The following is a 57671-nucleotide window of genomic DNA, read 5'->3' on the forward strand; positions in this document are numbered from 1 at the left end:
TTCCGTACCGCGCGGGCGGCCGACCCGTCGGTGAAGCTCTGCTACAACGACTACAACATCGAGAACTGGTCGTACGGCAAGACGCAGGGTGTCTACCGGATGATCCAGGACTTCAAGTCCCGTGGGGTGCCGATCGACTGCGTGGGTCTGCAGACCCACTTCACCGGCGGTAGTTCGCTGCCCAGCAACTTCCAGACGACGCTGTCCAGCTTCGCCGCGCTCGGGGTGGACGTGGCGCTGACCGAGGTCGACGTCACCAACTCCTCGACCAGTCAGTACGCCGGGCTGACCCAGGCGTGCCTGAACGTGCCGCGTTGCATCGGCATCACGGTGTGGGGCGTGCGTGACAGCGACTCCTGGCGCTCCAACGAGAGCCCGCTGCTGTTCGACGGCAGCGGCAACAAGAAGGCCGCGTACAACTCGGTCCTCAACGCCCTCAACGCCGCGACGCCCAACCCCACGCCGACCGTGACCCCGACCGTGACCCCGACCGCCGGACCGACCACGCCGCCGCCGACCAGCGGGACGAACCGGATCGTCGGCAGCCAGTCCGGCCGGTGCATCGACGTACCGAACTCCTCGCAGAGCAACGGCACCCGGGTGCAGCTCTACGACTGCCACGGCCAGACCAACCAGCGGTGGACAAACACCTCCAGCCGGCAACTGACCGTGTACGGCTCGATGTGCCTGGACGCCGCCGGCTCCGGCAACGGCTCGGCCGTCCAGATCTACAGCTGCAACGGCCAGACGAACCAGCAGTGGAACATCAACTCCAACGGCAGCATCAGCGGCGTGCAGTCCGGCCGCTGCCTCGACGTCTGGGGCACCGGCAACGGCCAGCAGGTGCAGCTCTACGACTGCAACGGCCAGGCCAACCAGCGGTTCCAGCTCGTCGCCACGAGCTGATCGACGTACCGAAGGCGCACGACGGGCGGACCCACCGGGCCCGCCCGTCGTGTCTCTGCGACAGCGACGGACCGGCCGGGTCAAGGCTCAACGGTCGGCTCACCATTCCCGGTTGGCGATCAGTTGCCCGTCGCCGCAGACGCGGCCGATGACGTCGCGGCGCGGAGCGGCATCAGGAAGGGGACGGTGTTCAGCGCCGAGGCGCCGAACCGGAAGTACGCGAAGAGCACCGCGTGGACCCAGGCTGCCGGCCCGGTCAGCCGCAGCGGTTCGGTGTCGGCGAAGAAGAGCACCACACCGTGGTGGTCGAGGTGGTATTCCAGGACGCCGGCGTGGTCGAACGACAGCCACCGACCGAAGGAGTGGCACCAGGTCCGGGTGGGGGTGAGCACCACCCGGGTGAGCTGGTGCTCGCGCCACTGCGGGCGGGCCAGGCGTTCGGCCCGGGACCGGGCACTGGCGTTGCCGACGGCGTTGGCGAGCAGGGCGCCGGTGACGAAGGCCGTCGACCCGAACGCCACTGTCGAGGTCTGCTGGTAGGTGACCGTCGAGCCGTAGTGCCGCGCGTAGTGCAGTTGGGCGTCCAGATACACCGGTTCGTCGGTGAGGAACCCCGGGGCGGGCACGGTGTCCGGCTGCCCACCCTGGGACAGAAATTCGAGGGTACGCCGCGCGGCGTCGCTGCCGTCCGCCCATGCGGTCGACAGGGCGCTGACGGTGGGAGGCGGGAAGAGCCGGCCGATGCCGTAACCGGCGGCGTAGGTGACCAGCGCCCACGGGGCGGCGAGTCCGACGACGGCCACGACGAGCCATCGCCGGCACCCGAAGCCACGCCGGCGCCGGCCCTCCCACACGCCCACGCACAAACCGGTGATCAGGGTCGCGGCGAGGTAGGCGATGGCGACCAGGGCCAGCGTGCCCAGCAGAACACTGCTTCCCGAACACGCGTCGGGCATGTCGAGGTCGGGGTCACTGATCCGCAGTCCACGATCCCGGAGACACCGGTCCATCGAGCGGTACGACCGGTCGATGCCCCACACCAGCGCCGGGGTGACGACAGCGGTGGCGGCGGCGGTGAAGGTCCAGTGCCGGCTGGGCGGCGGCGGGGACGCGAACGACATGACCGACCGCTGCTCCCTCTGTCACCGCACTACGCTCCGACGCGCGATGCTACCGCTGATCGATGCGTGGTGGGGCTACGGAAGCAGCAGCTCCGAGCGGTACTCGGCGGCCAGCGCGGCGGCCCGGTCCCGGCGCTCGGCCTGCTCCTCCTCGGTGAGGGCCGGCGGCGGCGAGGTGGGACCGTCCACCCGGTCGCCGACGCGCAGGAAATACTCGTCCTGCCCGGCCGGCGTGCACATGCACAGCAGTCGCGCCGGCTGGTCGAACGAGTTGCGGAAGAAGTGCGGCGCGTTCGCCGGGATGTTGATCGTCTCCCCGGCCCGCGCGACGGTCTGCTCGCCCCGGAACGTGAACTCCACCGCCCCGTCGAGCACCGTGAACATCTCCTCGAAGTCGTGCCGGTGCGGAGGCGGCCCACCACCCGGCGGAACCCGCATGTCGATCAGGCAGTACCGGCCGGCCGTCTGCTCGCCGGTGACCAGGATCGTGTAGGTGCCGCCCGCGATGGCGAGGTGCGTGAGGCCGGGGTCGACGGGACGGGCGTGGACGAGGGCACGGGTCGGATCGTCGGACGGGATCGCACCGCTGGCCATCGGCTCTCTCCTCGATCGTCGGTCTGCGGATCGATACCCCTCATAGCCATCCGCCAAGCCGCTAAACCTGGTGCTCTCGGCTGCGACCGCCAGGATCCGCCGCGCCGAGCGAGTCGGTCAGGTTCCGCTCGGCGGCATCGCCCTCATCAAGCTCTGCCATCGATCGGCGCAATGCGGCGGCGTTGCTCGGGTTGCGAAGGAGGTACTCGGTTTCCTCGACTCGCCTTCCGCCGGCGGCACGATCATCACGGGCTTCTGGCCGGATCGGTCATCGTTTCCTCCGCGTCATCGGTGAGGCGGACGAGTCAGTGTTCCGTACTCCTGGCGTCGGTAGAGCCGTTTCCCGCGTCCAGCCGAGAAAGCGGCGGTGCAGCACGCCGGCCGGCGTGCAGGGCATGTCCTCGGTGGCTTGCACGAGGTAGGAGCCGAGGTAGAGGGCCAGTGACACCGGAGCGTCGGCGTACTCCGCGCGCAGTTCCCGCTTCCGCGTCGGGCACGGCCAGGGCAAGGCGCAGCCACCGCAGCTCCAGACCGGCATGACCGGGCCGTGGGTGGTCACCGCACCCCCTCCAGGAAACGAGCGGTGATCGCACGGGCCTGCCGGCTGGTCGCCCATTCCACCTGCCAGCACGGGTACGGCGTGAGCCGCGACCACCAGGCGCGGCAGCCGATGCACATGCCGTCGAAGCCTCGGACATGCACGGCCAGGATCGCCTGCTCCTGGTCGTCTCTCATTGCGGGTCCTCTCCCGGCCAGTGGCCACGATTGATGGGGATTCGGTGCCGGACGCGACAGGGCAGATCGGCTCCGCAGCGGCAGATTCGTCGCCATTTCCGCCAGCACCAGACCGGCCGATGCCGCCGGGCGAGAGTGAGGGCCGTCGCGACCAGGTAGTCCTCGTACGAGACGTGCCGCCTGCTCGGAGGCATCCGACCAAGCCCGCCGGCGGACATCCGGCTCACCGCTGCTTTGTCGGCACGTCCGGCGCCGGCCCTCGGTCGCCCTGGGATCGCCGTAGCTGTGCTGCGTGGTCGAGTAGCCGCTGCCGAGCGGCCGCGTACTCGGCGTCCTGGTGCTGCTGCCCCGTCCGGGGCGGTCGTGAAGGCGCATGGTGCCGGAGCAACCACCTCAAGAACTGACCCAGGTGGATACACATCGTCACGAAGCTGCCCGCTCAGAGTCGGAGACGGCGTCGCGCTCCCGCACGTCAGGCGGGTCATCGACATCGAAGTCCATGCCGCATACGGTCCCGCCGACCGAGCTGCGGCGACCATGTCGAGAGGTCATGTCACGGTGACATGAGGAGGCTCGACCTGCCAGTACACCGCCCGTAGGCTCCGGGCTGAGCACCTTGGGTAGTCGCCCGACAACGCTGGGAGCGGTCGTACTGGTGGAGAATCTCCGAATACCCGACGACCTCTGGTCGCGAGAGGACGTGCACACCGCCCTGGCTGGCCGTGACATCGGCGCACTGTTCCGGCTGCTAGCCCGGCACACGGGTGCAAGCCAAACCCGCATCGGTGCGGCTGTCGGCCTGGAGCAGGGCTACGTCAGCCGGATCATCGCAGGCCGGCGGGTGACCTCGATCGACGTCTTGGAACGGATCGCCACCGGTTGTGGCATGCCCGACGACGCCCGGATGACGCTGGGCCTCGCGCCCCACCAGCGGTCATATCGCCCGGCCATGGCGGATCAATCCCGCGGTCGGCATGGTGACGTGCCGGCCAGCCGGTCCTGGCGCGAGGACGTCCGGGCCGCCGCGCAGCTATGGGAAGGCGATGTGAACCGTCGAGACATGCTTCGCCAGACAGTCTTCAGCTCCACGGCATACACCCTGCCCGCCCTACGCTGGTTCACCGCCACCTCGGCACAGCCCGTCGAGCAGGAGGGGCGCCGGGCAGTCGGTCAACCCGACATCGAGACCATCCGCCAGATGACCGCCACCTATCGGCGACTCGACAATCAGTACGGCGGCGGGCACGCGCGCGACAACGTCACCCGCTTCCTGCACCACGAGGTCACACCCCTCATGATCGAGGGCCGGTACGACTTGGCGACCGGCCGCAGGCTGCTCACCGCCGTTGCCGAACTGACCCAACTCGCCGGTTGGCAGGCGTACGACATGGCCGAACACGGCCTCGCCCAGCGCTACCTCACTCAGGCCCTGGACCTGGCCAGAACGGCCGGCGACACCGGGTTGGGCGCCGAGATCCTCGCCGCGATGAGCCACCAGGCCACCTACCTCGGGCACGCCGCAAGCGGAATCGACCTCGCCCGCGCCGCACGGCAGACGGCACAGCGCGCCGGACTCACGGTGCTGACTGCCGAAGCGCTGGTCATGGAAGCTCACGCTCACGCTGTCGCCCTCCACGAACGCGACTGTGCTGCCGCGCTTCACCAGGCAGAGCACGCCCTCGACCGCGCGGACCGCAGCAGCGACCCGCAATGGCTCGGCTACTTCGACGAGGCGTACCTGTCAGCCAAGTTCGGCCACTGCTTCCACGCGCTCGGCCAACACCGTCGAGCCGAACGCTTCGCCGCTCGCTCACTGAAGATGGACGAGCGCTACGTACGCGGCAAAGCCTTCAACCTCGCCCTGCTGGCCAGCGTCCACGCTCGCCACGGCGAGCCGGAACGTGCCAGCGCCATCGGCACGGAAGCCCTCACCCTGACCACGCAACTACGGTCGGCCCGTGCCGTTCGCTACGTGCGCGATCTGCAAACCGGTCTGATGTCCCACCGCCGTCGACCAGCAGTACGGCAGTTCATCACCCGGGTCGACGCGGCACTCGGCCAACGGCGCTGACTACAGCTCACCCTGGGCCCTCCGCGCCACCAACTCCAGCACCGCGATCACCGTGCCCGCACCAACGATCTCACCCTCGGAGACGAGCCGCCGCGCCTCCTCCAGCGGAATCCAAGCCACCCGCTCGGTCTCGTTGACGTCCACCGGAGCGCCGATGTGCTCCGCCTCCCGGGCGAGGAACAGCAGGTTCTCGGCGTCCGCGGTCGCTACCCACGGCTGAAAGGACAGCAACGGCTCTACCGCCTCCGGACGCCACCCGGTCTCCTCCTCGACCTCCCGGATCGCGCACCTCGCTGGATCTTCGCTCTCATCGACGTAGCCGCCCGGCAGCTCCCAGACCCACCGGTCGAACACGAACCGGTGCCGCCGCATCAGCAGCAGCCGCTCCTGACCGTCGAGCACGGCAACCATGGCCGACCGGGGTGCCCGGATCACGTATTGCTCGAAGCGGACTCCGTCCGGCAGTTCCACATCCGCGATGCTCAACCGGGAGCGTCTGCTGCCGTCGACAACCCGCTCGCCATGAATCGTCCAACGTGTCGACCTGCCGGCCCGTTCGTCCGTCACACGGCCAGTATGCGACCTCTGGGATCTGGCGCCAGGGACTCAAACCCTGTACCTGTGGACTGTCGGCGGTCAAACGGTGTTGTGGGAGGTCATTGGGGGCTGCTGAGGGCGTCGACTAAGGACTGCGGCCGCTATATTGCCAGGCGCTCGGCCGACGACGAGCGGCGCTCCTGGCCGCGGCCCAGTCCGCTACCGGTCGGCGTAGTGGTACCGGCAGGCGATGATCTCGACATCTTCCTTGCTGATCCGATACACCAGCCGGTGCTCACGATCGATCCGTCGCGACCAGAATCCGGACAGTTCTCCTCGGAGAGGTTCCGGCTTGCCGATGCCCTCGTATCCGTTGCGCATCACGTCCGCGATCAGGTCGTTGATGCGCTTGACCAGCTTTCGGTCGGTGTGGCTGAGGTACTGGCTCCAGGCCGTCGCGGTGAAGACCAGTCTCACGCGATGTCCCGCACCGAGGCTGGATCGATCAGCTCTCGCTCGGCCGCATCACCCTTCTCAAGCTCGGCCATCGACCGGCGTAGCGCTGCGGCGTTGCTCGGGTTGCGGAGGAGGTACTCCGTCTCCTTCATCGATTCGTACTCGGCAAGCGGCACGATCACCACGGGCTCGTGGCCGGAGCGGGTCACCACCACTTCCTCAGCGTCGTTGATGACGCTGTCGAGTTCGGCGGCGAGATTCTGCCGTAGCTGGGTGAAGTTCACGGTCCGCATGGTCACCTCCGAGGCATGTACAGAAAAGTGTACCTCGCCGGGTTGGTGGTACCTCACGCATCGCGGACGTTCGGTGGGGAGTTCAGGCAGATCAGTAGCCCGGCTGGTCGTCGGCGGCGAGACGTGCTGCTGCCTCGGCTGGTGAGTCGTCGTAGCCCGGCCGAGCCAGGAGAGCCGACTGGAAGAAGTAACCCTGTTCCTCGTCCGGGTCGTCGTCTGCGGCGAACGGTCGCCACAGGGCGAGGTACAGCTCCCGCGCGGTGAATCCGTCGTCGTCTTCGTTCGGCCTGAGGTCGACATGGCGACGTAGGCGCTTCACGACTTCTCGCGCGGGCAGGCCGAAAAGGTCCACGTCCAGGTATCTCACGACGTCCCGTTCGGCGGGGCGCCACACCTCGATTCCGTTTACCCGATCCCTTGTCGGACCGACACCGAAGCCCAGGCTGAACCCCAGCCCGCTCCGCAGGTGCAGAGCAACCTCGCCGTAGGCGGTCGAACTCAGCGGGCCTAGCGTCTCGAGCGCGGCACGGGCCTCGTCGATCGTCATCCCGAGCCGCAGCGGGCCGACCCCGTGCGGTGGATCCAGGACGAACTCCATCTGCTGATGGTCGCAGCCCTTCCATGGAGGCAAGAACACCCACGCCCCGAGACAGTCGGCATCACCGACCCCGCCCACCGCCAAGCCGCCGCCGACCTGCGCGACGGCAGATACAGGCTCACCTATGGCTGTCACAGGAGGGGGCGTGCATAATCCTCGCCATGAAAAAGATGAAGATCACTAGCAGGGGCGGCGCCGCGCTCGCCATGGTTCTCCTCGTCGGAGGGATCGCGACCCCGGCGCACGCGGCGACAGGACCGGAAATCTGTGGCGGCTCGGAGTACATGCGAATTGCGGCGCACGAACTCTCCAACGGCCGTCTCGTGGTCTCGAAGCACCGGAACAGCAACACCATGTGTGCTGTCACCTTCAACAGCACCGGCACGACGAAATACACCAGAGCGACGCTCGTCAGGGTGCCCGCGGGTGGCGGGGTGACGTACGGATCGAAGGAGGATGCGGGCCAGTACCGCCAGTACGCCGGGCCGATCTACCTCGCGAACCAGTACCCGAACAACGACTTCTACGCCGAAGGCCAGGTCGGCGGCAACAGCGTCCAGCTCTACTGCACGCTCACGTACTGCGCCGTTCCCCGCTAGCCCAGGACGCGGTGAACGTCCTCCACGCCTCCGCCCTGGCCTGCGCCGACCTCTCGGCCGACGCGGGCCAGGGGGTGTGCCTTGAGGACGCGGGGCGATAAAGGCGATCTCCGAGGTGACGTGGCGGTTGATCTTGGCCGAGCATGCGGTCGTGGTCGCTTAGCGGCCGGCGGATCACCGCCCGGGATGCCCGGCAGACCTGTGCCTCGCTCCTGGCGGACCTGGACGTGCCTGAGCTGGAACGGAGTGGGGCGGAGGTACCACCATGCGAACCACACCGCCACGATCGCCGGTGACCCGCTACCGCTGACTATGCCCAGCTCACGCGGATCGGGCGGTGCCCGATGAACCCGGCCCGACCGACCGAACCGCCGGTGTGGTTCACCGGTGCGGAAGAGATCAACCCGTTCCAACTCCTTCTTGATCTTCAAGAGGATGCCGCGGCTCGGACGCCGGAATCCGGACGCGTTGCCGTCCTGGCGGAGCTGGCGTTGTCCGCTGCGGTGGTGTCCTGGTGGACTCGCTGGCAACCCACGATGATCCACACTGCGCTGCGGGCTCGCGCGGACCTGACGGACATCGCGAAAGCGACCGGTCTCGACGCGGGCGAAGTCGTCGACCGCCGGCGGCGTTGGGTCGATGTCCAGACGCGGTTGGACATCGGCGGACGTCTGCCTGTGGACCCCGTCGAGGTTCGCGCCATTGAGCGACGGCTCGGGCCGGGGGTGGTTCGATGACGCCGACCCGGCTTGCCCGAGACATGAGCACGGTGGCGGTGGCCGGGATTGCTGCCTGGTCGTCGTGGAGTCACATGGTCGCCGTGGCGTTGAGGTTCGGGGAGCGTCCCGAGGTCGCCGCTGTCGGTCGACGGGATGCTGGTTGTCGCGTCGGCGGCCATGGTCGAGGACAAGCGCGCCGGTCGGAGGGTGCGCTGGTCAGCTCGGACGGCTTTCGCGGTCGGGGTGGCAGCAAGCGTGGCGGCGAACATCGCCGCCGCCGAGCCAAGCCTCGGAGCGCGGATCGTGGCGGCCTGGCCAGCGGTGGCGCTGCTGCTGGTCGTGGAGATGCTGGCCAGAGCGCAGCCGCTCCCAGGCAACGGCCATCGGACGTCAGACACCGCCCAGCCGCCTGCCTCTGACGCTGCGTCTGCGTTGCCACTGGTGTCGCTTCCGTTGGAACTTGTGACCGAGATGAAGGAGGCGCAGCTGGCTGGGGCCTCCGACGGTCCGGCGACGAACCAGGTGTCGGCGCCCCTCCGGCGGCAGACCTCACGACGCAAACGGGTGACGGGACGCGCGGAGCGGACAGCAGACGTTGTAGCCCGGCTGCGTGCCGAGCGTCCGCAGGCCAGCCCGGCCGAGCTGGCTCTGGCCGCCGGCGTGTCCGAACGGCATGTCCGACGCCTCATGGCGGAGAAGGCCCCATCGAATGCCAGCGGCGGGTAAAGCTCTACCGCGCCACCAGCTGACTGGTGTATGACCCGAGTCAGGCGTAGGTACCGCAGCCGCCGACGCCGTGGCTCAGCGATTACCTTCAGGGCCGTCAGTTCGTCTGTCCGGTCGGTAGGTGCCGGCCGATGTAGCCGACATAGATCCGTCCGCTCTGTGCCGTATCGTCGTAATAGTGCATGCGAGGGCTGATCATCGCGAACTGAGCGATCTTGAAATGCGCACCCATGAAGATCTCGCCCGCCGGAATGACGGAGACCGGCACGGGTAGCACCCGTTTCCTCCAGAACGCCGGGTTGGTTCGGACCTCCTCACTCTCGTCACGGGCGTGTCGACGCGTCGACCACTGGTGGCAGCCATCCGGAGTGTTCTCCAGGAAGCCATTCACGTCCCGAGCCCAGCGCCCGTCTGCCTTCGCCGCTGCATAGTCCTGGAGCACCAACAACGCGTCCCAGGTCTTCGAAGCCCAGGCGCCCAGGGGGTCGTTGCTGTCGAGTTCCTCAGCGCAGTCAGGATCGCCCGTGAACACGACGTGCTGGAGTCTTGGCAGCCAACGGAGCAACTCGCCGAAGCTGTCCGGCCGGGAGACGTCCGCTTCCGATGGCTGTGCCGTCCAGGCCACCTCTGCTTGCCCGATAGAGGCGAGCCGGTGGCGCAGCGTCCGCTCAGTCTCCGCAGACCGGGTCAGGCGTTCAACCGCGTCCCGGTTCTCGATCTGCTCATCATCCAGCTGCCATTTGACGTCGTGATACGCCTTCTGTGTCTCATCGAGTTCGGCCTGGAGCTGCGCGAATCGGGCTGCGATGTCTTTCTGCGCCTCCTGCGATGACCGACCGACCTCGATCAGACGCACGATCTCGTCGATCCCGTCGACGGTCAGGTCATCGACCCCCACCTTGATCTTCAGGTAGTCCAGCAACATGCCTTGCTGCGCGCTGGCGCCACCTTGCCGGCGATCACTCTCTCGCGTCTCGACGGCCGCTGCCTGGGGTTGCGACGGAACGAGCGATGGCCGCTTCGAACTGACGTCGCCGAGCCGGTGCACCAACATGTCGTCAGCGATACGTTCCAGCATCCGGTGTACCCGCGCCGCCGATGCGGGTAGCGGTTGTTCGAGAGCCTGCAGTTGGGCGTTGGAGGCGAGGACCCGCGCGAGCCGGGGCTGTTCGTTGTCGTCGGCGATCCGCTCGGCGCTCAGCACCCGGTGCCGCAGCCCGTCGACGACGGAGTCTGGTTGCACCTGGGAGCGATAGGTACGAAGTCGGCCGGGCAGTACGAGGTGGGCCTGGCCGAGCCGGTCGTTGAGCAACTGTGTGGCCTCCCCGTCCAGCACGTAGCACGAGGCCATACCGATGGTGAACCGGGTCAGGTTGGCGATTCGGTTAGTCCATGGGACTGAAGGCAGCGAGTCGTCATTGCCTGCGACGAAGACGACACCTCGTCGCTCCGTGTCGATGAGGGCTCGGTGGACCTCGTCGACTTCGTCGCCCCGGATGACGATTGGTCGCGTCGTCAGACGTGCGGCACCGTCCCAGGCATCGATGATTTCGAGCATGGGCGCAAGAAAGCGAGGGGTGCCTGCGAGGCGGGGGCGGCTGCTCGGGTCCTCGCTGTCGGGGTCGGGGGATTCGATGTCGATCCAGGCCCACGCCGCCCGCTCTCTCGCGTTGGGCGAGTGTACGGTCAGTTGGATGATCCACTGCCCGTCCGGCTTCGTTTCGACGATCCGGACGCGCGTTGACGTCGATCCATCCTGCCCCTCGTGCTGCAGTAGGAGGGCTCTGACGTTGTCGCCGATGGTCGCCCACTGATTCTCTTGAAGCGCAGACGGATCCCAGCCCTTGGGGCCGGCGATCCAACGATCGAGTTGTTCCCGTACCAGTGGCTGCAGATGGTTCCGTTCGCGGTGGGTCGTGAACACAGACCTGAAACCGAGCATTGCGCCGTCCTGAGGGGTTACAGGCGAGAGGGCTGCGCCGAACGCATCGCCCCACTCGCTCGATGCGGCCCCGCTGACCTCCCCCTGCTACTCCAGCACCTGGTCGTGGTTCGGAAGCTGGGGTAGCAGCGGCAGCGTCGAGGGCGACATCTGGACAAGGAAAGGTCAATCCGCTTGCTTGCTGGTCACCGAGATGAGCTGTTGATCAAGCTGCGGATTCCAGGTCATTGAGGAGCGCATGTACAGGCGCCCAGCACATTCGCACCGTGTCCAGGTCGGGCACGAGCCCGTAGTCGATCTGGTGACGGGGGTGAACGAAGTTGCGGTAATCCCGGACCTTCTCCATGAAGTCCTTGGCGTCGGTCTGGACCCACTTCTTCCGATGCGCGTACTCGAGGAGCAGGTGAAGGCCCGCTCGTTCGGCCCGAACCCGTCGGCCGTTACGGTCGACCAGGCCGTTCCTTCGCACGGTCTCGTCGCGGTCGGTAACCACGACGTGCAGCAGGCCTTCGACGAAGCTGCCGATGCCGATGATCGCCAGTGCGTAGGCTCCGTTGTTCTGGCAGATCGACGCTTCGTCGGCGCGTGCCATGAGGATGTCGACCGCCTTGCTGTTGGGGGATAGTCGTCGCACCCGTTCGTGGAGGTCCGGGGGCGGCCCGTACAGGGGAACGTCACTGCTCTGGCTGAGTTGACCGAGCACGGGGCGCCCGCCGACGTAGGTGATGGTGAGCTGTTCGGGAGCCAGGATGCGGTTCAGCTCTTGCGCGATCGGTTCGGCGGCCTCGATGCCGCCGTCGTACTCCAGCGGATCACCGATACGACAGAGCAGGCGGTCGAGGGCGGCGGCGTCATCGGCATGGCAATTGAGTACTTCAGTCAGCCAAGGGATCCTCGGAGAGCCGTCGTACTGCGGATCTCCAGGCCACCGGACCCGATGCAGGAACCGCTCGATCTGCGTACCGGTCCGCTCGTAGGGACCATCGACGTCGCAGATCAGGCGGGCGACGCGTTCCAGAGTGAGCGGGTCGAGGGCAATCATCGGGACACCTCCCGGTCGGCGCGCTGCTGCGCGATGTCGAGTGCTTCGGTCAGGCGCTGGAGGATGATTGAGCCCCGCTTGCGGAAGCCGAGCTCGGTCATGGCCTCCTGGAGGCGCTCATCCCGATCGCGCTGGAGCTGATCGCTCACCAGCCAGGTGCAGATCTGTACGAGCTGTTCCCGCGTGTAGTCGGTGATCCGCAGACCGATCGGCACGTCGGGGCGTGGGCCACGGCGGGTCGCCTGCGGCGTCGGTTGCTGAGCGGGCCGGCGGGCCGGCGGTACGGGGCGGCTCGTCGCGGCGTGGTTGGCGCGGTCGACCGCCTGCTTCCAGCGCGCGACGAGTCGGGCGGTCTGGCCTGCCGGGTCCACGTACCAGTCGGTCGACCAGATGCGGTGGAACTCCCACCCGAGGCGCTCGAGGTGCTGTTGGCGCAGCCGGTCACGGTCCCGAGCGCTGTGTGCATGGTGGTACGAGTGACCGTCGGTCTCCACAGCGAGGACCATGCGGCCGGGCTGGTCTGGGTGGGCGAGGGCCAGGTCGATGCGGTAGCCGGAGACGCCCCACTGCGGCACGGCGTTGATGCCCCGCTGTTGGAGAGCCTTCAGGACGCTGCGTTCGAGGCCGTTGAGCTCGACCCCGGTGTGCTGGCGCGCGCCGAGGTCGCCGCCGAGGTCGACGAACTCCAGGTAGCGGCGGAGCAGTTCGGGCCCGTGGTTCCGTGTCGCCGCGGTCTGGTTCGGGTCCATGTCGTGGTGAGAGAAGGCGCTCACCACGGTCATCCGACTCCGCGCTCGGGTGACCGCGACGTTGAGGCGCCGCTCACCCCCCTCCTGGTTGAGCGGTCCGAAGCGCAGCGGAAGTCGACCGTCTCTGGTCTTGGCGTAGCCGATACTCAGGATGATGGCGTCCCGCTCGTCGCCCTGGACGTTCTCCAAACTCTTGATGAAGAACCGCTGGCTCGCGGCCCGGTCCTGGGAGAAGAAGTCGTCGAGGTGCTCATGCTCTCGGCGTCGGCTGCGCAGGGTCGCCTCGATCCGCAGGGCGTGCTTCTGCCCCATCGTGATGACGCCGAGGCTCTCATTCGGTCGCTGCTCGGCATGCTCGAGAATCAGCTCGACCGCCCGGTTCACCTCCTCCGTTGATGAGCCGCCCTGCCCGGGGGCGACACGGCCGTCCACCGTCTCCAGGCACAGCGGGCTCTCGACCTGCACGCCGGGGAACGTCACGAGGGACCGGTTGTAGATCTCGACGTTCGAGAACGCGATCAGGCGCTCGTCTCGGCTGCGGTAGTGCCAGGTCAAGCGGTACCGGTCCGAGATGAGGCCACCGAGGACGTCAAGTACGGACTCGTAGTCCTCAAGGCTGTCGTCGACGAGATCATCGTCTTCGCCAGCCGGGCTCTGCTGAACGAGGCGCCGGAAGAACGGCGTGGGTGGGAGCTGCTTCGGGTCGCCAGCCACGACGAGTTGGATGCCACGCATGATCGAGGCGACCGCGTCGTGCGGCTCGATCTGGCTCGCCTCATCAAAGATCACCACGTCGAACGACCGCTCGGCCGGCAGGATGCGGCTGACCACCAGTGGCGACATGGCCCAGCACGGGAACGCGGCGAGGAGCACCTCCGGCGCGCTGCTGAGCAGCTTCCGAAGAGAGAGGTGCCGGCTCTTCTTGGCCGCCTCCCGCCGGACGAGGCCGTTCTGGTCGGGATAGGCGTCTCGCGCCTTCCGCAGGTTCACTGCCACGTTGCGGCGCACGTGCCGGGCGGCCATCTCAATGTGCCGGCTGTCCGCGACACGGAAGTCCTGGACCACCGCGGCATGCTGCTGCCCAACGAACTGACCGAGGTACGGGACCCGCATGCGCATCTCGTCGAGGACCACCTGCAACCAGCAGCGCAACAGGGTGTCGGCTGCCTCATCGCTTGAGACCTGCCGGGTGGCCAGGTCATCGAGCATGTGGCCCAGGCCGCAACGACCGGAACAGCTGCTGCTGTTTGTTCAGGTCAGGCATCAAGAACAACGTCTCGCGGTCGGCGTTCAACTCGGCGAGGGTGTTGGCCGCAGTGGTGGTGGGCCCACGCTCAAGGCCGTCGATCCGGGCACATGCCGCCACCGCAGCGAGATGGTTACGCACCTGCGTGAAGGACGACATGCACAGGTCGGCGCCCGCCAGAGCAGTGGGTGCGCTGTCCTGACGGCTGAGCTTCCGCCACCGCTCACGCTGGCCTGCCGCGGCGACCAGGCCCTGATACATCTCGGATCGGCTCTTGGGAGGGGCCGGACAGGTCCGCCGCAGCTCGCGGCGCAGTTGGAACCGGCGGAAGATCCCGAGCGGCTCGGAGCGGCGCGGCCGGGATCGCCCTGGTGCTGTCGCGTAGACGAAGTCGTCCAGATCCGGGCCGAAGACCTGCTCACCGTAGCTGGCAATGGTGCGGTCGACCTCGCTGAGCAGGTCGAACAGGTCCCTCCACGCAGCGAGGTCGTCCGGCACGTCCAGCCCCGCCCGGTCGACCAAGTCCCGGATCTGGCGCTGTGCACCCTGTAGGGCGCCGGCCGCGAGTTCGTCGAGATGCACCAGCACCTTGCCGACATCGTCTGGGGTGCGGATGGCGGCCTTCGCCCACGGCGACTCCCCGCGCCAGATCCTCAGGCCGCCACGATCCACGAACGTCCGAAGGTCCTCCCGCGCGGACTCAAGCCTCGATCGGTCAAGGTTCCGCAGCTCGGACGCGCGCAGGTTATAGCCGCTGACATCGAGAGTCGGAAGCGCGAGGAGCTGCTCGATGATCTGAAAGGCGCTCACCCCCCAGGGCTGCCGTACTTCGTGCAGCTCGGCCGGGTGCCGTTTCGCCGCGGCCCGGCGGCTGTTCAGGCGGCGGTGCAGTTGGTCGGTGTCGACGGGTGGTTCAGCGCCAGCTTGAGTGAGGACATTGGCGATGCGCTGGGCGACCTGCCGCTTGCTGATCTTGCGGTCGTGCAGGTCGAACACCAGGTTGTCGAGCCCGACGTCGCCAAGGCGGTTCATCACCGCTTCGATGGCAGCCCGCTTCTCAGAGACGAACAGCACGCTGCGACCCATCGCGGCCATGTACGCGATGATGTTCGCGATCGTCTGGCTCTTGCCCGTGCCGGGCGGGCCCTCGATGACCACATGCCGGCCGGACAGCACCGCGTCGATCGCCGACTGCTGAGACGAGTCCGCGTCGTGGACCAGGAACTCCTTGGCCGGATCGATCCGATCGGCACTGGAGCTGGACCCCTGAGCTTGCTCAGTGCGCAACTGTTGCCGAGCGTCGCGGTCGCCCGCCATTGCGCCGATCACCGGATGTGATGCCAGCAGCTCAGCCGAGTTGCGCAGGTCCTCGACCATGGGCAGCTTGTCGAAGCTGAAGACGCCGGCAACCAACGCAGGCTCGAGCCGGAGAGACAGACCGCTGGGAGCGACTGCCTCGGCAATCAGCTCGTACGCAGAGCTGAGCTGCTGGTCCGGGTCAGCGATCTCGGACAACATCGCGCTCAGCTTCTGGCCGAGGGCGCTGATGTCCGCCTCCACGCCGTACTGCCGCTCCAGCGCGTACAGGAGGACGGGGTTGATCTCGGGTGACTCCGACAGCTCCAGCGTGAAGTCGTTCTCCGTCGCCGTCCTGCTATCCAACGCCAACTGCTGCAGGATCAACGGCGCCCGCAGCGGTTGCATCGGCACGGACCCACGGGTGTAGGTACCGACCATGCAGAGCAGGCCGCGGGTCACCCAACCTGCCTGGATGCCCTGCTCCTCCTCCAGTTCGACCAGCTTCCGACGGAGGCCGCGGGCAGTGTTGCAGGCGGTGCTATGCCGGTCCTGGTCCGGGAACAGCGTCCGTAGGCGAACTTTCTGTCCCTGGAGCAGATCGGCGACCGCGCCGGGAGCCGCCTCGGCGAGATCGAGGGTGGTGGTCTGTCGCTCCTTGAAGTAGAGCAGCGTGTTGCGCGGGCCGAAGTCGATCAGTTGGTCTGCCCACCGGCCGGCGGCCTGTTGGACGAGGTGGAGTACATCCGGTTGGGTCAACAGCATCTCGTCTCCAAGTCAGTCGACGTACGCCAGTGCTGATCCGCCGGGCCGTCGGCCCGAGGCAAAGCCCTCCAGGATAGGACGGATGGCATGTCGGTCGATGCGTCGGATTTCCGACAAGAACGTCATTGGAACAACTCCACTCAGCAACATCTACCGCCCGGTCGAGGTGCCGCCAGGCCGTGTCGGCTATCGATCAGGCCGGATTCGGGGGTGCCGGGGTGGGGTTTGCCCGGGTGGAGACCAACCCGTGTCGGTACGTCTTTCCGAGTGGATGTGAGGCTGCGGCAGGCCTGGCTGCACTTGCGCTCTGCGATCGGCTTGCGCCTGGTCGGGCGACGGCAAGCCGTCAGGCCGCCTCGGTTGCTGGCATAGCGTTGCGCTTAACGACGGCGAGGATCGCGCAGAGGCGGTCCACGTCCGCCGATGGGAACAGCACTTCGGGCCCGTGGGGCGCGATGGCGTTGAACGGAGACTCGTAGAGGCGGCCCGGGTCCATCACACCGTTGGCGGTCAGGTCGTTGATGATTAGGTTGATGAAGTCGAGCTGCGCAGCGTTGAGCGCCCGACCGGTCAGGAACTCGCTGAACGCTTCCCGAGCTGCCTCACGATCCAGTCCCACCATCGAGCGGATGAACAAACCGAGCCCTTCGGATGCCCGCCGAGCCTGGTCGATGTCCTGCTTGTCCCCCACGCCGCTCTCGCCGAGCATCCGTTCCAACTCGGCGAGGTCAGTACCGGAGAGCGGTCGGTTGCGGCGCAGTTTCTGCACCGCAAGGTGGTCCTCGTGGGTCCGAAGATAGACGCGAACCTTCTCGCGGAACCGGTCAAGATCGGTACCGGTACTCACCCCGGCGAACGGCATTTCGACTACCTGATCGATCTCGTCGGCAAAGTTGGTGTAGACCACGGCCCGGCGCGCCTTGGGGACCAGCCGGACGAGGTCGCGGATGCGGCGGCGGGCCAACTCCAACATGGGCAGAGTGACGTCCTGCCACCACTCGTCGCCTGCAACCTCATCGAGCAGAGTGACCCGTTCCCGGATCGCGGGGATGGTGGTCTGCTCCAGCAGGGCTGCGGCGATTTCCTGCACTTCGGTACGGTGCCGGTTGAACCGGCTATCCGGCACGAGCAGGCCAAGCTGCAATCGGAGGATGAGCAGGTCGAACCGCTTGGCCTCCTCACCGTCATCCCGCACCTCGCTGGGAAGGCCGGCAAGCTCGGTGGCGAGCTGCGCGGACACCTCCGGGGACAGCCTGTGCCAGTTCTCGAAGTCAACGAAGTACTCGACAAGCCTGCGGTGCGGGCGGACCACAATGTTGTCCAGGCGCATGGCCCGGACCCGACGGTGTAGCTCGCGGGCGAGGTCCCAGCGCAGCCCGGCCTCGGTGTGGGTACCGTCGGCGGCGTCACTGGCGGGGGCGTCGGCGGGCCAGCGCTGGTCGAGCTGGTTGACCAGCTCGACCTTGGCCTTGAAGAGCCGCTCGGTAAGCGATGGGCTGAGCGAGCCTTGAGTGGTAGGCGGGTTCTGACCGAAGTATTCAAAGTTGCCACAGAAGTCGAAGACGAAGAAGTCCTTCTTGTCGACACCGGGGGCGTAGAGGTCGGGGCGCAGCCGGGTGCCCCGACCAAGCATCTGCGCGAACTTCGTCTTCGACCGGACGTTCTTGAAGAACACCAAGTTGATGACATCGGGGACATCGATTCCCGTGTCCAGCATGTCGACCGAGATGGCAATGTGCGGCTGTCGATCCGGGTTCGAAAACGAATCGATCAGCCCCTGGGCGCCGACGATCTGATGGGTGATGATCCGGGCGAACTGTCCTCGGTAGTGCGGATAGTTGGCATCGAAGCGCTCGGCGATGAACTTTGCATGCCGGTTGTTCTTGGCGAAGATGATCGTCTTGCCGATCCGATCACCGCCCGCTACCCGGTGTCCCCGGGTCATCAGGTACTCCAGCACCTTGTCCACGGTGTCGGCGTTGAAGAATTTGCTGTTGACCTCGTCGGCAGTCACCTCGTCGGGCACGTCGCCGTCGCCCCACTCGAGGGCGTCCCACTCGTCCTTCTCGGCGTCGCTCAGCTCGTCGTAACGCAGGCCGGTGCGCTGAATCCGCAGGTCAACAGCGACAGCCCGGGGCGGAACGAGATACTTCTCCTCAACGGCCTCCTCGAGGGTGTAGGCGTCGGTGGGAACGCCGTCCGCGAGGTCGAAAAGGCCGTAGGTGTTCCGGTCGACCTCGTCCTTAGGCGTGGCGGTCAGCCCAACCAGCAGAGAGTCGAAGTAGGAAAAGATCGCCCGGTACTTCTGGTAGACCGAGCGGTGCGCCTCGTCGATGACGACCAAGTCGAAGTGACCCGGGCCGAACCGCCGCCGCCCGCCGTCGGTCTGGTTGATCAGGCCCAGCATGGTCGGGTACGTCGAGACGTAAACGCGCCCCTCGCTCACCTTGTCGTCGGTCAGCTTGACAGTGGTGGCGTGCGGCAAGTGCTCTTTGAACGCTCGAGCGGCTTGGTCGACCAGGGCCACCCGGTCGGCCAAGAAGAGCACCCGCTTGACCCAGTTGGCCCGCATCAGCAGCTCGACCAAAGCGATGACGGTGCGGGTCTTACCCGCTCCCGTGGCCATCACCACCAGGGCTTTGCGCTGCGCGTCGCCCTCGAAGGTCTCGGCGATCCGGCGAATGGCCCGCTGCTGATAATGCCGCTCGACAATGTTCCCGTCGATGGTCAACTCGGCGAGCCGGCGCCGACTCGTCCGCCGCTGCACGAGAAGCTGAAGCTCGTCGCGCGTGTAGAAGCCCTGGACCGGCCGCGGCGGGTACCGGTCGTCCTCCCACAGCCACGTCTCGTAGCCGTTGGTGTAGAAGATGACTGGGCGCTGGCCGTACGTCGCTTCCAGCGCGTCGGCGTACTCCTTGGCCTGCTGCTGGCCGACCAGCGGGTCGCGCCGGGTGCGCTTGGCCTCGACGACGGCGAGGGGCCGATCGTCGGTGCCCCAAAGCACATAGTCGACCTGGCCGTTGCCCGAGCCGCGCGGCAGGCCGCTGACGGGGAACTCGCGGTCACGCTTCTGGTCGAGCGGCCAGCCTGCCTCGCCGAGCAGCACATCGATGTAGCGGTCGCGGGTCTCCTGCTCGTTGTAGTCGTGGTGGTCGGGACGAGCGGCGTTGGCAGCCTTCGCGGCCGTGATCTGCGCCCGAAGGGCGGCGATCTGCGCGTCGAGATCGACGTTGGCCGCCTCCGCCTCTGCGAGCGCCGCATCGCGGGCGGCGAGCTGCTCGTCCAGGGCACGGATCTCCGCCCGGCTCTGGGTCCGCACATCGGCTGGACGCGGCACCAAGGCAGCGTCGAATGCCAGGGCATCCGGAGGTAGGGCGGAACGGTCGCGGGTGTAGGTGCGGGCGATCCAGTACGTCAGGTGGAACAGCTCACGAACCACTTGGTCCGCTATGCGCTCCGACACCTTCCCCTTTTCGTGGACAGCTTTGTTGCCCTGCACGCGAATGATCTGCATCTTGGCGATAAGCGTCTCCCCAACCAGCGTTTGCATGGTTGGTTCCGCAATCAGGCCGGTGAGACGGCGGTCCGCTGGCTGGCGCAGCTGGCGGTCGGCGCGATAGAGCCACTTCAGCGCTAGTTCCAGGCAGCGCCGGGCGTAGAAGCAGGCGGCACGCGGATCGACCAGGGAATTTCGCTCGGCCTGCTCGGCCTCAGCGAACAGCTCGGGCCACTCGACCCGCAGGAACGCGAAGTTGCTCATCGACGAAGATCCCCTCGATGCGTGGACAGCCCTTGATCATCGCACATCACAGTGCCCCGCGAAACGCCCTTTCCTGCAGCGAAGCGAACAACGCATCCAACTCGGCCAGAGCCGCCCGATGGGCTGCTACGGCGCTCTCAATCAAGTTGGATCGAGCAGCGAACTCACGTTGGAGATCCAGCGGCGGCAGTTCGACCTCAACATCTCTAAGTTTCGCTTTCGAGATGTTGGGCATAGAACCGGCGGAGCCGCCAGCAAGACTTTGAATCTTGCGCCGCTTTGTAGGGAATATCAGCAGCTGATGCAGGAACGCAGCATCAACCTCGGCTCCCGGAGCTAGCTTTAGCCGGAAAATCAGATCTGGCATCAGAAGTCGGGGTGCCGTCTTCCGGATCAACACACACGCCGCAATCAGATCAGGCGTATTTTTCCGAGAAAATAGGAGATCGCCAACCTGAATTTCATCCTCCTTGTTCGGGGTCACACCAGCCGGAAGTGCCTTATTCTGGAGCTGGTTATACTCACATTTTGATACTGCACCTAGCTTCAGAACCGCCCACTCGCCAGCGAGGGCTGGCCGATCCAAGCACTGCGGGCTGTGCCCACTCTGAATCTCACTCAGCAGAGATCCAAGGGTAACCCTTGGCCAGCGTCTACTATTCAGAACAGGATCACCGAACATATCGAGGAAAACGGCCCGCTGCAGCCCGCCGAGACTGGTCAGAGCTTCGCGGCGCTTCGCACGCAGCTCGTCCGCTTTATCCAGCAACTCCACCACCCTTTCTTGCTCCTCGATGGGGGGCAGAGGCAGGTCTAGCGTCAGGCAGCGGTCGAAGTTTAGATTGGAGATGTTCGTCGTCCGCCGGCCGAAGCTACGAACCATTGCCTGAGTTCGGGGATTCGAGAACCAGTGATACAGGTATCGTGGATTTAGGTTGGAGGAATCGGGTCTCAGGACAGAGACAAAACCGCCAAAGCTCGCCGGCAAATCCATCTCAGGAATCCAAGAGCACTTACCAACCAAATTCCAGCTATTGGCGCTCGAAACAAGCGTATCACCTCGCCTGAGAAACTGCTCCTGCCGTCTGACGAGAGAAGCATCCACCGCCCACACATCCGTGAGGTCCAACACGGATTGCACATTCTTCGTGCGCATGCATAGCACCGAGCCAGGGGTGCCCACTGGAACCACATCAGTCGGTTTGAAGGTAATTCCCCGAACAAAAGACGCAACTTCGCCTAACTTGACGACGCGGAACCCGATGCTCATCCGAGCATCGCCTTCAGGTCGAACATGCCCTGCCTAATCTCGGATTCGATGCGCTCAAGGTCGTTCAAGATCTCCAATGGCGGCCGGTGATTGACCTCGTCGTGGACAACCTCCTTGTAGCGGTTAAGGCTTAGGTCATATTCCTGCGCGACGATATCGTCCTTCGGTACGCAGAAGCTCTGTTCGGTTCGGGCGCGCTTCCGCTCGTTGCCATCGTGCTGCTTCCAGCGGGAGAGCACGTCCGGCAGGTTGTTTGCGGCGTGATCGGCCTCAGCAAGATCGACCGCCGGCTTGGGGCCGAGCTTCTCCTCTGGCAGCAGCGGGGTCCGCTTGTCGTCCAGGCTCCACCCGTCGGCGGTCACTTCGTAGTACCAGACGTTGTCGGTGCCACCACTGTTGGTCTTGGTGAAGAAGAGGATAGCTGCGGAGACTCCGGTGTAGGGCTTGAAGACGCCGCCGGGCAGCTTCACCACCGCGTCGAGTTTGTGGTCGTCTACAAGCATCCGGCGGATTTCCTTGTGCGCCTTACTAGATCCGAAGAGCACGCCTTCCGGCACGATGACCGCCGCTTGGCCACCCGGCTTGAGTAGCCGCAGGAAGAGGACCAAGAAGAGCAGTTCGGTCTTCTTGGTCTTGACCACCTGCAGCAGGTCCCGGGCGGTGCTCTCGTAATCAATGCTGCCGGCGAACGGCGGATTAGCCAGGATGATCGAGTACTTTTCGGCCTCGTCGCTGACACTCTGCGCCAGCGAATCTCGGTACTCGATGATCGGGCTCTCGACGCCGTGCAGCAGCATATTCATGCTGCCGACCCGCAGCATCGTGCTGTCGAAGTCGAATCCGTGGAACATTTCGTGGTGGTAGTGCCGGTTGCGCTTTGGGTCGTGGAAGAGGTCGGGGTGCTCCCGGCGGACGTACTCACTCGCTTCCATTAGGAAGCCAGCGCTACCGCAGGCCGGGTCGCAGATGGTGTCGTCCGGGCCGGGGCCGATCATCTCCACCATCAGCCGAATGATGTGTCGGGGCGTACGGAACTGCCCGTTGTGGCCGGCAGTAGCGATCTTGCTGAGCAGATATTCGTACAGGTCGCCCTTGGTGTCGCGGTCTTCCATCGAAACGCCGTCAAGCATGTCGACTACCCGCGACAGCAGCGCCGGGTTGGGGATGGTGAACCTGGCGTCCCTCATGTGAGACGAGTAGGTCGAGCCGTCTCCACCGAGCGTGCGCAAAAACGGAAAGACGTGCTCCCCGACGATCTCGAACATTTCACGAGGCTCGACGCTCTTGAAGTACGACCAGCGCAACTTTGCATACGGCTTGCCCTTGGGGTCTTCGCCCTCGGGGTAGATCGGGCGGTCGATGGGCTTGCCGGTGCGCCGGGCCTTCTTCAGCGCCAGGTCATGCAGCTCGTCCAGTCGCCGGATAAAGAGCAGGTAGGTGATCTGCTCGATCACCTCCAGCGGGTTGGAGATGCCGCCCGACCAGAAGGTGTCCCAAATCCGGTCGACCTTGCTCTTCAGCTCACCAGTGATCACGTAGCGTCGTCCCCACCGTCTTGATCCATCTCGCCTGAGCCCGTAAGGCTATGACGCTGACGCCGGTCGAAGGAACCGGCACTCACGCCGTCTTGCGCCACGTGTCGGGTTGTTGACTCAGCATGACCGCCGGGGCGCGGAGGCAACCGCTGCGTGGTAAGCGGTGTTATCGCTGCGGCGGAAGCTCGCTGGCGCCAGGGCGGCCGAACTTCTCATCTGGAGTTTACGATCCTGCGGCGCAAGGGAACGACGATGTTCGGAGGGCACTGGAGCATATGCCCATCTCCTCCTTCAGCACGCTGAGCGATGCGGGGCTGACTGGGGGTGGTGTCGTTGGATAGGGTCGGCGCCAGAGATCGCGGTCCATCGGTCCTGGGGAGACGTTGGCATGGAGTCGGTGGCGTCGGCCTTCGGTCGAGCGGTGGCGGCGCACCGAGAAGCGGTGTCGCATGCGGAGGCCGCTCGTGCCCGATTGCGCGCTGGGGCCGGACAGGACGGCCCATCTGTGCAGGCCAGCGAAAGTGCCCGACGTTTCGCTGCCGGTATGCAGCGAATGGCCGAGGGATTGACGCCGGGCTGGTTGGGGTGCCGGCTGGAAGCTGCCGCCGCAGCCCTTCCGTCGGGTGTCGATGCGGCTGTGGGGCGCCCGCTTGCTGTTCGGCTGGGTGAGGCGTCCCCGGTCGCCGGCAGCGTCTTTGGTGTCGTCGTACCGTTCCTAGGGGCTGGCCATCTGGCGATCGACAGCGACGCCCGCGATCCCTCGGTAGCGCGGTGGCTGCGCGGCTTGCTGCTACGAGTGCTCGCCGCATTGCCGGATGGCGCGCTTCGGGTCACGGCCGTGGACGGGGCGACTCTCGGGGCGGTGTTCGGACCGTTCCGCGCCATGGTGGAGGCTGAGGCGTGGCGACGGCCCGCGATAGACCTTCCAGGTTTCCAGCAGGTGCTGACCGAGGCGGAGGAGCGCATCGAGCGCGTTCAGGCCGGCGAGGCGGACCCGTCGGTGCTACTGCTGTGTGTCGCAGCCATGCCGCAGGGCGCCGGGCGTACGGAGTGGTCGCGGTTGGCGGCGATCGCGCACGCCGGTCCGGCCGCAGGTGTGTTTCTCCTGCTGGCCGGCTATCCGCCGCCGCAGCATCCGGGGCTGGAGGCGGCGCCCCGCCTGGAGCGGACGACGCATCTGACGGCGGCCGGCAGCGGATCGTTCAGGGTCTCCGACCCACCGGGTCCGTACCGGTTCAGTGACGACGGTGCGGGTCTGGCGGTGCCGATGCGGCTGGACAGCGGGCCACCGGACGATTTGATCGAGACGGTCTGTCGCAGGTTGGCGAAGGCGGCGCGGGTGCAGGCGTCGACGGACTTCACGGCGTTGATGCCGGTCGAGATTTGGCGGGAGTCGTCGGTCGGCGGGCTGCGCACCGTGGTGGGCCGGGAGGGCCGCGCCGAGTGTGTGCTGGCGCTGGATGATGCGACGCCGCACTGGTTGGTGGGTGGTCGTACCGGGTCGGGCAAGACCGTCTTCCTGCTGGACGTGCTCTACGGCCTGGCCTCGCGCTACTCCCCCGACGAGTTGGGCCTGTATCTGCTGGACTTCAAGGAGGGGGTGTCCTTCGCGGAGTTCACCCCGACAGCGGTGGACCCGTCGTGGATCCCGCACGCCCGCACCGTGGGCATCGAGTCCGACCGGGAGTACGGGCTGGCGGTACTGCGCACCTTGTCGCGGGAGATGACCCGGCGGGCGACGGAGATGAAGCGGGCGGGGGTGACGAAGCTCGCCGACCTGCGCGCCGGGCGGCCGGATGTGGCGATGCCGCGGCTGATGGCGGTGATCGACGAGTTCCATGTGCTGTTCGAGGGCAACGACGCGGCGGCACGGCAGGCGGTGGCGCTGCTGGAGGAGTTGGCCCGTAAGGGCCGCTCCTATGGCATCCACCTGGTCCTGGCGTCGCAGACGATCTCCGGGGTGGAGGCGCTGTTCGCCAAGACCGAGTCGATCTTCGGGCAGTTCCCTCTGCGGGTCGCGCTCGCTGGCGGCGGCGGGATCCTCGACCAGCTCAATGACGGCGCGGACAACCTTCCGATCGGCGCGGCAGTCGTCAACGCTGCGGCCGGAATAGCGGGAGCGAACCGGGTGATCCGCTTCCCGAACGCTGATGCCACGTCGGTGACCGCGCAGCGGCACCTGCTGTGGAATGCTCGGCCACCGGGCGACGCACCGCCCGCCGTGTTCGCCGGCTACGCCGAGCAGCACCCCGACGCCGATCCCACGTTCGCCCGCATGTCTCCGAACGTACGGCGACGGCGGGCCTTGGTCGGCCGCGTCGTCGACGTCGGTCTACCGACCGCCGGGTTCACCCTCGACGCCACCCCCGGCAGCCACCTGGCAGTGCTCGGCACCTCCCCGGTCGGAGCCGACGTTCTGTACGCGGCCGCGGCCAGCCTGGCCCGCCAGCACACCCCCGGCACCGCCCGCTTCCTCGTCGCGCCGCTTGTCGCCGCCGCCGACGAGGCGGCCGACGCCACCGTCGAGGCGATCACCGCAGCCGGCCACCCGTGCGAGACGATCACCTCCACCCAGTACCGGAGTCAGTTGGTCGACCTCGCCCAGCAGTCCGAGCCTGGCGGCGGGCAGTCGACGTACCTGGTGGTGTTCGGCGCCGACGCCGCGACCAACCTCCTCGCTACCAGCGACCCGATCACCTACCGCTCCGGGCACGACGACCTGCGGGCCGTGCTGGCCAACGGTCCCGGCCACGGTGTGCACCTGCTCGGCTGGTGGCGCACCCTGAGCCGGTTCAGCGACGACCTCGGTCCCACGGGCGGCGGCGAGGTCGCCTGCCTCGTCGCGCTCAACCTGCCCGGCAGCGACATCGGCTCCCTGCTCGGCGACTACGCCTCCGAGTGGCAGTCCCGACCCAACCGGGCCCTACTGATAGACCGGCACGACAACCGCCGCACCCTCATCGTCCCCTACGTCCGCCCCGGAACCCTCGATCAGATCGACGACATGGCATGACTGATCCCGTCACCCCGATGCCGCGCGACGGCGGCTGGGCCGCCTACACCGACCACGCGCGCCGTCTCGCCGCCCTGCTACAGAACGAACGCTCACGAGCCGAGCAGCAGGCCGCGGCGAGCCGTAGCGGCCAGGCCGCCCTCGACCAGATCACCCACCGGCTCGCAGCACAGCGGCAACACCTACACCAGCTCGCCGCCACGCTGCGCCTGCCCGAGCCGCACATCGGCGGCATCGCCCCCAGCCCGGTCCCGGACCCGGCCGAGGCCCTGCGCCGGGCCGCCGCAGCCGCCGACGCGGCCGACACCGCCGCTGAGCACGCCCACCGGCAGGCCGCGCAACCACCACTGCTGCCCGGACTCACGCCGCTGGCCCGCAACGCTCTCGTCTACACCGCCGCAGCGACCCTCGGCACCCTCGCCTCGCTGCTGATGTTCGCCGTCAGCCCCGACGCCGACCTCGGCCGTATCCCCTGGCAACTCGTGCCCTGGTCGCTGTGTGGGCTGCCCGCGCTGGCGTTCTTCGCCGGCTACCTCACGATCAGCCTTGTCGGTCAGCCGCGTATCGGCGGAGGGGGCACTCGGTCCGCCCGGGTGGGCGGCGTGATCTGTTTTGTCGGCATGCCGATCTTGTGGTTCATCTTCATCGCCGCGACCCGAGGCTGAACCCGCAGACGCACCCGCCACCGGTGGCGGGGCGTTGGACACCACGACCCAGGGGAGGAACATCCAGTGGCCACCATCGGAGACATCAAGGCGGGCCTCGCCCACGGCAAGTCCGAAGCCGACAAGGCACTCGCCCAGCTCGCCGGCGTCAACGCCCAGGTCGACAAGGCCATCGCCGTGCTCCAGGCCCTCGCCGCCGGCACCCAGCAGCCCGCCGTCATGGGTGCCATCGGCAAACTCAGCGCCGCCAAGCAGAAGTTCGGCGAGGGCGCCGGCCTGATCCAGGCCGCCATCGCCCAGACCGAGAAGTACAACGCCGTCCTCTGACACCGAACCCCGGAAGGTCCCCCGATGCCTACCGTCATCGTCCCCGTCGGCCTCAACCTCGGCCCCTCCTATCGGTACGTCACCCCGCCCGATCCGACCCCGGAGTACTGGGAGGTACGCCTCGGCAACGACTCCGAGGAACTGACCGACGAAGAGTTCCAGGTGTGGGGACGAGCTTTCCTTGACCCAGAGCGGCACGCTCGCTTGGAGGTCAACCGCGAGACACTTCAGCGGGACGTGATCGCAGCCGGCAACGGACCTGCCAACCCGGTGCCGGTCATCGAGCGACTCCTTGACCGGGGGCTACTGATCGAGTTCGACCCGGATAGTGAGCTGGAGAAGCCGTTCCGGCGGATCAAGCTCCACCCGCTCGCGGAAGGCATGGGCAACACCCCCGAGGAGCCGGACCGACGCCTCATCGGCCATAACGGGCAGGCCCTCGTCAAGGTGAACTTCACCGTCTACAACCTGTGGGCGTTCTCCTCGACCGTTGGCTCCTTGTGGGACGCCTGTGCAGTCGCTACTCAGCTTGCAGACGAGCAACGCGCCAGCGGTGAGGACATCGACGAGATGACAGCGGGTGAGCTGGCGCTCGATACGGCCAAGGTAATTCCTATGCTCGTTGCCGCTGGGTGCGCTTTCTTGGAACCGGCGCAGTAAACGATGTTCGGGCTGGGCAGACAAGGCCGAGGTCGAACGAGAGATGCACGAGTCCCGGGTGCACGTGGGAAGGCGGCCGGAGCGCTCACGGCGGCAGCGGGAGCTGTCCGTGACACCGCCGTCGAGTCTGCCCGGGAGGGCATCACCAAGGTGAGCGAGAAGATCGGCAAGGCTGCAGGGGCCGGTATAGCCGTCGCGGCCACTGCAGCTGCTGACGCTGCCGGTTACCACCCGTCGCCTCTGATCGCGGTTGGTGCCGCCTACGCCGGCATGAAGGTCGGCGGCCTGGCCGGGCGGGCCATGAACGCCGGACTGGATCGGATCACCGCCGGGCGGGGTGGCGGTCCGATCGGGTCGGTGATGGCGGAGTTGAGCATGGTGCTGCAGACGCTCGATCAGGTGGGACGGGGGATCGCCGAGGTCGTCGACTCGGTGAACAAGGCACAAGCCCACTTCCAGAAGGTCAGCCGGGGCGGGGGTAACAACCTGCTGAACAGCGCGGTGCGGGCGTGCCGGCAGGCTCCTGTCCGCCTCGAAGAGGGCGTGGACGAGGTCAAGCAGGCCCAGGATCTCGTCGGTAAGCACTTGGTGGCGGTGGCGGTGGCGACGGCCGGCGGCTGAACGCTGGCCGTCACCGCACTCCACCACGCCATGGAGAGTCAGCCAGCCGACGGGTCGCGCGATGCCGGCTCGTCGGCTTGCGGGAGCCGTTGGGTGCCGGGCTGGCGGGGACCGGAGTCGCTCTGCTCTTCGGGGGTCGGCCCGGCCTTCCGCTTACGTTCGGTCGGCTGTCGCGGCGGTATGTCGATGCCGATTGCTCGGGCGTACTCGGCGAGGATGCCGCCGGCTTCGGCGAGCAGCCATGATCCGTCGCGGAGCTTGACGATTCCTTGGGCGTAGTTGCCCAGTGCGCGGTTGACGAGGGGGTTGGTGGCTCCGGTGGTCAGGGCGCGGAACTCGGCTCGGGCGTTTTCGGCGTCCTGGATGACGACCTTGGTCAGGTCCTGCTGTTGGCTGATGGAGACGTGAAGGTCTCGGAGCGCGGCGGCGATGTCGGACAGGGTCACGGTTGGTACCTCCGAGTGAGGTCGGCTGCGGGATCAGGGCCGGCAGTGATGCGGCGGGCGTTGATGAGCTGCGGTCGGGTCGCGCCGGGCGTTCTTCGGGGCAGGCGGCCGTAGCGGGCGAAGGCGGCGGCGGCTTGCTCGTTGGTGGGGCAGGGGCCGATGAGCTGGCAGCGCAGGCAGTAGCGGTGGCGCTGGAGGTGACGTGCTCGTCGAGCGCTCGCTGCGCGGTCGTGAGCTGGTCGATGGCCGCTGCGGACATGTAGACGGTGGCAGCCATGTCACGCCTCCGACGGCGGCAGGGCCGCGACCCGGGTGAGTACCTGCCGGAAGCGTCCTGCTCGGCCGTCCGGGTTGAGCTCGATGCCTTCGAGCCACACCCACTGGCCGTCGTACCAGAGGCTGAGGTCGAGGCGGACGCCGATGATTCGCAGCGGAAGTGGGCCGCTGCCGTGCTGGTAGTCCTGTTCGCGTAGGTGCACGACGTCGCCGGGCACGACGGCGACTACAGGTGTGATCGGCGTTGGGGGCACAGTCCGCTCGTCCAACTCGTCCGGCCGGGATGCGGGCGGGATCTGCGGCCTCCGCAGTCGGGGCAGTTCAGTGCCGACCCGCACCGTCGGCACCATCGGGACTTGACCTTGAACAGGAACAGTCCGGCGGCGAAGCCGAGCATCGCGACCACCGCTAGGACGAGGGATGGAACCACTGCCTTGCCTCCCTGACTCGGCCTCTCGTGGGGGACGCAGCCCGCTTCGGGTGACGGGCTGCGTCCCGTCGAGAGGTGTCCGAGGCCGGACGGGCGGTGGGCCCCTGGGAGCGCGAGCCCACCGCCGTACCGCGCGGCTTCGTGGGCCGCACCGGCCTGACATGCTCATGCCCATAGTGCCTATGCACTAGTGAGAATGCAAGGATTGCATTCGCATGTACGTCACTTGCCTGGCCTGCCTGGAGGTTGCATCCGCACGGCGGGCACACTCTGACTACGACAGGAGCGAAGGGACATGGAGTTGTCAGCTCGACGGCAACCGCCCACCGTGCGCCTCCGGCGGCTCGCGGCGGAGTTGCGCAGCCTGCGCACCGCCGCCGGCCTCACCCGCGACGAGGTCAGCGAGCAGACCGGCATCAATCCCGCCACCCTCTACCGCATTGAAACGGCCAAGGTCCGCCCGCAGCGGCGCACCCTGATGGCGATGCTGGACAAGTACGGCGTCACCGATGAGGACAAGCGCAGTGAGCTGATCGCCCTGTCCCGCCAGGCCGCGCAGTTGGGCTGGCTCCAGGCGTACGAGTCGGAACTGCCCGAGCTCTACACCACGTACATCAGCTTCGAAGCCGAAGCCCGCTCGGTCCGCAACTACGAGTCACTCTTCGTCCCGGGCCTCCTGCAGACCGAGAACTACGCCCGCGCCGTCATCCGGGGTGTGTTGCCGCTGGCGACCGACGCGGACGTCCAAGCCCGGGTGGAGGCGCGCATGCAGCGGCAGGAGTCGCTCCGCAAGACCGAGCCGCTGCGCCTCTGGGCGATCCTCGACGAAGCCGTCCTGCACCGGCTAACTGGCGGACCAGCCGTCATGGCCCAACAGCTCGACGCCCTGGTGACCGCGGCGGGCCAGCCGCACGTCACCCTTCAAGTCATCCCGTTCACCACGGGCGCGCACGCCGGCATGCCCGGCTCGTTCGTCGTCATGGACTTCCCCGACCCAGCCGACCCCGCCCTGGTGTACGTCGACAGCATGGCCGGCGACCTGTTCCTCGAACGGGAAGCAGACGTCCGCCGCTACACCAGCACGTTCGAACACCTTCGCGCCACCGCACTCGACCCGACCAGCTCGATCAAGCTGATTCAAGAACACGCCGCGGCGATCAGTCAGGAAGGAGGTACGGGATGACCTCAGTCGACCTGTCCCGCGCCCAGTGGAAGAAGAGCACCCGGTCCAGTGGGAACGGCCAATGCGTCGAGGTCGCCGACCTCGCCGACGAGGTGGCTCTTCGCGACAGCAAGGACCCAACCGGCCCGGCCCTCCTGTTCCGCCGGGAGGATTGGACGAGCTTCTTGGCCGGCGCCAGGTGCGGCCACTTCACCCACCAGTAGGCGAACGCATCCGTCGGACGGGCCCAGCCGACCGTCGGCGACCATGGGCGCGCTTCTGCGCATGGCTGCTACTTGCGCCACCAGCTGGGGCGTCCGCGCATACCGTGGTGCCAGGTGTCGGCCTGAAGCCGGGTGGCGTTGATGACCTGCTGGTCGCGCTCCGACCGGTACTCGCGGTGGGGCTGATGCGGGCTCCAGTCGCCGATGAAGGGCCGTAGGTCGTCGGGTTTGGGTTCGATGTCGAATTCGATGCCGTCGAGGGCTCCGTCGCCGCAGGTGGGATCGAGGCGGGCTGCCGCAGCTCGTGCCCAGCCGATCCATCGGGCACGGTTGTCCAAGTCGTCCGGCCTGTCGGGTCCGGCTACTTCGAGGGCGTCGCAGAAGGCGCGGATCTCGTTCGCGCAGATCCAGGAGTCGTAGGCCCGCCGGAACGCCTTCTTGCGTAGGAGTTCGGCGGCCTGGGGGCGGGCCTCGTCGAGGGCTGCCTGCCAGCGGCGACGCTCCTCGGCCTCCTTCCGATCCAGCTCGGCGACGTATTCGTCGTGGGCACGCTGAGCAGCCTGCTTGGCTTCCTCGTCGGCGGCGATGCCGGCTTCGACATCGCGGATGATGCGCGGAAGACGTTTCTCCAGGGTGGTGCGCTTGTCGTCGGTCCAGGTGTCCTTCTTGTCCCAGCCAGCGCGGGCGATCTCCATCCGCAGCCGACCGGAGGCCACGCGGTCGGTCTCGGGAAGCACCATCCACCGGTTGCGCCGCAGCTGTCGGGCCTCCTGCTCGGTGGGCACGTGGGGGATCTCGTCGTACTCCTCGATCAACCGGACTCTGAACCGCCCCGGGTTCTGTGGAGACCTCAGCTGTTGGCTCCAACCACCTCGCGGGGCTGGGGTTGAGCGTAGAACATCGATTCGTATTCGGCCGGTGGGACGTGCCCGATGGCGGAGTGCAGGCGCTGGTTGTTGTACCAGTCGACCCATTCGGCGGTGGCCAGTTCGACCTGGGCGAGGCTGCGCCACGGGCCTCGAGGCTTGATCAGCTCCGTCTTGTAGAGGCCGATGGTGGACTCCATCAGCGCGTTGTCCAGGGCGTCGCCGACGCTGCCGATGGAGGCGTCGATACCGGCGTCGAGCAGGTGGGTGGTGAACCGGAACGACGTGTACTGGCTGCCCGCATCGCTGTGGTGCACCAGGCCCGCCCCGACCGGCTGCCCGGCGCGGTCGCGGCGCCACAGCCCCATGTCCAGGGCGGCCAGGACCAGCGGGGTGCGTTTGTTCGTCGCCGCGGACCAACCCACGATCGCCCGGGAGTAGACGTCAACGACGAACGCGACGTAGACGACGCCGGACCAGGCGGCCACATGGGTGAAGTCCGCGACCCAGCACCGGTTCGGCCGGGCGGCGGTGAAGTCCCGGTTCAGCAGATCAGCGGCCCGCTGATGCCCGGGGTCGGCGACCGTGGTGCGGATCTTCTTGCCGCGCACGACGCCGGTCAGGCCGGCGCCACGCATCAACCGCTCGACCGTGCACCGGGCCGTCGGATGTCCTTGACGGCGCAGCTCGTGCCAGATCTTGCGGGCTCCGTAGACGCCGTAGTTCGCCACATGGATCTCCCGCATGAGTGCTGTCAGCTGCGCATCACGCACCCGCCGCTTCGACGGCGGACGCTTTTTGGCCGCCCAATAGCCGCTCGGGGTGATCTGCAGCCCGTGCTGACGCAGCACGCGACAGATCCGCTCGACCCCACCGAAGCGGTCCCGATGCTCGTCAACGAATCTCATGAGCGTGTCGTAGGCCGGTCGAGCTCGGCCGCGAAGAAAGCCGACGCGGCCTTCAAGATCTCATTCGCCCGACGCAACTCGGTGTTCTCCCGCCGCAGCCGCTTCAGCTCCGCCGACTCCTCCGACGTCACCCCCGACCGCCGGCCGTCATCGACCTGCGCCTGCCGGACCCACTTCCGCAACGTCTCGGCCGTGCCAATCCCCAGCCGGGCCGCCACCGCCGTGATCGCCGCCCAGTCCGACTCGTAGTTCGGCCGCACCTCCGCGACCATCCGCACCGCCCGCTCCCGCAACTCCTGCGGATACGGCTTCGTTCCTGCCATCTCTCGATCCTTCCCAAGCGGGGAAGTCTCTACAAGATCCGGGGCGGTTCATAGGTCCGTTTCTGGGTGAGGGTGAATACTCCGGGTTCGTCTTCGGTGAGGACGTGGCGGTTGACCATGCGTTTGAGCTTCGCGCGGGTGCCTTCGACGTGTTTCGGTGAGGGCTCGACGCCGAGTGCGAGGCAGATGCCTTTGGCGCGCATGCCGGCGGGTGCGGTGCCGAGGACATGCAGGATCTGCTGGTAGGGGCCGCTGGCGATGGTGGGGTCGTCGGCGGTGAATTCGGCGGCGGTGAGGGTTTGCAGGGTGGTGCGGGTGGTGGCCAGGTCGGCCAGTTCGCTGTCGAGGCGGGCGAGTTCGCCGGTCAGCTCGGTTATCTGCTCGCGGAGCCGGTCGGCCTGTCGGCGTGTGGTGGTCTCCCGGTCGGTGATCAGGTCGAGGACGGTGGGGAGGTTCACCGGTGCCGCCAGGAGGGTGTGCTGGTTCCGGTCAGCCGCCGCACGATGTTCGCCGTTGACGCCCACAGTGTTCGGGACACTGAGGATTCGGGGCGGCTTTCGTACTCGCGCGCGAGGCGGCGGTGCAGCATCAGGGTGCCGTTGACCTGTTCGACGATCCACCGTTTGCGGATCGGCACGAACCCGGGCCGGGTGTCGGATCGTTTGACGACCTCGACGTCGACCCCGAGGACGGCGCCGTGCAGCGCTAGGTCCTGCTTGAACCCGGCGTCGACCCAGGCGCGGCTCACCGTCGGGGTGTGTGCGACGACCTTGTCGAGCAGCCGGATGCCGATGGTGTTGTCGGTGACCGACGCCGCGGTCACCACCACCGCGATGACCAGCCCCAACGCGTCCACGGCCAAGCCCCGCTTACGCCCCGACACCTTCTTCGCCGCGTCCTTGCCGGTCGTCGCGGCCGGGACATGATTCGCCGCCCGGATCGACTGGGTGTCCAACACGACCGCGCTCGGATCCTCGGCACGACCGACCTTCTCCCGGGCCTGGCAGCGCAGCAGATCGTGGATCACCTGGTCAGTGCCGTCGTCCCGCCACAGCGCGAAGTAGTAGTAGGTGGCCGACTTCGGCGGCAGGTCGTGCGGCAGGTACGCCCACTGACAACCCGTCCGGTTCTGGTAGAAGATCGCGTTCACGATCTCCCGCAGGTCATAGTCACCCTCACGGCCCGACACCGACACCGCGACCCGCTTCGACTTCCACGCCTGCAGAAACGGCCCGATCAGCTCCCACTGCTCGTCGCTGACATCACTGGGATACCGCTTTCGATCACCCATGACCGGGCTAACGCCCCATCCGCCCTGGCGGTCACGACCAGAACTCACATTCAACCCATCGACCGGCTGCTATCCATGGCGAATCTACCGGAAGGCCACCAACCGGACTCAACGCATAGATCAGATCAAGTTACTGCGGACCGCCCTCTCACAACCCGAGCCCCCGCCGCCCGGCACCGTCGCCCGCATCCGCGACCACCTCAGCACCATCATGACCAGCGGCAGCGACACCGAACGCAAAGCCGCCATCGAGACCCTCATCGCCGAAGTCCAACTCACCGACCAGGGAGTCGTACCCGTGTTCAAGATACCTACAGAAACGACGATGCCCCCGCCCGAAACGGACGGGGGCACTTCAGGAGTACCACCGGTTCGCACAATGGTGCGATCGGTGGGCCGCCAGGGACTCGAACCCTGAACCTATGGATTAAAAGTGGCCAGACCGCAGCAAAGTGTTAAGGAAGCTCTCTGTCATCGCGGCCTTGGCCTGCCGTCCAAGCAGAGGCAAGGCCGTCCGGTCGTGTCCGCGCTGGTCCAGGTTCGGGTGCGGAGCGCCGCACGGCGGTGTGTGGCCCCGACTTGTGGTGATGTCCGGGGCTTGCGTTGTGGGTCCGGCCTGGGTTGGGGACGTCCGAGCACCCGAGGAGCGACCACGGCCATGGCCCATCGGTTGGGACGACGCGGTTTCACCCGACTTCTTGGGTCGAGCGTCCGACTCCCTGTAGCGCGCCCCGGTTGGGTCGAAAGGGTCGAGGAGGAAATGGGGGCGCTGTTCTTCACTGGCTCCACTGGTGCCCATGAAGCCCACTGGGCGGAGACTTTGAAACGGTCAGCCGACCCGGCGCCGAGATCGAAGTCGGCTGCCTTGATCGGGCCACCCGGCGGCGGCGTGGCATGAGCGACGCCGAGGCGGCGGCCATGCCGAGGATCAGCGCAGGGTGTTTACGCCCTGCGCGTGTCATTGACGCATGTTGACCCGGATGCCACCGCGCTTCGACGGGCGGTACGAGCTGACCCTGCCGCGATGCCTTAGTTCCCTGAGTAGTTCATCGGTTCCAGGCAGTTCTTTCAACCTGGGACGGCGACCGAGCTCGGTGAGCGTCTCGTAGTCGCCGCCCAGCGCACGAAGGATCTGGTGCAACACCGGTAACTCGATGTCGGGGAGATGGGGTTTCAGCAGGCTCAGGATGTGCTCGGCGGGCGCATCCGCTTCACATAGCTCGACCAGCAGGTCCACCGTGACCGGGTTGCCCGTGGCCGCCCACTCGCAGAAGGCGATGGCGCCGGGTGTGGACAGCCTGGCGCGCACGTATTCCGGGTCATCGGCGATCGCCCGCTTGACGGCCGAAGCCACGCGAGGACTCCGCAAAATCCGCACTAGGTCGTCGCTTGAAAGTGGAAGCTCGCACACGTAGGACGCGAGTAGTTGCGAGCTCGCGAAGTACTCCTCGCGGACCTCGAATGAACTACCTACCAAGCGCGCATACGTCTCCGGGGTATCGGGCATCAGATCGGCCTCCAGTAGCGCCGGCAGCAGCGTGAGCCCGCCGCCGGTGACGCGTTCCGGAGTCAACTTGCCGGGAAGGCCGAGCTGCTTTATCAGCCGGACCCGCGCCACCGGGTCCAGGTTGTCCGCAAGGACCAGCGCGTACCCGAGGCCGTACCTGGATTCCTCCTGCACCTCGTCGGCGTCGGCGAGGTCGTGTCTGCTCAGGATCTTCGCCAGTTCCTCGCTGACGCCGAGCTTCTCGACAAATTGGCTGACGTTCCAGACGGTCGGCGTGAGCCGGCTCGCCGCTACCACCGCAGCCCATGCCGAGGCGTCGAGTTTCTCTAGGTCGGCCACCTCGCATCTCGGCGACGCCCCCTCGGCCACCGGTAGCACCGCCGACTCGTCGGCACCGGCGACGTCGTTCAGCACTGAGACGAACTCCTCCGGGGCATCGACGGTCACCTCGTGGCCCTCGCGGGCATGGAGGTAGCTGTCTAGGTTGTCGAGGACGTGCTGGTAGACGGTCGTGTTGGTTGCCATCAGCACGTCTAGGGCCAGCAGGGTGTCTTCACCGAGTGCCGCGAACAGGTTCGCCCTGGTGACCGGGTACAGGCTGGCCGCCACCACTGCCTCGCGCTGTGCGTCGCCCAGTACTGTCAGGTCACTGAGTTGAGCGCCGAAACGAGAGACCAGGGCGGCCACGTCAGCCGCCTTCGAGGTCTCCATAGTGCCGGTGAACGACTGCATCTCGGCGTAATGCGCCGCCAGGAACTCTGTCACCCGGCCTGAGGAGTCGTAGTCGACATCTAGATCCGCGCTCTGGACAGCGGCGTCGACGAGGGCGATAGCCGCCGCGAGGTCGATCGGGGTGTTCTCGACCAGATGGACGAAGACACCCTTCCAGCGAGGAGCCAGTTGGCTGACGAGGACGTCTCCGAACGCGCCGTCCGTTAGGTACGCGTCGATGAACGAGGGGTCGGTTCTGACGCGCATGACGAGTTTGTCGAGTGCGGTGTCGAGCCGCTCGGGGTGCGTGGGCAGGTAGTGGTCGAAGACCTCGATGTTGAAGACGCTGTTGCCGTCGAGGAATCGGGCACCCATCTCGGTCTCGACCGTGTCGATGGAAGCAGGCTCGTCGAACCGGAAGCGGGGGTCTGCGCGGTCGGGCTGGACGCAGTGGAGGATGAAATTCATCGCGCTGACGCTGATGGCGATGCCGTGGTAGTCCGAGCAGTACAGGGTGAAGTTTTCATCGATGTAGCCCGCCGCGAGCAGGTCGTGGGCCAAGGACGACACGAGGCCGGCGACGATGGCGTCCAGGTTACGGTTGGCGTCGTCCTTGGGCATGACCAGGTCGGGACGGGCCATGAGTTGCGCCATCGTGGCCTTCGTCACGAATTCCTTGGTGCTCAGCGCAGCCAGTGAGGCACGTTGGAGGCTTGCGCGATCGGCTTCGACGGCGTTATCCAATCCAGCGCCCTCATCCCCGACAAACGCGATCACGTCATCGAACGACAAGTCCACGGCGGGGTACCCAGGCCGAGCGAATTGCACCCCTTGATGGGTCGCGTGCAGTGACCTCCAGAAATCGCCGGACGTAAGCTCCGAAAGCTCGTACTGTTCCGACTGGAAGTACATGACAATCCGACTACTCGCACGTCCCGTCACCCGAAAAAGGATAGGCAGCAATTGTTGAAGCCGCTCCCCGGCGGCGTTTGCGTGCTTGTCCCATAGAGCGTTTGACGCGATCCGGTCCAGTGCCTCCTTGCCGACCGTGGCCTGGTACACCGTCTGATACGTGACCATGTCGCGGAAAGCCCGGTATGCGTCGTCGATTTTGCTCGTGCCGAGTCGGATGGCCTCGAAGTCCTCCAGATGCAGGTTCTTGTAAACCATCATGGCGAACAGTCGGTCCGCAGTTAGGCCCTTGAGGCCCTTCTTTCCCAGGACCGAGACGCGGTAGATCTCGAACTCGTTCCGAATGTTGCGAATTAGGCGCATGTCGGTTAGGTGCCCCGCGACCAGGTTCACCAGCGCGGCCGACGGTCGCTCGTCCGATTCGGCGAACTCCGCCGCCAACAAATCCCGCGACGAACGGTGCGTGATGAACGGCACCATCGGCACGACCAGATCGAAGAACTTTGTCCTGTTGGTCGACGGGGCGGTCTCCAGAGCTGACGCGCGGAGAGCCGCCGTACCGGCATCGACGTCTGCGGCGCCGTCCGGCGCGGCGTCGACTTTGAGTTGTTCGAAGATGCTGTCGCGGACCGCGTACACGAACCGGACCGGGCGTGACTTGACCTGCTCAGAGTTGTTTAGGACCGTGTTCAGCTCGCGCAGCGTCTCGAAGATGTGTGGATCCCGGAACCGGTCCAGGTCCTCAAAGATCGCGACCTGGGTCTTCGTCCGTTGGAAGAAGTAGACGATCTCGTCGAGATACTCATCGAAATATGAGTTCTCCTTCGCGCTCAGCGTGACGGCTGCTCCGCCTGCGGAGACGCTCTCCACCCGTACCCGGCTCCGCAGAGCACGCCAAAGCAGGAACCAGATCACGCCCAGGAACACGCCGAGCCCACCGACGATAGCCCACGGCACCCAGTCACGACTGGTCACCAGAGCCTGGGGTCCCACCTTCTCTACACGATCGACGAGTCCGAACAGGACCGCGATCACGAAGAACACCACTGCGACCGCGGCGCCCCCGAACGCTGCCGGCCAGCGCCTGAATGAATCGATGCGGAAGTACCTCGACCCCGGCATGTCTGCGGGTGCCTTCCGGTAGAGCAACTGCTTGACGATCTCCTTCTGAATGAGGTTCGTCAGCGGCGGCAGCGTCCCATCCTGCTGGATGCGCGCCCGCTTCGTGTCGTCGATGCCCAGGCTCGACAGCGACAGGTTGACGCAGTTGATCTTTCGCTGGTCCAGGCCCGCCTGGACGCCGAGGATGACGCTGCTTTTTCCGCTGCCGTAGTGCCCCGCGAGCGCAATGTTCGTCGCGGCGTTCGTGGACCTGTCGGCCAGAACCTCGAGGAGGACCGCCGCGTGCCGCCCGTGCAGGTTTTCCTCGAACCGTGGTCCGAGACTCCGAAGGACCGGCACGTCGGGCTGGGATGCGGACTGCCGGAACGGCCACACTCGCGACATGGACGAGATCTTACGATCGAGGTCTGACGTGTTCCCGGCATAAGCCGTCCACCGGAGCGGGGCGGAAGTCAATGCTGCGGTACTTGTCGTCGTTGCTCATGTACCCCTCCGGTGAAGATCACTTGTTGACGTCTCCGCCGAGCAACTGTGGAACCTCCGCTTCTACCCGGTCCAACAGGGCGTCGACCTGCTCCCCTGGCAGTGCACATACCGCTAGTGGTAGGCCGTACATCAGGGTGTCGAGAGTGATTAATCTGTTCGCGGCGCCATCGCCGCCGCGGAGGTGCCGGAGCAGGTCACTGACCATCCCAACGGCACGATCGGGCTCGGCAACCCACATCCACTCCAGCACCGTGCCGAAGGGATCTGGAGGCTGCAAGATCCCGTCCGGCTCCCAGTGCTGGATCATGAACTCGGCCGTCTCCTTGACCAATGCGCCCACCAGGTGAGTGAGAATGCGGTCAGGTACCTCGCGATGCTGCCCCATAGGCATGAGATCTCCAATCGGTCGTGCGACGTCACGCTGGATCGTTGCCGCCGAGCCTGGGCGGGTTTGCCACTCTGTCGGGCACTGGACAGTTGGTGTGCGTGTACCACGGACAGTCGGAAGATCCCACCCATGGCCATCGTTCCTATAGACCCCGCTCACGGGCTGCTCTCGACAGGCAGCCACCTCGTGATGTCCTGTGACCAGCGCAACGCCCGGCTCGCGGTTTTCGATGACCACTCCTACGTGGAGGGCAAGATCAGCGAGGACATCGAAGAGGCAAAGCACGGTGCCCAGCAGGCTGCGGCGCTCGGACTCCCGCTCCAATTCCTCGTCGTGCGGGTGTCCACCGCGCAGGGATTCAAGCCGGCGACAGGGGCAGGGCAGTGATTCCGGCGCAGGGCACACACCTGGCCGAATTCCGGCGTACGGCAGACGCCGGCAACAGTTACACCACCACCATGCGGGTGGAGGCATGGGACGACGAAGGGCTGCCCTTGGTTGTCGGGAAGAACGGCCTCGTGTTGGCGCAGGCCATCGAGGGGTTCCTCGGTCTCAGGAAGAATGAAGAAACTATCCGAGCCGTGATCCCCGGGGGTGGGTGGCGGGTCCGCGTTAAGAACACCAAAGACACCTGGGAAGAATTCGTCGTGGCGTGGGTAATTGACTACGACGGATGGGCGACACCCCTAACGCCGCAGTGGAGCGAGCCCGACAAGATGGCCCCGATCGCCGGACCCGCCGAGGGCGATGTTGAACTTCTGCCTCCACAGGCCGGTGGCGGTGCAGCCGTTGACTGAGGGCGTCAGCGAATTTACCGCACCCTGGCCCCGGTGGCGGCAAAGGTGCCCTTACTCGCCTACCGCTTGTCGACGGCGAATAGTACGCCGTCCGCGTCCGATATCCCGGTAAGGATCACCTTGTCGCTGGCAGGTCGGATCGGCTCGCCGATCGCTGCATGACTTTCGAGATCCCAGAACCGCACGGTGCCGGTTTCATCAGCCGTCGCAACGATGGTTCGACCGTCATTTATCGAGCCAGCGGCGACTGCCGTGACTGCTCCTCGCTGCCCGGTGTCCAAGGCCGCCAACAACTGACCGCTCTCAAGGTCTCGCACCAAGAGCCTGCCCGTCGAATGACCGGTGATGACCGATGGTCGCTCATCAGACGTGAACAGTATTGCCATCGACGTAACCTGGTCGTCCAGCTGTAGACGGCCTAGATGTTGGCTTGCGCCTTCATGCAAGGCCCAGTCCAGAATGGTTCCACTGTCGCCGATCGCGCAAAGGACAGCGCGTCTGTCAGGTAGCACGGCTGCGGCAATCGCTGTAACCGGCGAGGTGTTGGCTGGCGGCATCTCGGCAATCTGGCCGGCCGGACCCCAGTTCCACCATTCGAGTTCGCCATCGCTGCCGGTCGCGAGCATCACAATACGACCGCCGGCGACTGCAGCCAGCGTTAGGGCTTCGACACGGTGGATTGGCACTTCCGAGGCGGCGACCGGGTCGGGCGTGGAGCTATTGTCGCGCGGGTTCCACAGACGGATGGTTCGGTGAGCACCTTCGCTGACTACGAAAATCCCTTGACCGGATCGACCGACTACAGCTAGATCGTTAGCCGACGCAGCAACCGGTGGAGCAGCCCTCCGGGTCAACTTCAGCCGGTCATTGACATGCCAGACAGAACGCCGGGTCGACCCTCGGTCGCGCAGCAGACCGTCCAGTTGGATCTGGTCGCCGTCGTTGAGGTGAGCCCTTCGTAGCGCGTGCCAATGCTGCGCCTCGGCTCGTGCCGCCAGCTGGGCATGGAGGAATGCCATGGTCTTGCCGCTGCCAGCCGCCGCCAAAACCTGTACCAGCCCCGACGAGAACGCGGAGAGATTCGGGCCCGCTTCGGCACTGTTCGCCAAGACAAAAGTCCTGCGCTGCAAAGAATCCGAGCGGACGTTGTAGGGCTCCTCCGGGAACGGCCGAGTCGGCAGCACAATCGTTCGTCGTTCCGAACTGTTGTCGAAGCACACGTCGACGATCAAGACAAGTTGCTTAACTGGGCTTAATGCCAGTAGGTACCGGAAATCTCGCACGCTGATGGCGTCGACCGTGAACCCGTCAGCGGTGGTGGTGGTGTCAGCGGCGGTCAGGTACACCTCGGACGTTCGGGCATCGCGTATCCCGTGACCGGTGTAGTAAATGACCAATGTCTCCCGCGTCTGGGACGCCGCCTCGACGAACGATGACCAGAGGCGCGCCCGAGTGGGATTCAACAGAAGCTCGTTGGTTGCCGAGGAAGGTCCGTCCCCGGAATCGTGGAAGATGTCGGCGAGCTGCCTAGCTGGTGTCAAGTCGCGATGGACGACTGGGGTTGCGCCGGTCGCCAGATAGCTGTCGACGCCGACAAAAAGCGCTCGCCACTCGTCTCGAGGCGCATCCGGAACAGAGTCGTGCACGGCACTGTCGTCGGAGGACGGTGCTGCCGGCTCGCCGGCGGTGGGAGGTGTGCTCACTCCTCCGCCGGCTGGCCCGACTGGGCCGGGCGGGCTGGGCCGGGCACCAGCCGCAGGGGGCCCGAAGCCGTCGTCGTCATCACTGTCAGTGATCGATGGCGGGAAGAGGTCCGGCACCTGCTCCGCCATGGCAGCTTGCCACAGCGCGTCGAAATGGTCGCACTGCGCGTCCGGATCGGCCTTGCGGTCGAGCTTGGCAAGGAACTCGACGATCTCGAGCAGCCGCGGCAAGTGGGGGATCTGGGGCGCCGAGAAGACGTTCTTGACGACGTTCGGACCGTAGCCACAGGCACGTGCCATGTCGCGGACCGATGGCCATCCGGCGCGGGCATGAAGGCGGTGCAGCTCATGGTTGAGCTGCTTCAATCCTCCGGTCACGTCGGGAGCGCGACTCAGCGCCGCCATGCCACCCCTGAAGGTCAAGGCTTACCCGCCGGGTGGCAGGCGCGATCAAGCGTAGTGACCTTCGATGCGGTGGTCGAATTGAACGCTTCCTCAGGCTTTCGGTGTACCGGACTGTACCGGGACTCCCCGGGCCGTAACCCGCCGGTGGCCGAACGCACTCGTGCGGTCCGGGACAGTCCATGTTGTCGTCTCCCGTAACGCAGCGTGTCTGCGGGCCTGATCCGGCCGTGAGAATTTTCGTCAGGTCCGGAAGGGTAGAAGGAGGACACGCCGATGATCAACGAGCTCTTCGGTGCGGCGCTGGACGGCATCGTCGAGAACCTGCCGACGGCGCTGATTATGGCCGGGCTGGCAGCGGCAACCATGGTTGCTCGCCGTCGTAGCCGCAGGCGCAACGCGAAACGCAGCGGCGAAGACGCCGCGTGATCCCGCCGAGCGCTCAGGGCCGTCGACGATTCACCGACGGCCCTGAGCGCTCGGCGGGTGAAGGTGCCGTACGCCCACGCAGACCACGCCTGCCAAGGGTCCCGACTCGCGTCCCGCCTCAGCTCCGTTGGTGAGAAGGACAGGTAGGGCGCGCGCTCCAACTTGCGCGGCTCCAGTTGGACATGGCGCCCAGGCGACTCGATGGTTTGCCCGGTGTCGTTCCCAAGCGCAGGCCTACGAACGGGGCGACAGATGTCCTCTGTAATACCCGGGGTTAACGCCACCGCCAGGCCTGTGGATTGCCGCGCATGCCGTGGTGCCACGTCTTCTCGTAGGCGAGGATGTCGGCGTACTGATTGCGGGTCTCCTCCGAGCGGTACGCCTTCTCCGGCTTGGTCGCGCTCCACTCGCCCATGAAGGGCGCCAGGTCTCTGGGACGCGGTTCGATGTCGAAGTCCACCTCGGCGAGCGCAGCCGGGTTGACTGTGGGGTCGAGCCGGTCAGCTTCCTTTCTCGCCCAACTCGCCCAGCGATCGAGATTCTGGCCAGCACCAGCGCCTTCTGGGGCGGAGGCTTCGAGCGCAGCGCAGAAGCTCCGGATGGCGTCCGCTGCCACCCAGTTGTCGAACGCGGCACGGAAGCGGTCCGTTCGAAGCTTCACAGTTGCCCGGGCCGTGGCAGCTGCCTTGGTCTGCTCCCACTGGGCACGTTCCTCGGCCTTCTGCCGCTCCCGACGCTCATCCTGTTCCCTGCGCCGACGCTCCCACTCCTCGTGCTCGCGCTGGTCGGCCAGATAGCCGGCCTCCACGTCCTTCAGGATCTTCTGGACGCGAGTCTCAAGCAGGCTGCGCTTGTCGTCGGTCCAGGTGTCCGAGTTGCCGTGGCCGGAACGATTGACCTCAAGGACAAGGCGGCCGCTGGGCACACGGTCGAATTCGGGCAGCGGTGTCCATGGTTGCCGCCTTTTGCGCCGCTGCTCGTCATCGGTGAGGACGTGCGGCACCTTGTCGTACTCCTCGCTGATCCTCACTGCGCGCTGAGACTTCTCCAACCGCAGCGACAGGGTGGGCCGCGCGCCCTTGGTGTTGACGACCAGCCGGTGCCCGCGGCTGCGGGCCGCCGCGGTGAACAGGCGTACGAACTCCAACGTTCGAGGCAGCAGGTCGGCCGATACGGCGAGCGCGGCAGGGTTCTTCTGCAGGGCGGCGACGATCTCGTCGTCGACCGTGAGCTGGTGCTGTGAGGCGATCCGGAAGGCGTCCCACCCGGTGCTGGCGCCGTTGGCCTTGTCGTAGAGCCTGACGACGATGTCCCCGCGGCTCCGGCCAGTGTGTCGAAGCTCGTGTCCGTCCGGAATGAGCCTGTGCTGCTTCGCCGCGTGGATGGCACGCCGATATCGCGCCCGGGTCTGCTCATCCGGCTCCTCGATTCGTACTACCCCGTTGCCTTGCGCCAGTTGGTCGACCAGCCGTTGCGCCAAGACCATGGTCGCCGAGGCCGTGCCATCGGTGCTTGCCGCTGCCGGCTCCTGTCGGGGTACGGGTACCGCATCGCTTTTCCGCCGGGTCGTTGACGGGCTGACATTGTGAGCGGGGTCCTCGGGGTGGTACCCGTGCTCAAGGTAGAAACGGCCTGCCTCCGTGACGGTCGCCCGCCACGTTCCGTCCTTACGCGTGACGTTCAGCAAGTGGCGGTTCTGTAGAGCACGTGCGGACGTTCGATGTGCGGCACCCTCCGGGGTGCTGAGGTCATCCCCGTCGGCAATCCGACGCAAGAGGTTCACCTGGCGCTCGTTAAGCCGGTCCCAGCGCTGCATCAGACAACACTGCCCGGTGACGACAGTCAGCGCAACGATATGTACCAGGGGCGGCAGGATGTCTGGTCATCCGCGTACGAGCTGGCTAGAGTGCCGTGCGCTTGAAGGGCTGCAGCGGTCCGGTCGAGGGCAGGCTCGGTGAGTGCCCCGCTGATCTGCGTGAATCGGCGGTGGGCAAGGGTGCCTCGTTGCGTACGAGGACGGACAACTAACGGGGCGTCGGCGGGCAGAGGCCTTTCTCAATCCGCCAGGGTGGCTCGCCACCCGGTGACCAGGCGCGCTACCTCGGGGTATCGATCTTCGGGTGCCGCGCGGGTGGCGTGGGTGGCAAGTCGGGCTTGGGTCGGGGTGCCTCGCCAGCCGGTTGGGGAGTCGAGCAGGTGCCAGATGGTGCGGCCGAGGGTGTACACGGTGGTCCGCTGGTCGATGACGGCACCGCGGACGAACTCTTCTGGGGCCATGTAGCGGCGGGATCCGGGCAGGCGGTCGGCGTCGAGAACGAAGGGGCCGGGGCGGTACTCGTCCAGGTCGATCAGCCACATCTGTCGAGCGTCGAAGTCGTAGAGGAAGCAGCCGTCGTACAGGTCGACCGCGACGTGGCTAGCTGCTGCGACGGCCTCGTGCGCGTCGAGGATCGTGGTGATCGCCGCCTCGACGTCGGGGAGAGGCAGCTGTTGGAACCGGGTAAGTGCGGCTCGGTCCGAGCCGTGCGTGGTGGCGTGGTTGAGTACTGCGCCGTCGTGCCAGGGGTAGACCAGCACTGGCCCGTCAGGGCTGTTGAGGATCTGCTCGGGGCGGACGATCGCTGGGTGCTGGACTGCGGCGTGGAATCGTGTGGCTCGGATCAGTGAGAGGCGGGCCGGCTCGGTGGTGGCCTTCTTGACGAACCAGCGGCGCCCGGCATTCTCGACGCCGTAGGACAGGCATCCCGAGTCTTGGTCGTTGAAGACCGTGAACGCGGACGCGAGCGGCAGGCCGGACATGTTGGCGAACCTACGCCCCGACGTGGCCGTCAGGTCCTTCGCTTGTGCCGGTCCGCCGGCAGATGCCCGTCTGCTCCGCGGGCCAGGCGGGTTCGCGGTGGTTGCCGGCGGCTTCGATGAGTGCTGCCGGTACACGTGCGGCGAGTTGTTCCGCCTGGTTGAGGGTGAGCGTCCCGGTCCGGCGGAATCCGTCGTAGTCGCACAGCAGATTCGTGAGCTGCTTACCCGGCCAGTGACGTAGAGCTTCCGCCACCTCGGGGAGCCGCAGGGGTGCCTTCGGCTGCCGCTGAACGACTAGAAGCCGGGCTGCGCATGAGAGCACGGACAGAACGTGGCGGGCGGCGTCCTCGCGCTGGGTACTGCTGTCGTGTCTGCCGCTGAGGCCGCTCACGGCGATGTGGTGAAGCGCAGCGATGTCCTCAACAAGATTGGTTGCTGCTGTAGTTGTGGTGTGCGTCGGGCCCGCACCTGCGATCACGGCGGTGTCGAGGCCGACGCGGTCCCGCACCACCCGCATCGTCATGTCGTGCAGAGCACCGAGGCTGCGGCCGGCGCCAGCGTGTCCGCCGGTGAGATGCAGCGAGGCTCGTATGCCGTGAAGCTGGGAGGCTTCGGCCACTATCTCGTTGCTCTTGATTGCTGTTCGTGAGGTCGCCGGGAGATTCCAGGCGACGAAGTTAACGTCGCTCCAGCCGTCGACGAAGTCCCCGCGGGCGGCCGATCCGCACAGCCCTACGCCCGCACCAGGGTGCCCGGCGACGACGGCCTGAACGTCCGTTGCGACTTCGGTTATGAGTTGGCTGAGGCTTCGGCTGAATGGGAGTGGCCCTGCCGAACGCCAGGCGATGATGGCGAGGGCGCGGTCCAGGATCCGCTGAAACTCAACATGAGTGGCCGCTCGTCGGGCGGCGGAGGCGTCAAGCCAACGAGCTTCGACGAAGCCCTCGTCTCTGGCTGGCGTTGCGGCGGTGGTCGCGGTGGTGAAGAGGAACCAGTCGACGGTCTTCGCCGCAGGAGAGCCGTCGTTGTCGGTGAAGACGTACTTCTCCTGTCCGAGATACGCGCCGTACTGAGTACCGGTCAGACCGGCCTCCTCGGCCACCTCCCGCACGGCTGCCTGCAGGGGTGCCTCGCTCGGCTCGAGGCGACCCTTCGGGGCTACGGTCTGTCGTTCGCCGTTCCCCCGGACCTGATCTAGAAGCAGGATCGAAGGAGCGCCCAGATCGTTCGTGGTGACGACGGCGCCGGCGGAGGCGTATCGACGAATCATGGCCGGGTTCCTCCGGGGGCTGCCTGGTGGATTCAAACGCGTCACGAGGACGAGCTGAACGATCCTGCGGGGCAGGAACGTTCATTGGTGCCTGGCATCCCATTACGCCCTGGGGCGGGCATCCCAACTCGCCGTCTTCTACTCAGGCGGGACGATGGTCGAGGCCATAGGTGTTCCACCACGACGGTCGGTGCCTTCGAAGGACTCCGGCGACTCGGGTCAGTAGCAGCCAGTTACCGTTCAGTGTCAGTGCCGCGTCCTCCGGCCTGCTGGCGAGCAGCCGGTCGACGGCCGCGACCATGTCGGGGACCGCCCTGCCGGACGTGTCGTCCTTGAGCATGTGGAAGACGACGTTGACGTACGTGTCGGGTTCCCATTCCCATTGGGAGCCGTCGTCGTCCTCGGCGTCGTAATAACCGTTTCTACCCGCATAGACGCTGACGGTGTAGCCGGACTCGTCACCGAGGTCAGCGCCGAGTAGTCGGGGGTATCCGGGCAGAGTCGACTCCTCGACGTTCCCAGGAGCCGCGATCTCGGCCACATGTTCCAGCGGGATGTCACCCGCCAGCGTCAGTCGGTACTCGATACCCACGTGCTGCCTGCCTTCTCAGTCTCGTCGGACGATCTGAATGATCTCACCGCTGCGGGTCAGCGCCGTGAGTTCTTTGAGGTGGTGGATGGGCCAGTCGTCGAACTGCTTCTGCAGGGTGCCGAGGTCGCCACGCCAGTCCTGCAGGTTGAGCATGATCCGTTGGGTCTGCTGGCTGGCCACCTTTCCCGACACTTCCGTCCACACGCCGCGCACCGCTTTGGCGGGGGTCGGTGAGTAGCAGTCGAAGACATGGCCTTCGATCAGGTAGTCCGGGTCCTTGTCCGGCTTCCCGCCGTCGCCCGTGTTCCGCCGCGCCTCGGCGATCTCCTGCCTGGTCGGGTTCTGGTGCAAGCGGTAACCCTTGCCGGCGACGGTGTCGGCGCACGCGTTCTCCAACTCCAACGCACGCTGCACACTGTGATCCGCCCGTGGCGGGATCCTGGTTCGGGGCCCGGTGGGTGCTCCGCCGGGGACGCCGGTGGAGTGCCGGCTCCAAGGGGTGTGGTTGCGGTTACCGGAAGCATCGCTGCCGGAGGCGGGAGGTGGCGGGTTCGGATTGCTGGTGGCAAGCGGGGGCGGGCTGGCCGGTCTGGGACTGCCAGCCCTGATCAGTTTCCCGAGGACCCGATCTGCCGTGCTTCAGCGATCGCGGCTTCGATGAGTTGCCGAGTGGTGCTGGTGCGCTGGACCACCAGTACCAGGACCTGCTTGATGCTCTCCAGCGCCTGTAGCAGGGGCCCGGGCTGCCCGCCCTGAAGGATCATGGTGACGAGCCGCTGCGCCTCACCAACCTGAGCGATCGTCGCTGCCGTCGCGTCTCGGGTGCTGTCTACCGCCGCGTGGACGGGTGTCAGCCCGGAGACGGTTTCTTGTGGGGTTGCTTCGTGTGGAACGGCCGCGGTTACCTTCGTTGCCTCACCGATCGAACCGCCGAGGCTGCCCAGGCCCCCCTGGATGTCGGTGATCGCACTCCGCACTCGCGTTACGCCCACCGCCACCGCGGCGAAGCCAGCGCCCGCAGCCCGCAGGGCCACCTCCTGTGCCTGACTGTCGGCCGCGGCTGCCAGTCCCTGCGCGCGCTCGACGCCTGTCGCCAGTGCCCGGAGTTCAGCGGTGATCTTCTCGATGTGCGACACGTGGTCGATTCCCCAATCGAAGACTGTGATGATGTCCGGTAGCCGAAACTACCGGGGTATCCGGGAGGCCCACCAGGCATCGGCAGTCGAAGACCTGGGCCCGGAGCATGACGTGGATCGGCGGTGGAACCCCGATATAGCTGGCGGTGGAACTTGATCTGGTTTCGAAGCTCTCGCGCAACAGGCGGTCGACCCTCGCTCCGTAGCCTTGGGTTACCTTCTCTAGTCCCTGCTGCCGATGATGACCTCGGTGCGGACGAGTTCATCGAACAAGCCGGCGGGGCTGTACTTGATGAGGGCGTCTCGAAGGTCGGCTTCGAATGCCGCTTTGTCTGGTCCTAGTTGCGCTGGGTTGCTGTAGGAGTAGGAGAACTGCAGCCCGATGACCTCGTCGAGGGTCCGCGTGACGGTGCGATCCCAGGTGTGGATCTCGAGATGCCGGAACGTTGACCGGGCGAGGACATCCTGGTGGCGTTCTGCGGGGTGCTGGTATGTACCGCCACCGGCACGCCGGCCGGGACCGAGGTAGCGGGTTCGTACCTCGGCGATGACATCGGTCCAGGGGGGCGGTTCGATGTCACCCGGTGCGCCACCGGAGGCGAGGACAACGGCACCGGCGGGCTCGATGATCTTCTCGAGGTCGCGCAGGGTCTGGTGCCGGTCGGTCCAGTGAAAAGACGCACCCATGACGGTGAGCAGGACTGGGCCGATGTTCATCGCCGGTAGGGTCGTGGAGTCGCCGAGCAGCCAGGTGACGTTGTCAATGCGCTGCGCTTCGGCGAGTGCACGGCCCTCTTCCAGCATGCCGGGTTCCGGGTCGACGGCAATGACCTCACCGGCAAGCGCCGCGAGCGGCAGCGCGAGCGTGCCCGTGCCGGTCCCCAGGTCCAGGACGCGCTGAGTGCCGTCGAGGCTGAAGCACAGGCGAAGATGCTCGTACATGGCGGGGTCGTAGCCGGGCCGATATCTGGCGTAGTACGGGGCCGTAGAGGTGAACAGTTGGTTGGGCTGCTTCGGCATGGACACGTTCTCCTTATCGGTCCGCATCCTGGGATTTAAGAGGCCGGTCGTGGGCGTTGAGCGGAGAGGCCCGGAGGGGCCCGATTTCGACCTGTCAGACTGATGGCTGCCTGTCCATGCTCACCGTGAGCGCAAGGATGCCGCCATGGAATTCCGACCGATCGAGCGCAACTCCGAGTCATTTCAGCAGTCGGTGACCGCCGATGAGATCGAGGCGGTCTGCCGGCGGGTGTTCGGTGCCGACGCACAGGTCGTGTCAGCCATAGAGCTGGGTTCGGGGATGTACAACAACACCTACCGGGTCGTCGTAGTGGGGCAGGAGCGGCCGGTAGTGCTGCGGGTCGCCCCGGAGCCGGACAGGCAGTTCCGTAGCGAGCGACAGCTGATGCGAAACGAGTTCGCCAGTGTGCCTTGGCTGACCGTGCTCGCGCCGCTGATGCCGCAGGTCATCGCCGCGGACTGGTCCCACGAGGTGATCGCCCGAGACTATCTGGTGCAGACGTTCCTTCATGGCGTTCCCGCTCCGGAACGTCTCGGTGATTACCCCCGATCGTCCTGGCCCGGTTTCTTCCGACAGTTGGGCACGATCGCTTCCCGCGTTCATGGGGTGCGGGGACCATCCTTCGGTCCCGTCGCGGGTCCGGCGTTTGCGACATGGAGCCAGGCAGTGGTCGCCTCGTTGTACGACATTGCCGCCGACCTCGACGACGTGGGCTTGGACGCCGCCGACGTGCGTAAGGTCGCTGCGGTGGCAGGTCAGCACTGCGGCGTCCTCGACGAGATCACCGAGCCGCGAATGCTTGCGGGCGACCTGTGGACCGTCAACGTGATGCTCGACCCCGTCGCCGACGAGCCGACCATTACCGGAGTGCTCGACCTGGACCGCACATGGTGGGGTGACCCGGCTGCGGACTGGACGATCCGCATGGCCGCCGCGAAGCCAGGCACCGAACGTGACGCGTTCTGGGACAGCTACGGGCACCCGGATCGCTCCGGGGCTGCAGTGTTGCGCTCGCTGATCTACGAGGCGCGGCACATCGGCGCCATCCGCCTAGAGCGTCATCGGCTCGGCAAGGCCGACGGTGTCCAAGGCACCTTCGAAGCCATGGCCGCCGTGTTGGCCGAGCTCACCTGAGAGCGCCCCGAGGAGGCCAACCGGCGGTTGCTGTGACAAGCACCCGGTACAGCAGGTGAGCGGTCGGAAGGCGGCTTCGGGCCTCCGCCTGGAGACCCGCCGGCGCGCGATCCCCGTCCGGGTCGCCCAGATCCAGCGCTGTTCGGTAGATCCGCAGGTAGGCCTCGGTCCAGTCAGGCCGTTCGGTGCACTCCACATCGACGAAGCCAGCATGGGTAAGAACTCGGGGCCAGTCGCTGAACCGGTGCCGCTCGGGTAATCGACTGTCACCGGGATGCCGTGGATGCCAGCCGGTGAGGATAAGGCGTCCTCCGGGACGGAGGATGCGCCGCGCTTCGACAGCGGCCGCGGTCCGATCGGAGGCGTACTGCAGCGCATCAACGGAGATCGCCGAGGTTACGGCGTGGTCGGCAAGTCCCGTGGCACTCAGATCGGCCACCACGAAGTGGGCGTTGGCCTGCATTCCGAAGGTTGCGGCACGTTGCCTTGCCAAGGTCGTCGCGACCGGGGAGAAGTCGACGCCGACCAGGGCGGCACCTGTGGTGCGGGCCAGCCACAGGCCAGGGCCGCCGCGCCCACATCCTAGATCGGCGAGAATCGTCCCCTTATCGAACGCGATCTGCTGTCGGATGTGAAAGAGCAGGTTGGCGGAGAGGAAGGAGAACGGTTCGATCTCCGACGGCAACGCCGGGTCGACCATCCGCACCACTCTGGCGAAGCCCTTGCCGTTACGGGCCTCGCTCCGGAACAGTTCGTCGAACTCATCCGCCAGGGGCGGTGCGGAGTTCCCCCGCTTGGGTGCCGGTCTGCTGGGCATGGTCATCGCGCCTTTCGGCCGGCCAAGCGACGGGAGCGTTGGTGATGTGGTGCCGCGCCGCCGGTGTCCTCCGGGTCGATCGTGATGGTGATTCCGCCAAGTATTTGCTCCACGCGGTCATCGACGATCTTCCGGTCTGCGCCCGTGACGAGGAAGTAGCCGAGACGTCCACGATTTGCCTGAGCCGGTCCTACGACATCGCCGACCGCGACGCGCAGCCGTACGTCCGGAATCCCGGTGCCGGGTTCGGGGAGGCCGGCGACCGAACGAAGACGCCCGACCGTCGGACTGGTCAGGAACCGTACGGCGGCATGGCGGCGACGGGTGGCGGTGAGCTCGACGGGGCGGCCGAGCGCGACGTCCAGCAGCGCCGACCACGGATCCACGCCAAGGGCATGGTGGATGAGGAAACCGATTTGGCCAGCCCCGACGCGGGCACCGATTTCGATCACAGCGCACCTGCCGTCCGAGCCGAGGATCACCTCGGTGTGCGAGGCGCCGTTGCGGATGCCGACGGCGTCGATGGCGCGCTCCACCTGCTGATGGACGGCCCTCATTACCGCAGGTGGAAGGGTTGCCGGCAGGCTGTGGCCCACCTCCACTCGGTGCGCTCCGGCCGTGACGTTCTTACGGGTTACGCAGAGGTGCGTCGTCGTTCCGGCCTGCGTCAGCGACTCGACGCTGTACTCGGCGCCCTCGACGTATTCCTGAACGAGGGCTCGCGGGTCGAGCGGCATGCCGTACATGCCGCTCAGGGTGCGGGCGGCCCGCCAGGCACCGGTGGCGGCGGCCGCCTCACAGACGACCGTGACGCCGGCGGAACCGGCGGCCTCGCTGGGCTTGATGACAAAGGGGAAGCTGACCTGGCCCGTGGTGTATCGGCGGCGTAGCTGTTCCTCGTCTTCGATGACGAGGGTGTGCGGGGCGCTGACGCCGTGGCGGGCGAAAGCCTGACTCATCGCGATCTTGTTGCGGGCGGCTTCGGCTCGGGCAGGGTCGTTGCCGGGCAGACCAAGAGCGGCACTCGCCTGCGCGAGCAGCGGGGTGAGGTATTCGTTGGTCGTCAGAACCGCGTTCGCGCCGAGCCGGCTTGCGTAGTCGACGACGTCGCGCAGGGCATGCCCGGCCTGGGAGTAGTCGGTTTGCAGGGTGCCGGACCAGCGTCGGCGCAGATCGGGACCGTAGGCGGCGTGCTGGTCGGGCATGATGGCGGCGTGGATTTCGTAGCCGCGGGTGGCCGCAGCTTCGATGAGCGCACCGGACTCTGGCCCGCCCGGTTCCAGCAGCAGGATGCGCGGGGTGCTGCTCACAGGTAGTCCTCAAGCCGGCCGTTGCGGTGGGTGTCGAGGGTGAAGCAGTGGAACCCGCCGCCAAACAGCCGTCGGTGTCGGTGCCGTACTGGGATGGCGGTGAAGCCCTTGGCGTCGAGGGTCTTGAGCAGGCCAGGGCAGTCCTCGTTCACCAGAACGGTGTCCGGGTCGACGGACAGGACGTTGAGATCGATGTAGGGGCTGGTGAGGACCAGGTCGGCGTCGTCGTAGGCGGGGAATGCGCCGGGGTCGGGTTGCGGTGGAACGATGAACTCCCATGACCTCAGCGGTGCGGGCAGTTGGTCACGGATACCGTCGTGGCGGGCGAGGAACACACCGGGCTTCAGAGCCAGGAGCATGCTGTCGATGTGGTTGTCGGCCATCCGGTAGACCCGGTGAAGCCGGTAGCGGCCGTCGAGGTGCCGATCGAGCCAGTCGACTGCGATCCGGTGGTTGTCGTGAGCGATGTTGACTACCAGGTCACGGCCGAGACGTAGAACCTGGGCGCCGTCCAACATCATCTCGAGCCCGACGTCGTACGGGCTTGGTCGGGCGTCGGCGATCGGTTCGGTTGGGCCGCCCAGGGTGGTGGAACTGTCCCGGGCGTAGGAGAGGTCGAAGGACATATCGGTGAGCGCGGGTCGCGGCATCGTCGTCCACCTGGCCCCAGCCTCGTAGTAGTGGCGGAAGACAGGGGCCAGCAGACGGGTCTCCAGGTATCGGGAGCGGATGGCGGGTGGCGTCTCGATGATCTCGTCACCGAGGATGAGGGTGTTGTCGCGGATGTTCAGGGCCGGCGTGGGCGCGGCCTGCCATCCCAGACCGGCGATGGGTTCGCTGTCCGGTGGTAGCGGTAGCGGCCGGTGCACCGTGACGCCGAGACCGGCGAGGGTAGCGGCCAGGCCCTCGACGTCCTCATGGAGTTCCGCGGTGTAGCGGCGGCTTATGTCCCACCTGCGCCCTGGGTCTCCATTGCCAGCCACGGCCAGGCGAGGATAGGCCCAGTCAGATCGGAAACCCCGCAGATTGTCATGGTGGAAGAGCTCAAAGGTGACGTCGCGGTCGTGGCTGAGGTAGTTGGCTGCGGATCCGACGATGATCTCGCGCAGCGGTGTGAAGTCGTCGTGGCTGTTTAGCTTCATGATGAACCTCCTTGTGTGCGTGGATCGGGCGCTGGTCGGGAAGGCGCCGTGCCCGTCATCGGAGGTTGGCTGGGACGGGCAGGCGGTGCTGCTCTCGCGACCGACCACGGCGCGCGTAGAGCACCGTCTCGCCGGCGGTGAGTTGCAGGCTGCGCTGTTCGCTCCAACCGGCGAAGCGGTACTCGTCCGGGCCGACCGGCGTCAGGGCGAAGACGCGACCGGCGGCGGTGAGCGTCAGCCGTCCGTCGAGCTCATCGACCCGTGCGAGCTGTGGTGGACCGTCCAGCGGCTGGTCGTTTTCGAAGTCAGTGAAGCCATAGGGAACATGCACTGCGTGCGGCAGAGTGACCGGGCATGGGGCCGGCGGCGGCGTCGGCCGGTTGATCAAAACGTCCGTGTCGGCGAAGGCCACCTGCCAGGCCGTGGGGAACAGTGCGGCCAACTCTGCGGTGAACAGCGCGTCGATGACCGCGTGTATCCGGGTGACTGGGCCGGTGTTGCGCACCAGGTGCTGCCGAGAGAAGTCCCCGTACCAGAACTCCCCGGGCTGCCAGCAGTGCTCAATGCCGTCGAGGACGAGCACCGCATCCTCGTGGGTCACCAGCGGGATGTGTAGCCGTACGAGGCCCCGGGGAAGGGCGTACTTCGGATCTCGGTGGGGCCGCGAAGTGGCGCCAGGGCCAAGTGCCATCAACCGTACGGCGTTGAGTGGGGCTGGGATCGCAGCGAGGATCTCGCGTAGATATGGCAGCTGCCGTAGCCACATGGTGGGGGCGAAGTCGACCTTACCGGGGCCGCCGGGATCGGTGCGTTCTGCGTCGCCACCGGGGCTTCGGAGCGGCAGGACCCGCCAATCGATCGTGGCGGCCGCGCCGATGTCGCCGCCGGCCGCGTGGATGCGTTGGTGCTGCCATCGGTGGCCGGTGACATCGGCCAGTTCGCAGGCGAGCCGGTCGGCGTCGAAGGACGGAGTGAGCCTCGCAGCCTCGGCAAGCGCGGGGCGCTCGGATGGGAGCATTGATGACCTCCTCGAATTCGAATGTCAGGCGAGGTACCGGCGGGAAGCGTCGACGCTGTCACTGCCGCGCGGTTAGCCTCAGGCGTGTCCGCGAAAGCGGGAATCGAGCCCGTCCCAGATCGCCTGGTGCTCGGCTTCCTCGCCGTAGGCGACGCAGAAGAGGAAGTGGGCGCCCTCGGCCCCGACCGGGATGATCGGCATCGAGACGATGACACCGGTGCGGGTGACAGGGTCATAGCCGTACCCGAGCTCGTCGACTGCCTTCAAGAAGGTGTCGGCGTCGGAAACGGCCCAGGTCGGGGCGGTGTGGTACTCCACCACCGACCGCCGTGGGGCCGCCGCGGTGTCGACGATGCGATGAGCGATGACCTGATAGATGTGCAGTGAGCCGGACACCTGTGCGTTGACCTCGGTGAACAGCACTCGCCCATCGACGGTGACGATCACGTCCGCGCTCAGGTGGCCGCGGTAGCCCAACGCGCGGTAGGTGTCGGCCAGCCGTCCCCCGCCCCGCAAGAGCTGTGAACGGACGCCGTCGTCCACGCCGCGCAGCGGCACGATCTGGTGGCTCAGGCGCCGCCCGACGTACAGCAGCTCCCCGGACTCGGTGGGTCGTGTCCCCTCACTGTCGGCGCAGTGCTCGGAGTAGATGGACCTGGCCTCCGGGACGAACTCCTCAATGACGACGGGGAAGCGCTCATGCGCCGAGGCCCAGTCCCAGCGTTGACGCCAGTACGCCTCGACCGCTTCCCTGCGGCCGTCGGCAAGGTGGTAGAGGTGGCGGGCGCCGACGTGGTCGGAGGCGAGCAGTGGATCACGAAGTAGGAGCTGGTTGCCGACGCCAGCGCCGTTGTGCGCTTGTTTCACCACGACGGCGCCCGCCCCACCCAACAGGGATACGGTCGCGTCGACCGCTTCGCCGTCGCTACGACAGACCGCTCCCGTGGGAGTCGGCACTCCGGCCCCGGCAGCGAGAGCCCGGAAGGTCGCTTTGTTGTTGACCAGTTCCCCGCCTCCCTGGGCGAAGAAGTCGCTGCCAGCGAAGCGGTCGCGGATGCCCAAGGCCGAGGCGAAGCGGGCCACGGACGCCGAAGGCCACAGCGCGAAGACCTCGTCGACACGCTCCGGGCCGTCGTCACCGAGCGCGCCGCGGACGGTCTGGAGGAAGTCGTCTCTGATCAGGGTCTCGGGGTCGAGTAGCAGTCCGGCGTGGCTGCCCGCTGGCGGGATCAGGATGCGTAGTGCCTGCGGGTCCACACCAGTGAAGGAGGTCGCGTAGTGCAGGAACTGCGGATCTGGCTCGTCGCTGAGCACGATCAGGTCGCCGTTACGGGCGAACCACAGGACGCGCTGCGTCCATGCTCGCAGGTCCTTCCGGTCTCGGATGGCGGGGTCGATGTGGTTGCCGATGAGAATCCTCAAGCTCGCTCCCAGGTAGCGCGGCGCTGCAGGTGGTGGCCCCGTCCGGCGAGTGGGCGTCGGCGAGTGCGGGCCGTCAGGGGGGATGGTCAGCGGTGGAAGGCCGCCGGCAGCGACTCGAAGACGCGCATGGTCGCGGTGCGACGACGAAGTGGTTCTCCGGCGAGCCGAAGCCGCATCGGGTGCTGCAGCAGTCCGTTGACCAGTACGCGCAGAGCCATCTGGGCGGGCAGCGTGCCGATGCACGCGTGGGTGCCCCATCCGTAACCGAGATGTCTTCCCTGCGTGCGGCCCAGCAGGAGGCGTTCGGGCTCCGGAAACTGCTCCGGGTCGTGGTTGGCGGCGGCGAACAGGAGCAGTACGGTTGCGCCCGCGCGTACGGTGACATCGCCGATCTTGGTGGTCGCGGTCGCGATTCGGCTCGTGCCCTGCACCGGTCCGTCGTAGCGGACGAGTTCGTCGACACCGGTACGTAGGACGGCCGGATCGCGCATCTGATCCAGTACTTGCGGATACCGCATCAAGGTGTGCACGGCGTTGCCGACAGCGGCGACCATCGTGCTGTATCCGCCCTGGAACATCACCCGGGCGGTGTTGCGCACATACTGACCGAGATCAGCGTCGGACAGTGGACCAACATGCTCCCTGACGTGGGACAGAACGCCGGGCCGACCAGAGGCGGCAAACCAGGTCTCGACCATCGCACTCAACTGCTGGCGGGCGATCCTGCCTGGTTCGGCAGTCGTTGGATCCAGGCCGGCGTCCATGCTCCGCATGATCGCGTCCGACGTCTGGGCGAAGGAGTGCACGTCGGGTTGGTCGACGCCGAGAAGGTCCGAGATGACTGCTACCGCCATCGGTGCCGCGATTTCGGTCATCACGTCGAACTCCACGCGACCGGTGATCTCGTCGAGAAAAGCGGCCAAGACCCGTCCGGCTCGCCTCTCGACAGCGACCAGGTCCTGGGCATGTAGCGCGTTCATGAACAGGCTGCGTACCTGTGACTGCTCCGGCGGATCCAAGGACTGCACGCTCAGGCTTGGCTGCGGCACGGTGCCCCCGGTGCGGCGACGGTCGCGGGCGAAGAGTGCATGGTCGCGCAGCACGGTCACGCAGTCGTCGTACCGGGTCAGCGCCCAGGAGCGCATGCCCTCGTGCCAAAAGACCGGAGTGGACCGTCGCAGAGTGGCGAGAACCGGATACGGATCGGTCAGCGTCGACGGATCCAGCGGGTCGTAGGTGGTCAGGGACACGGGCAACCCTCCTGACAGTCCGGATCGGCTGGAGATCGGGCCGGGGCTGGCGCAGGCCGGCCCCGGCCTCGCCTATTCAGATCAGTGGTCGTAGGACATGGTCGACCTCCTCTCGCAAGCCTTCTGACTGG

At 66.6% G+C, this 57671-nt stretch carries 52 protein-coding genes and 1 pseudogene; 16 read left to right on the forward strand and 37 right to left on the reverse strand.

What is annotated here, in order from left to right:
* Positions 1 to 906 (forward strand): endo-1,4-beta-xylanase (locus ACFYON_RS27240; protein ID WP_387321153.1); only part of this gene is annotated, 906 nt, incomplete at its 5' end.
* Positions 907 to 1025: 119 nt separating this feature from the next.
* On the opposite strand, the gene ACFYON_RS27245 is transcribed toward ACFYON_RS27240, so the two are convergent.
* The 4 genes and pseudogenes from ACFYON_RS27245 to ACFYON_RS27260 all read right to left on the reverse strand — a co-directional run.
* Complete coding sequence (locus ACFYON_RS27245; protein ID WP_357711861.1) at positions 1026 to 2027, reverse strand: hypothetical protein; 1002 nt, start codon at positions 2025 to 2027, stop codon at positions 1026 to 1028.
* Between the two features lie 75 nt (positions 2028 to 2102).
* Positions 2103 to 2621 carry a cupin domain-containing protein gene (locus tag ACFYON_RS27250; protein WP_355093952.1) on the reverse strand — a complete coding sequence of 173 codons (519 nt, stop codon included), beginning with the start codon at positions 2619 to 2621 and terminating at the stop codon, positions 2103 to 2105.
* Positions 2622 to 2889: 268 nt separating this feature from the next.
* Positions 2890 to 3180: a hypothetical protein gene (locus tag ACFYON_RS27255; RefSeq protein ID WP_387189059.1), complete on the reverse strand. Its 291-nt coding sequence runs from the start codon at positions 3178 to 3180 to the stop codon at positions 2890 to 2892.
* Positions 3177 to 3545: pseudogene (locus ACFYON_RS27260) on the reverse strand (hypothetical protein); the annotation flags it as partial. The gene ACFYON_RS27255 and the pseudogene ACFYON_RS27260, both read right to left, overlap by 4 nt.
* Positions 3546 to 4008: 463 nt before the next feature.
* On the opposite strand from ACFYON_RS27260, the gene ACFYON_RS27265 reads away from it, so the two are divergent.
* Complete coding sequence (locus tag ACFYON_RS27265; RefSeq protein WP_387189062.1) at positions 4009 to 5427, forward strand: helix-turn-helix domain-containing protein; 1419 nt, start codon at positions 4009 to 4011, stop codon at positions 5425 to 5427.
* Here the strand turns inward: ACFYON_RS27265 and ACFYON_RS27270 are convergent, their stop codons facing one another.
* The 4 genes from ACFYON_RS27270 to ACFYON_RS27285 all read right to left on the reverse strand — a co-directional run bounded on the left by ACFYON_RS27270 (position 5428) and on the right by ACFYON_RS27285 (position 7311).
* Positions 5428 to 5994, reverse strand: coding sequence for an NUDIX hydrolase (locus ACFYON_RS27270; RefSeq protein WP_355095900.1), 567 nt, complete (start codon positions 5992 to 5994; stop codon positions 5428 to 5430).
* 189 nt (positions 5995 to 6183) lie between these two features.
* The gene (locus tag ACFYON_RS27275) at positions 6184 to 6441 is read right to left on the reverse strand and encodes a Txe/YoeB family addiction module toxin (protein ID WP_354875019.1); all 258 of its coding nucleotides are present in this window, start codon (positions 6439 to 6441) and stop codon (positions 6184 to 6186) included.
* On the reverse strand, positions 6438 to 6713 hold the full coding sequence (locus ACFYON_RS27280; RefSeq protein ID WP_354875021.1) for a type II toxin-antitoxin system prevent-host-death family antitoxin: 276 nt from the start codon (positions 6711 to 6713) through the stop codon (positions 6438 to 6440). Before ACFYON_RS27280 ends, ACFYON_RS27275 begins: the two co-directional genes overlap by 4 nt.
* A 91-nt stretch (positions 6714 to 6804) precedes the next feature.
* Complete coding sequence (locus ACFYON_RS27285; RefSeq protein ID WP_354875023.1) at positions 6805 to 7311, reverse strand: hypothetical protein; 507 nt, start codon at positions 7309 to 7311, stop codon at positions 6805 to 6807.
* Between the two features lie 161 nt (positions 7312 to 7472).
* Between ACFYON_RS27285 and ACFYON_RS27290 the strand changes: the two genes are divergently transcribed.
* From ACFYON_RS27290 to ACFYON_RS27300, 3 genes are all read left to right on the forward strand, one after another.
* Positions 7473 to 7910, forward strand: coding sequence for a hypothetical protein (locus ACFYON_RS27290; RefSeq protein WP_354875025.1), 438 nt, complete (start codon positions 7473 to 7475; stop codon positions 7908 to 7910).
* Positions 7911 to 8254: 344 nt separating this feature from the next.
* Positions 8255 to 8647, forward strand: coding sequence for a hypothetical protein (locus ACFYON_RS27295; RefSeq protein WP_355095902.1), 393 nt, complete (start codon positions 8255 to 8257; stop codon positions 8645 to 8647).
* 159 nt (positions 8648 to 8806) lie between these two features.
* The gene (locus ACFYON_RS27300; RefSeq protein WP_387321155.1) at positions 8807 to 9355 is read left to right on the forward strand and encodes a hypothetical protein; all 549 of its coding nucleotides are present in this window, start codon (positions 8807 to 8809) and stop codon (positions 9353 to 9355) included.
* Positions 9356 to 9452: 97 nt separating this feature from the next.
* On the opposite strand, the gene ACFYON_RS27305 is transcribed toward ACFYON_RS27300, so the two are convergent.
* The 7 genes from ACFYON_RS27305 to ACFYON_RS27335 form a co-directional block, all read right to left on the reverse strand.
* Positions 9453 to 11279, reverse strand: a complete 1827-nt coding sequence (locus ACFYON_RS27305) for a hypothetical protein (RefSeq protein WP_357711852.1) — start codon at positions 11277 to 11279, stop codon at positions 9453 to 9455.
* A 223-nt stretch (positions 11280 to 11502) separates the two neighbouring features.
* On the reverse strand, positions 11503 to 12339 hold the full coding sequence (locus tag ACFYON_RS27310) for a hypothetical protein (RefSeq protein WP_357711850.1): 837 nt from the start codon (positions 12337 to 12339) through the stop codon (positions 11503 to 11505).
* Positions 12336 to 14297: an AAA domain-containing protein gene (locus ACFYON_RS27315; RefSeq protein WP_387321157.1), complete on the reverse strand. Its 1962-nt coding sequence runs from the start codon at positions 14295 to 14297 to the stop codon at positions 12336 to 12338. Before ACFYON_RS27315 ends, ACFYON_RS27310 begins: the two co-directional genes overlap by 4 nt.
* Complete coding sequence (locus ACFYON_RS27320; RefSeq protein WP_387321159.1) at positions 14287 to 16395, reverse strand: DUF4011 domain-containing protein; 2109 nt, start codon at positions 16393 to 16395, stop codon at positions 14287 to 14289. Before ACFYON_RS27320 ends, ACFYON_RS27315 begins: the two co-directional genes overlap by 11 nt.
* A gap of 346 nt (positions 16396 to 16741) precedes the next feature.
* Positions 16742 to 20155: a DEAD/DEAH box helicase family protein gene (locus ACFYON_RS27325; RefSeq protein WP_387321161.1), complete on the reverse strand. Its 3414-nt coding sequence runs from the start codon at positions 20153 to 20155 to the stop codon at positions 16742 to 16744.
* Positions 20156 to 20201: 46 nt separating this feature from the next.
* Positions 20202 to 21425, reverse strand: coding sequence for a restriction endonuclease subunit S (locus ACFYON_RS27330; protein WP_387321163.1), 1224 nt, complete (start codon positions 21423 to 21425; stop codon positions 20202 to 20204).
* Positions 21422 to 22960: an N-6 DNA methylase gene (locus tag ACFYON_RS27335; protein ID WP_387321165.1), complete on the reverse strand. Its 1539-nt coding sequence runs from the start codon at positions 22958 to 22960 to the stop codon at positions 21422 to 21424. The genes ACFYON_RS27330 and ACFYON_RS27335 overlap by 4 nt, the downstream gene beginning before the upstream one ends.
* 388 nt (positions 22961 to 23348) lie before the next feature.
* On the opposite strand from ACFYON_RS27335, the gene ACFYON_RS27340 reads away from it, so the two are divergent.
* The 5 genes from ACFYON_RS27340 (at position 23349) to ACFYON_RS27360 (ending at position 28246) form a co-directional block, all read left to right on the forward strand.
* Positions 23349 to 25973 (forward strand): FtsK/SpoIIIE domain-containing protein, encoded by a 2625-nt coding sequence (locus ACFYON_RS27340; protein WP_387321167.1) that lies wholly within the window; start codon positions 23349 to 23351, stop codon positions 25971 to 25973.
* On the forward strand, positions 25970 to 26638 hold the full coding sequence (locus ACFYON_RS27345; RefSeq protein ID WP_387321169.1) for a hypothetical protein: 669 nt from the start codon (positions 25970 to 25972) through the stop codon (positions 26636 to 26638). Before ACFYON_RS27340 ends, ACFYON_RS27345 begins: the two co-directional genes overlap by 4 nt.
* Before the next feature lie 66 nt (positions 26639 to 26704).
* Positions 26705 to 26965, forward strand: coding sequence for a hypothetical protein (locus ACFYON_RS27350; RefSeq protein WP_120331787.1), 261 nt, complete (start codon positions 26705 to 26707; stop codon positions 26963 to 26965).
* A 24-nt stretch (positions 26966 to 26989) separates the two neighbouring features.
* On the forward strand, positions 26990 to 27625 hold the full coding sequence (locus tag ACFYON_RS27355; protein ID WP_387321172.1) for a hypothetical protein: 636 nt from the start codon (positions 26990 to 26992) through the stop codon (positions 27623 to 27625).
* A gap of 186 nt (positions 27626 to 27811) precedes the next feature.
* Positions 27812 to 28246: a hypothetical protein gene (locus ACFYON_RS27360; protein WP_387321255.1), complete on the forward strand. Its 435-nt coding sequence runs from the start codon at positions 27812 to 27814 to the stop codon at positions 28244 to 28246.
* Positions 28247 to 28284: 38 nt separating this feature from the next.
* Here the strand turns inward: ACFYON_RS27360 and ACFYON_RS27365 are convergent, their stop codons facing one another.
* A complete protein-coding gene (locus ACFYON_RS27365) occupies positions 28285 to 28692 on the reverse strand; it encodes a hypothetical protein (protein WP_387321174.1) in 408 nt (135 codons plus the stop codon).
* Between the two features lie 278 nt (positions 28693 to 28970).
* Positions 28971 to 29186 (reverse strand): hypothetical protein, encoded by a 216-nt coding sequence (locus ACFYON_RS27370; protein ID WP_355667886.1) that lies wholly within the window; start codon positions 29184 to 29186, stop codon positions 28971 to 28973.
* Positions 29187 to 29693: 507 nt separating this feature from the next.
* Between ACFYON_RS27370 and ACFYON_RS27375 the strand changes: the two genes are divergently transcribed.
* Both ACFYON_RS27375 and ACFYON_RS27380 read left to right on the forward strand, forming a co-directional pair.
* On the forward strand, positions 29694 to 30581 hold the full coding sequence (locus ACFYON_RS27375) for a helix-turn-helix domain-containing protein (RefSeq protein WP_387321176.1): 888 nt from the start codon (positions 29694 to 29696) through the stop codon (positions 30579 to 30581).
* Positions 30578 to 30784 (forward strand): DUF397 domain-containing protein, encoded by a 207-nt coding sequence (locus tag ACFYON_RS27380; RefSeq protein WP_387321178.1) that lies wholly within the window; start codon positions 30578 to 30580, stop codon positions 30782 to 30784. The genes ACFYON_RS27375 and ACFYON_RS27380 overlap by 4 nt, the downstream gene beginning before the upstream one ends.
* A 68-nt stretch (positions 30785 to 30852) precedes the next feature.
* Here the strand turns inward: ACFYON_RS27380 and ACFYON_RS27385 are convergent, their stop codons facing one another.
* The 6 genes from ACFYON_RS27385 to ACFYON_RS27410 form a co-directional block, all read right to left on the reverse strand.
* Positions 30853 to 31599 (reverse strand): hypothetical protein, encoded by a 747-nt coding sequence (locus ACFYON_RS27385; RefSeq protein ID WP_387321180.1) that lies wholly within the window; start codon positions 31597 to 31599, stop codon positions 30853 to 30855.
* Between the two features lie 35 nt (positions 31600 to 31634).
* Positions 31635 to 32881, reverse strand: a protein-coding gene (locus tag ACFYON_RS27390) for an IS3 family transposase (protein ID WP_387321182.1) whose coding sequence is annotated in 2 segments (ribosomal slippage) — positions 31635 to 32599 and positions 32599 to 32881 — 1248 coding nt in all. Because the reading frame shifts where the segments join, the coding sequence is not laid out codon by codon here.
* Between the two features lie 29 nt (positions 32882 to 32910).
* The gene (locus ACFYON_RS27395) at positions 32911 to 33339 is read right to left on the reverse strand and encodes a hypothetical protein (RefSeq protein WP_387321184.1); all 429 of its coding nucleotides are present in this window, start codon (positions 33337 to 33339) and stop codon (positions 32911 to 32913) included.
* Complete coding sequence (locus tag ACFYON_RS27400; protein ID WP_387321186.1) at positions 33336 to 34172, reverse strand: IS5 family transposase; 837 nt, start codon at positions 34170 to 34172, stop codon at positions 33336 to 33338. Before ACFYON_RS27400 ends, ACFYON_RS27395 begins: the two co-directional genes overlap by 4 nt.
* 958 nt (positions 34173 to 35130) lie before the next feature.
* Entirely contained in the window at positions 35131 to 38808 is a 3678-nt protein-coding gene (locus ACFYON_RS27405) for a hypothetical protein (protein WP_387321188.1), read from the reverse strand.
* Positions 38809 to 38926: 118 nt separating this feature from the next.
* A complete protein-coding gene (locus tag ACFYON_RS27410; RefSeq protein ID WP_387321190.1) occupies positions 38927 to 39301 on the reverse strand; it encodes a hypothetical protein in 375 nt (124 codons plus the stop codon).
* Positions 39302 to 39427: 126 nt separating this feature from the next.
* Between ACFYON_RS27410 and ACFYON_RS27415 the strand changes: the two genes are divergently transcribed.
* Positions 39428 to 39685: a hypothetical protein gene (locus tag ACFYON_RS27415; protein WP_387321192.1), complete on the forward strand. Its 258-nt coding sequence runs from the start codon at positions 39428 to 39430 to the stop codon at positions 39683 to 39685.
* Positions 39682 to 40095 (forward strand): hypothetical protein, encoded by a 414-nt coding sequence (locus ACFYON_RS27420; protein ID WP_387321194.1) that lies wholly within the window; start codon positions 39682 to 39684, stop codon positions 40093 to 40095. The genes ACFYON_RS27415 and ACFYON_RS27420 overlap by 4 nt, the downstream gene beginning before the upstream one ends.
* A 59-nt stretch (positions 40096 to 40154) precedes the next feature.
* Here the strand turns inward: ACFYON_RS27420 and ACFYON_RS27425 are convergent, their stop codons facing one another.
* The gene (locus ACFYON_RS27425) at positions 40155 to 42164 is read right to left on the reverse strand and encodes a hypothetical protein (RefSeq protein WP_387321196.1); all 2010 of its coding nucleotides are present in this window, start codon (positions 42162 to 42164) and stop codon (positions 40155 to 40157) included.
* A gap of 312 nt (positions 42165 to 42476) precedes the next feature.
* Between ACFYON_RS27425 and ACFYON_RS27430 the strand changes: the two genes are divergently transcribed.
* Positions 42477 to 42629 (forward strand): hypothetical protein, encoded by a 153-nt coding sequence (locus ACFYON_RS27430; RefSeq protein ID WP_387321197.1) that lies wholly within the window; start codon positions 42477 to 42479, stop codon positions 42627 to 42629.
* Positions 42630 to 42903: 274 nt separating this feature from the next.
* On the opposite strand, the gene ACFYON_RS27435 is transcribed toward ACFYON_RS27430, so the two are convergent.
* The 7 genes from ACFYON_RS27435 to ACFYON_RS27465 form a co-directional block, all read right to left on the reverse strand.
* The gene (locus tag ACFYON_RS27435) at positions 42904 to 44445 is read right to left on the reverse strand and encodes a hypothetical protein (RefSeq protein ID WP_387321199.1); all 1542 of its coding nucleotides are present in this window, start codon (positions 44443 to 44445) and stop codon (positions 42904 to 42906) included.
* Positions 44446 to 44684: 239 nt separating this feature from the next.
* Positions 44685 to 45428, reverse strand: coding sequence for a serine/threonine protein kinase (locus ACFYON_RS27440; protein WP_387321201.1), 744 nt, complete (start codon positions 45426 to 45428; stop codon positions 44685 to 44687).
* Between the two features lie 10 nt (positions 45429 to 45438).
* On the reverse strand, positions 45439 to 46698 hold the full coding sequence (locus tag ACFYON_RS27445; RefSeq protein ID WP_387321203.1) for an NUDIX domain-containing protein: 1260 nt from the start codon (positions 46696 to 46698) through the stop codon (positions 45439 to 45441).
* A 142-nt stretch (positions 46699 to 46840) separates the two neighbouring features.
* On the reverse strand, positions 46841 to 47290 hold the full coding sequence (locus ACFYON_RS27450; protein WP_387321205.1) for a SitI3 family protein: 450 nt from the start codon (positions 47288 to 47290) through the stop codon (positions 46841 to 46843).
* Between the two features lie 15 nt (positions 47291 to 47305).
* Complete coding sequence (locus ACFYON_RS27455; RefSeq protein WP_238672846.1) at positions 47306 to 47704, reverse strand: hypothetical protein; 399 nt, start codon at positions 47702 to 47704, stop codon at positions 47306 to 47308.
* A gap of 194 nt (positions 47705 to 47898) precedes the next feature.
* Positions 47899 to 48426: a DUF6244 family protein gene (locus ACFYON_RS27460; RefSeq protein WP_387321207.1), complete on the reverse strand. Its 528-nt coding sequence runs from the start codon at positions 48424 to 48426 to the stop codon at positions 47899 to 47901.
* Between the two features lie 222 nt (positions 48427 to 48648).
* Positions 48649 to 49446, reverse strand: a complete 798-nt coding sequence (locus tag ACFYON_RS27465; protein ID WP_387321209.1) for a class I SAM-dependent methyltransferase — start codon at positions 49444 to 49446, stop codon at positions 48649 to 48651.
* 145 nt (positions 49447 to 49591) lie between these two features.
* On the opposite strand from ACFYON_RS27465, the gene ACFYON_RS27470 reads away from it, so the two are divergent.
* Positions 49592 to 50581 carry a phosphotransferase family protein gene (locus ACFYON_RS27470; RefSeq protein ID WP_387321211.1) on the forward strand — a complete coding sequence of 330 codons (990 nt, stop codon included), beginning with the start codon at positions 49592 to 49594 and terminating at the stop codon, positions 50579 to 50581.
* On the opposite strand, the gene ACFYON_RS27475 is transcribed toward ACFYON_RS27470, so the two are convergent.
* From ACFYON_RS27475 to ACFYON_RS27500, 6 genes are all read right to left on the reverse strand, one after another.
* Positions 50574 to 51404, reverse strand: coding sequence for a class I SAM-dependent methyltransferase (locus ACFYON_RS27475; RefSeq protein ID WP_387321213.1), 831 nt, complete (start codon positions 51402 to 51404; stop codon positions 50574 to 50576). The genes ACFYON_RS27470 and ACFYON_RS27475 overlap by 8 nt on opposite strands.
* Positions 51401 to 52708, reverse strand: coding sequence for an ATP-grasp domain-containing protein (locus ACFYON_RS27480; protein ID WP_387321215.1), 1308 nt, complete (start codon positions 52706 to 52708; stop codon positions 51401 to 51403). Before ACFYON_RS27480 ends, ACFYON_RS27475 begins: the two co-directional genes overlap by 4 nt.
* Entirely contained in the window at positions 52705 to 53850 is a 1146-nt protein-coding gene (locus tag ACFYON_RS27485) for a glycine amidinotransferase (protein WP_387321217.1), read from the reverse strand. Before ACFYON_RS27485 ends, ACFYON_RS27480 begins: the two co-directional genes overlap by 4 nt.
* 55 nt (positions 53851 to 53905) lie before the next feature.
* Positions 53906 to 54868: an aspartyl/asparaginyl beta-hydroxylase domain-containing protein gene (locus ACFYON_RS27490; protein WP_387321219.1), complete on the reverse strand. Its 963-nt coding sequence runs from the start codon at positions 54866 to 54868 to the stop codon at positions 53906 to 53908.
* Positions 54869 to 54946: 78 nt separating this feature from the next.
* Positions 54947 to 56290: a hypothetical protein gene (locus tag ACFYON_RS27495; RefSeq protein ID WP_387321221.1), complete on the reverse strand. Its 1344-nt coding sequence runs from the start codon at positions 56288 to 56290 to the stop codon at positions 54947 to 54949.
* 86 nt (positions 56291 to 56376) lie between these two features.
* The gene (locus tag ACFYON_RS27500; RefSeq protein WP_387321223.1) at positions 56377 to 57540 is read right to left on the reverse strand and encodes a cytochrome P450; all 1164 of its coding nucleotides are present in this window, start codon (positions 57538 to 57540) and stop codon (positions 56377 to 56379) included.
* Positions 57541 to 57671: the final 131 nt, after the last annotated feature.

Source organism: Micromonospora sp. NPDC005686, from assembly GCF_042871665.1.
GTDB lineage: Bacteria > Actinomycetota > Actinomycetes > Mycobacteriales > Micromonosporaceae > Micromonospora.

Coding starts and splice junctions, on each gene's coding strand:
- ACFYON_RS27435 (WP_387321199.1), bottom strand. CDS start 44,445: ATGCAGCGCTGGGACCGGCTTAACGAGCGCCAGGTGAACCTCTTGCGT.
- ACFYON_RS27285 (WP_354875023.1), bottom strand. CDS start 7,311: ATGGAGTTCGTCCTGGATCCACCGCACGGGGTCGGCCCGCTGCGGCTC.
- ACFYON_RS27330 (WP_387321163.1), bottom strand. CDS start 21,425: ATGAGCATCGGGTTCCGCGTCGTCAAGTTAGGCGAAGTTGCGTCTTTT.
- ACFYON_RS27485 (WP_387321217.1), bottom strand. CDS start 53,850: ATGAAGCTAAACAGCCACGACGACTTCACACCGCTGCGCGAGATCATC.
- ACFYON_RS27295 (WP_355095902.1), top strand. CDS start 8,255: ATGAACCCGGCCCGACCGACCGAACCGCCGGTGTGGTTCACCGGTGCG.
- ACFYON_RS27315 (WP_387321157.1), bottom strand. CDS start 14,297: ATGCTCGATGACCTGGCCACCCGGCAGGTCTCAAGCGATGAGGCAGCC.
- ACFYON_RS27280 (WP_354875021.1), bottom strand. CDS start 6,713: ATGCGGACCGTGAACTTCACCCAGCTACGGCAGAATCTCGCCGCCGAA.
- ACFYON_RS27300 (WP_387321155.1), top strand. CDS start 8,807: ATGGTCGAGGACAAGCGCGCCGGTCGGAGGGTGCGCTGGTCAGCTCGG.
- ACFYON_RS27465 (WP_387321209.1), bottom strand. CDS start 49,446: ATGCCGAAGCAGCCCAACCAACTGTTCACCTCTACGGCCCCGTACTAC.
- ACFYON_RS27250 (WP_355093952.1), bottom strand. CDS start 2,621: ATGGCCAGCGGTGCGATCCCGTCCGACGATCCGACCCGTGCCCTCGTC.
- ACFYON_RS27440 (WP_387321201.1), bottom strand. CDS start 45,428: ATGTCCGGCCTGCCGCTCGCGTCCGCGTTCACGGTCTTCAACGACCAA.
- ACFYON_RS27355 (WP_387321172.1), top strand. CDS start 26,990: ATGCCTACCGTCATCGTCCCCGTCGGCCTCAACCTCGGCCCCTCCTAT.
- ACFYON_RS27245 (WP_357711861.1), bottom strand. CDS start 2,027: ATGTCGTTCGCGTCCCCGCCGCCGCCCAGCCGGCACTGGACCTTCACC.
- ACFYON_RS27405 (WP_387321188.1), bottom strand. CDS start 38,808: ATGTCGCGAGTGTGGCCGTTCCGGCAGTCCGCATCCCAGCCCGACGTG.
- ACFYON_RS27310 (WP_357711850.1), bottom strand. CDS start 12,339: ATGATTGCCCTCGACCCGCTCACTCTGGAACGCGTCGCCCGCCTGATC.
- ACFYON_RS27445 (WP_387321203.1), bottom strand. CDS start 46,698: ATGATTCGTCGATACGCCTCCGCCGGCGCCGTCGTCACCACGAACGAT.
- ACFYON_RS27470 (WP_387321211.1), top strand. CDS start 49,592: ATGGAATTCCGACCGATCGAGCGCAACTCCGAGTCATTTCAGCAGTCG.
- ACFYON_RS27345 (WP_387321169.1), top strand. CDS start 25,970: ATGACTGATCCCGTCACCCCGATGCCGCGCGACGGCGGCTGGGCCGCC.
- ACFYON_RS27415 (WP_387321192.1), top strand. CDS start 39,428: ATGGCCATCGTTCCTATAGACCCCGCTCACGGGCTGCTCTCGACAGGC.
- ACFYON_RS27340 (WP_387321167.1), top strand. CDS start 23,349: ATGGAGTCGGTGGCGTCGGCCTTCGGTCGAGCGGTGGCGGCGCACCGA.
- ACFYON_RS27380 (WP_387321178.1), top strand. CDS start 30,578: ATGACCTCAGTCGACCTGTCCCGCGCCCAGTGGAAGAAGAGCACCCGG.
- ACFYON_RS27490 (WP_387321219.1), bottom strand. CDS start 54,868: ATGCTCCCATCCGAGCGCCCCGCGCTTGCCGAGGCTGCGAGGCTCACT.
- ACFYON_RS27475 (WP_387321213.1), bottom strand. CDS start 51,404: ATGACCATGCCCAGCAGACCGGCACCCAAGCGGGGGAACTCCGCACCG.
- ACFYON_RS27320 (WP_387321159.1), bottom strand. CDS start 16,395: ATGCTGTTGACCCAACCGGATGTACTCCACCTCGTCCAACAGGCCGCC.
- ACFYON_RS27325 (WP_387321161.1), bottom strand. CDS start 20,155: ATGAGCAACTTCGCGTTCCTGCGGGTCGAGTGGCCCGAGCTGTTCGCT.
- ACFYON_RS27400 (WP_387321186.1), bottom strand. CDS start 34,172: ATGGGTGATCGAAAGCGGTATCCCAGTGATGTCAGCGACGAGCAGTGG.
- ACFYON_RS27430 (WP_387321197.1), top strand. CDS start 42,477: ATGATCAACGAGCTCTTCGGTGCGGCGCTGGACGGCATCGTCGAGAAC.
- ACFYON_RS27375 (WP_387321176.1), top strand. CDS start 29,694: ATGGAGTTGTCAGCTCGACGGCAACCGCCCACCGTGCGCCTCCGGCGG.
- ACFYON_RS27290 (WP_354875025.1), top strand. CDS start 7,473: ATGAAAAAGATGAAGATCACTAGCAGGGGCGGCGCCGCGCTCGCCATG.
- ACFYON_RS27410 (WP_387321190.1), bottom strand. CDS start 39,301: ATGCCTATGGGGCAGCATCGCGAGGTACCTGACCGCATTCTCACTCAC.